General features: G+C 67.2%; 51 protein-coding genes and 2 rRNA genes (2 of these 53 running past the window's edge). 27 read left to right on the top strand and 26 right to left on the bottom strand.

Annotated features, from left to right (window positions below):
• Nucleotides 1-1,439, top strand: a 23S ribosomal RNA gene (locus ACZYRS_RS04410) (it extends 1,435 nt beyond the left edge of the window).
• A 144-nt stretch (nt 1,440-1,583) separates the two neighbouring features.
• Nucleotides 1,584-1,696 (top strand): 5S ribosomal RNA (gene rrf, locus ACZYRS_RS04415).
• A gap of 122 nt (nt 1,697-1,818) precedes the next feature.
• Here rrf and ACZYRS_RS04420 read toward each other — a convergent pair.
• The 5 genes from ACZYRS_RS04420 to hppD all read right to left on the bottom strand — a co-directional run bounded on the left by ACZYRS_RS04420 (nt 1,819) and on the right by hppD (nt 7,415).
• On the bottom strand, nt 1,819-2,751 hold the full coding sequence (locus tag ACZYRS_RS04420) for an MBL fold metallo-hydrolase (protein ID WP_463418256.1): 933 nt from the start codon (nt 2,749-2,751) through the stop codon (nt 1,819-1,821).
• A complete protein-coding gene (locus tag ACZYRS_RS04425) occupies nt 2,752-4,443 on the bottom strand; it encodes an AMP-binding protein (protein WP_463418257.1) in 1,692 nt (563 codons plus the stop codon).
• A gap of 111 nt (nt 4,444-4,554) precedes the next feature.
• A complete protein-coding gene (phhA, locus tag ACZYRS_RS04430) occupies nt 4,555-5,427 on the bottom strand; it encodes a phenylalanine 4-monooxygenase (protein WP_463418258.1) in 873 nt (290 codons plus the stop codon).
• Between the two features lie 19 nt (nt 5,428-5,446).
• Nucleotides 5,447-6,250, bottom strand: coding sequence for a transporter substrate-binding domain-containing protein (locus tag ACZYRS_RS04435; RefSeq protein ID WP_463418259.1), 804 nt, complete (start codon nt 6,248-6,250; stop codon nt 5,447-5,449).
• A 37-nt stretch (nt 6,251-6,287) separates the two neighbouring features.
• Nucleotides 6,288-7,415, bottom strand: a complete 1,128-nt coding sequence (hppD, locus tag ACZYRS_RS04440; RefSeq protein ID WP_198788962.1) for a 4-hydroxyphenylpyruvate dioxygenase — start codon at nt 7,413-7,415, stop codon at nt 6,288-6,290.
• 147 nt (nt 7,416-7,562) lie between these two features.
• Here hppD and ACZYRS_RS04445 point away from each other — a divergent pair, with 147 nt between their 5' ends.
• From ACZYRS_RS04445 to lnt, 4 genes are all read left to right on the top strand, one after another.
• Nucleotides 7,563-8,036: an Lrp/AsnC family transcriptional regulator gene (locus ACZYRS_RS04445; RefSeq protein ID WP_042581002.1), complete on the top strand. Its 474-nt coding sequence runs from the start codon at nt 7,563-7,565 to the stop codon at nt 8,034-8,036.
• A gap of 108 nt (nt 8,037-8,144) precedes the next feature.
• The gene (locus ACZYRS_RS04450; RefSeq protein WP_463418260.1) at nt 8,145-8,873 is read left to right on the top strand and encodes a GNAT family N-acetyltransferase; all 729 of its coding nucleotides are present in this window, start codon (nt 8,145-8,147) and stop codon (nt 8,871-8,873) included.
• 100 nt (nt 8,874-8,973) lie between these two features.
• Nucleotides 8,974-9,852 (top strand): HlyC/CorC family transporter, encoded by an 879-nt coding sequence (locus ACZYRS_RS04455; protein ID WP_463418261.1) that lies wholly within the window; start codon nt 8,974-8,976, stop codon nt 9,850-9,852.
• On the top strand, nt 9,852-11,432 hold the full coding sequence (lnt, locus tag ACZYRS_RS04460) for an apolipoprotein N-acyltransferase (RefSeq protein ID WP_463418262.1): 1,581 nt from the start codon (nt 9,852-9,854) through the stop codon (nt 11,430-11,432). The genes ACZYRS_RS04455 and lnt overlap by 1 nt, the downstream gene beginning before the upstream one ends.
• Before the next feature lie 6 nt (nt 11,433-11,438).
• Here the strand turns inward: lnt and ACZYRS_RS04465 are convergent, their stop codons facing one another.
• The 8 genes from ACZYRS_RS04465 to ACZYRS_RS04500 all read right to left on the bottom strand — a co-directional run bounded on the left by ACZYRS_RS04465 (nt 11,439) and on the right by ACZYRS_RS04500 (nt 20,553).
• Complete coding sequence (locus ACZYRS_RS04465; RefSeq protein WP_463418263.1) at nt 11,439-12,803, bottom strand: FAD-binding oxidoreductase; 1,365 nt, start codon at nt 12,801-12,803, stop codon at nt 11,439-11,441.
• A 31-nt stretch (nt 12,804-12,834) separates the two neighbouring features.
• Nucleotides 12,835-13,638, bottom strand: coding sequence for an ABC transporter permease (locus tag ACZYRS_RS04470; RefSeq protein WP_463418264.1), 804 nt, complete (start codon nt 13,636-13,638; stop codon nt 12,835-12,837).
• Entirely contained in the window at nt 13,635-14,465 is an 831-nt protein-coding gene (locus ACZYRS_RS04475; RefSeq protein ID WP_463418265.1) for an ABC transporter ATP-binding protein, read from the bottom strand. Before ACZYRS_RS04475 ends, ACZYRS_RS04470 begins: the two co-directional genes overlap by 4 nt.
• A gap of 157 nt (nt 14,466-14,622) precedes the next feature.
• A complete protein-coding gene (locus ACZYRS_RS04480) occupies nt 14,623-15,609 on the bottom strand; it encodes an ABC transporter substrate-binding protein (RefSeq protein ID WP_463418266.1) in 987 nt (328 codons plus the stop codon).
• Nucleotides 15,610-15,677: 68 nt separating this feature from the next.
• The gene (locus tag ACZYRS_RS04485) at nt 15,678-16,541 is read right to left on the bottom strand and encodes a creatininase family protein (protein WP_198788969.1); all 864 of its coding nucleotides are present in this window, start codon (nt 16,539-16,541) and stop codon (nt 15,678-15,680) included.
• Between the two features lie 19 nt (nt 16,542-16,560).
• Nucleotides 16,561-17,832 (bottom strand): amidohydrolase family protein, encoded by a 1,272-nt coding sequence (locus tag ACZYRS_RS04490; protein WP_463418267.1) that lies wholly within the window; start codon nt 17,830-17,832, stop codon nt 16,561-16,563.
• Nucleotides 17,829-18,416 carry an NAD(P)H-dependent oxidoreductase gene (locus ACZYRS_RS04495; protein WP_463418268.1) on the bottom strand — a complete coding sequence of 196 codons (588 nt, stop codon included), beginning with the start codon at nt 18,414-18,416 and terminating at the stop codon, nt 17,829-17,831. The genes ACZYRS_RS04490 and ACZYRS_RS04495 overlap by 4 nt, the downstream gene beginning before the upstream one ends.
• A 124-nt stretch (nt 18,417-18,540) precedes the next feature.
• Entirely contained in the window at nt 18,541-20,553 is a 2,013-nt protein-coding gene (locus tag ACZYRS_RS04500) for a helix-turn-helix domain-containing protein (protein ID WP_463418269.1), read from the bottom strand.
• 195 nt (nt 20,554-20,748) lie between these two features.
• Here ACZYRS_RS04500 and ACZYRS_RS04505 point away from each other — a divergent pair, with 195 nt between their 5' ends.
• The 9 genes from ACZYRS_RS04505 to ACZYRS_RS04545 all read left to right on the top strand — a co-directional run bounded on the left by ACZYRS_RS04505 (nt 20,749) and on the right by ACZYRS_RS04545 (nt 30,499).
• The gene (locus ACZYRS_RS04505; RefSeq protein WP_198788973.1) at nt 20,749-21,540 is read left to right on the top strand and encodes an SDR family oxidoreductase; all 792 of its coding nucleotides are present in this window, start codon (nt 20,749-20,751) and stop codon (nt 21,538-21,540) included.
• 62 nt (nt 21,541-21,602) lie between these two features.
• Nucleotides 21,603-22,856: a branched-chain amino acid ABC transporter substrate-binding protein gene (locus ACZYRS_RS04510; RefSeq protein ID WP_198788974.1), complete on the top strand. Its 1,254-nt coding sequence runs from the start codon at nt 21,603-21,605 to the stop codon at nt 22,854-22,856.
• 82 nt (nt 22,857-22,938) lie between these two features.
• On the top strand, nt 22,939-23,880 hold the full coding sequence (locus tag ACZYRS_RS04515; RefSeq protein ID WP_198788975.1) for a branched-chain amino acid ABC transporter permease: 942 nt from the start codon (nt 22,939-22,941) through the stop codon (nt 23,878-23,880).
• A 4-nt stretch (nt 23,881-23,884) separates the two neighbouring features.
• Nucleotides 23,885-25,138 carry a branched-chain amino acid ABC transporter permease gene (locus tag ACZYRS_RS04520; protein WP_463418270.1) on the top strand — a complete coding sequence of 418 codons (1,254 nt, stop codon included), beginning with the start codon at nt 23,885-23,887 and terminating at the stop codon, nt 25,136-25,138.
• Nucleotides 25,135-25,890, top strand: coding sequence for an ABC transporter ATP-binding protein (locus ACZYRS_RS04525; RefSeq protein WP_463418271.1), 756 nt, complete (start codon nt 25,135-25,137; stop codon nt 25,888-25,890). Before ACZYRS_RS04520 ends, ACZYRS_RS04525 begins: the two co-directional genes overlap by 4 nt.
• Nucleotides 25,887-26,609 carry an ABC transporter ATP-binding protein gene (locus tag ACZYRS_RS04530; protein WP_463418272.1) on the top strand — a complete coding sequence of 241 codons (723 nt, stop codon included), beginning with the start codon at nt 25,887-25,889 and terminating at the stop codon, nt 26,607-26,609. Before ACZYRS_RS04525 ends, ACZYRS_RS04530 begins: the two co-directional genes overlap by 4 nt.
• A gap of 38 nt (nt 26,610-26,647) precedes the next feature.
• On the top strand, nt 26,648-27,595 hold the full coding sequence (kce, locus tag ACZYRS_RS04535; RefSeq protein ID WP_463418273.1) for a 3,5-dioxohexanoate:acetyl-CoA acetone transferase: 948 nt from the start codon (nt 26,648-26,650) through the stop codon (nt 27,593-27,595).
• A 45-nt stretch (nt 27,596-27,640) separates the two neighbouring features.
• Complete coding sequence (locus ACZYRS_RS04540; protein ID WP_463418274.1) at nt 27,641-28,546, top strand: SDR family NAD(P)-dependent oxidoreductase; 906 nt, start codon at nt 27,641-27,643, stop codon at nt 28,544-28,546.
• Between the two features lie 171 nt (nt 28,547-28,717).
• A complete protein-coding gene (locus tag ACZYRS_RS04545) occupies nt 28,718-30,499 on the top strand; it encodes a tannase/feruloyl esterase family alpha/beta hydrolase (RefSeq protein WP_463418275.1) in 1,782 nt (593 codons plus the stop codon).
• A gap of 10 nt (nt 30,500-30,509) precedes the next feature.
• Here ACZYRS_RS04545 and ACZYRS_RS04550 read toward each other — a convergent pair whose 3' ends face one another.
• Nucleotides 30,510-31,736 carry an MFS transporter gene (locus ACZYRS_RS04550; RefSeq protein WP_463418276.1) on the bottom strand — a complete coding sequence of 409 codons (1,227 nt, stop codon included), beginning with the start codon at nt 31,734-31,736 and terminating at the stop codon, nt 30,510-30,512.
• 114 nt (nt 31,737-31,850) lie between these two features.
• Here ACZYRS_RS04550 and ACZYRS_RS04555 point away from each other — a divergent pair, with 114 nt between their 5' ends.
• The gene (locus tag ACZYRS_RS04555; RefSeq protein ID WP_463418277.1) at nt 31,851-32,795 is read left to right on the top strand and encodes a LysR family transcriptional regulator; all 945 of its coding nucleotides are present in this window, start codon (nt 31,851-31,853) and stop codon (nt 32,793-32,795) included.
• Here ACZYRS_RS04555 and ACZYRS_RS04560 read toward each other — a convergent pair.
• Nucleotides 32,779-33,462 (bottom strand): TetR family transcriptional regulator C-terminal domain-containing protein, encoded by a 684-nt coding sequence (locus ACZYRS_RS04560; protein ID WP_463418278.1) that lies wholly within the window; start codon nt 33,460-33,462, stop codon nt 32,779-32,781. The genes ACZYRS_RS04555 and ACZYRS_RS04560 overlap by 17 nt on opposite strands.
• A 175-nt stretch (nt 33,463-33,637) precedes the next feature.
• Between ACZYRS_RS04560 and ACZYRS_RS04565 the strand changes: the two genes are divergently transcribed.
• A complete protein-coding gene (locus ACZYRS_RS04565; protein ID WP_463418279.1) occupies nt 33,638-34,708 on the top strand; it encodes an asparaginase in 1,071 nt (356 codons plus the stop codon).
• A 7-nt stretch (nt 34,709-34,715) separates the two neighbouring features.
• On the opposite strand, the gene ACZYRS_RS04570 is transcribed toward ACZYRS_RS04565, so the two are convergent.
• From ACZYRS_RS04570 to ACZYRS_RS04580, 3 genes are read right to left on the bottom strand one after another with little or no spacing between them, the layout of a single operon-like run.
• Nucleotides 34,716-35,546 (bottom strand): phosphatase PAP2 family protein, encoded by an 831-nt coding sequence (locus ACZYRS_RS04570; protein ID WP_463418280.1) that lies wholly within the window; start codon nt 35,544-35,546, stop codon nt 34,716-34,718.
• 11 nt (nt 35,547-35,557) lie between these two features.
• The gene (locus tag ACZYRS_RS04575) at nt 35,558-36,385 is read right to left on the bottom strand and encodes a metallophosphoesterase family protein (protein WP_463418281.1); all 828 of its coding nucleotides are present in this window, start codon (nt 36,383-36,385) and stop codon (nt 35,558-35,560) included.
• Nucleotides 36,382-37,350, bottom strand: a complete 969-nt coding sequence (locus ACZYRS_RS04580; RefSeq protein ID WP_463418282.1) for a diacylglycerol/lipid kinase family protein — start codon at nt 37,348-37,350, stop codon at nt 36,382-36,384. The genes ACZYRS_RS04575 and ACZYRS_RS04580 overlap by 4 nt, the downstream gene beginning before the upstream one ends.
• Nucleotides 37,351-37,565: 215 nt before the next feature.
• Between ACZYRS_RS04580 and glyQ the strand changes: the two genes are divergently transcribed.
• Genes glyQ through ACZYRS_RS04615 form a run of 7 tightly spaced genes read left to right on the top strand, consistent with a single transcriptional unit; the run spans nt 37,566 to nt 43,889 of the window.
• On the top strand, nt 37,566-38,474 hold the full coding sequence (gene glyQ, locus ACZYRS_RS04585) for a glycine--tRNA ligase subunit alpha (protein WP_093442160.1): 909 nt from the start codon (nt 37,566-37,568) through the stop codon (nt 38,472-38,474).
• Nucleotides 38,475-38,492: 18 nt separating this feature from the next.
• Nucleotides 38,493-40,691, top strand: coding sequence for a glycine--tRNA ligase subunit beta (gene glyS, locus ACZYRS_RS04590; RefSeq protein ID WP_463422450.1), 2,199 nt, complete (start codon nt 38,493-38,495; stop codon nt 40,689-40,691).
• A gap of 23 nt (nt 40,692-40,714) precedes the next feature.
• Nucleotides 40,715-41,047, top strand: coding sequence for a hypothetical protein (locus ACZYRS_RS04595; protein ID WP_463418283.1), 333 nt, complete (start codon nt 40,715-40,717; stop codon nt 41,045-41,047).
• Nucleotides 41,044-41,580, top strand: a complete 537-nt coding sequence (locus tag ACZYRS_RS04600) for a DUF6036 family nucleotidyltransferase (RefSeq protein WP_463418284.1) — start codon at nt 41,044-41,046, stop codon at nt 41,578-41,580. The genes ACZYRS_RS04595 and ACZYRS_RS04600 overlap by 4 nt, the downstream gene beginning before the upstream one ends.
• Complete coding sequence (gene gmhB / locus ACZYRS_RS04605; RefSeq protein WP_198788999.1) at nt 41,577-42,155, top strand: D-glycero-beta-D-manno-heptose 1,7-bisphosphate 7-phosphatase; 579 nt, start codon at nt 41,577-41,579, stop codon at nt 42,153-42,155. The genes ACZYRS_RS04600 and gmhB overlap by 4 nt, the downstream gene beginning before the upstream one ends.
• Nucleotides 42,155-42,889, top strand: coding sequence for a lysophospholipid acyltransferase family protein (locus ACZYRS_RS04610; protein WP_463418285.1), 735 nt, complete (start codon nt 42,155-42,157; stop codon nt 42,887-42,889). The genes gmhB and ACZYRS_RS04610 overlap by 1 nt, the downstream gene beginning before the upstream one ends.
• Nucleotides 42,890-42,914: 25 nt before the next feature.
• Nucleotides 42,915-43,889, top strand: coding sequence for a M48 family metallopeptidase (locus tag ACZYRS_RS04615; RefSeq protein ID WP_463418286.1), 975 nt, complete (start codon nt 42,915-42,917; stop codon nt 43,887-43,889).
• Nucleotides 43,890-43,898: 9 nt separating this feature from the next.
• On the opposite strand, the gene ACZYRS_RS04620 is transcribed toward ACZYRS_RS04615, so the two are convergent.
• From ACZYRS_RS04620 to ACZYRS_RS04635, 4 genes are all read right to left on the bottom strand, one after another.
• Nucleotides 43,899-44,774 carry a carbohydrate ABC transporter permease gene (locus ACZYRS_RS04620; protein WP_198789003.1) on the bottom strand — a complete coding sequence of 292 codons (876 nt, stop codon included), beginning with the start codon at nt 44,772-44,774 and terminating at the stop codon, nt 43,899-43,901.
• 10 nt (nt 44,775-44,784) lie between these two features.
• Nucleotides 44,785-45,693 (bottom strand): carbohydrate ABC transporter permease, encoded by a 909-nt coding sequence (locus ACZYRS_RS04625; protein WP_198789004.1) that lies wholly within the window; start codon nt 45,691-45,693, stop codon nt 44,785-44,787.
• 37 nt (nt 45,694-45,730) lie between these two features.
• Nucleotides 45,731-47,059 carry an ABC transporter substrate-binding protein gene (locus ACZYRS_RS04630; RefSeq protein ID WP_198789006.1) on the bottom strand — a complete coding sequence of 443 codons (1,329 nt, stop codon included), beginning with the start codon at nt 47,057-47,059 and terminating at the stop codon, nt 45,731-45,733.
• 66 nt (nt 47,060-47,125) lie between these two features.
• Complete coding sequence (locus ACZYRS_RS04635) at nt 47,126-48,199, bottom strand: ABC transporter ATP-binding protein (RefSeq protein ID WP_198789008.1); 1,074 nt, start codon at nt 48,197-48,199, stop codon at nt 47,126-47,128.
• A gap of 153 nt (nt 48,200-48,352) precedes the next feature.
• Between ACZYRS_RS04635 and ACZYRS_RS04640 the strand changes: the two genes are divergently transcribed.
• From ACZYRS_RS04640 to ACZYRS_RS04650, 3 genes are read left to right on the top strand one after another with little or no spacing between them, the layout of a single operon-like run.
• A complete protein-coding gene (locus ACZYRS_RS04640) occupies nt 48,353-49,207 on the top strand; it encodes a FadR/GntR family transcriptional regulator (RefSeq protein ID WP_463418287.1) in 855 nt (284 codons plus the stop codon).
• Entirely contained in the window at nt 49,204-50,220 is a 1,017-nt protein-coding gene (gene denD, locus ACZYRS_RS04645) for a D-erythronate dehydrogenase (protein WP_463418288.1), read from the top strand. The genes ACZYRS_RS04640 and denD overlap by 4 nt, the downstream gene beginning before the upstream one ends.
• 32 nt (nt 50,221-50,252) lie before the next feature.
• Nucleotides 50,253-52,073 (top strand): IlvD/Edd family dehydratase, encoded by a 1,821-nt coding sequence (locus ACZYRS_RS04650; protein WP_463422451.1) that lies wholly within the window; start codon nt 50,253-50,255, stop codon nt 52,071-52,073.
• A 24-nt stretch (nt 52,074-52,097) separates the two neighbouring features.
• Here the strand turns inward: ACZYRS_RS04650 and ACZYRS_RS04655 are convergent, their stop codons facing one another.
• The 4 genes from ACZYRS_RS04655 to ACZYRS_RS04670 form a co-directional block, all read right to left on the bottom strand.
• The gene (locus tag ACZYRS_RS04655; RefSeq protein ID WP_042582878.1) at nt 52,098-52,868 is read right to left on the bottom strand and encodes an SDR family oxidoreductase; all 771 of its coding nucleotides are present in this window, start codon (nt 52,866-52,868) and stop codon (nt 52,098-52,100) included.
• Nucleotides 52,869-52,937: 69 nt separating this feature from the next.
• The gene (locus tag ACZYRS_RS04660) at nt 52,938-53,849 is read right to left on the bottom strand and encodes a pseudouridine synthase (RefSeq protein WP_463418289.1); all 912 of its coding nucleotides are present in this window, start codon (nt 53,847-53,849) and stop codon (nt 52,938-52,940) included.
• Complete coding sequence (locus tag ACZYRS_RS04665) at nt 53,846-55,153, bottom strand: leucine-rich repeat-containing protein kinase family protein (protein WP_463418290.1); 1,308 nt, start codon at nt 55,151-55,153, stop codon at nt 53,846-53,848. Before ACZYRS_RS04665 ends, ACZYRS_RS04660 begins: the two co-directional genes overlap by 4 nt.
• A 17-nt stretch (nt 55,154-55,170) precedes the next feature.
• A protein-coding gene (locus tag ACZYRS_RS04670) for an MBL fold metallo-hydrolase (RefSeq protein WP_463418291.1) crosses the window boundary here: on the bottom strand, nt 55,171-55,235 show its final stretch. 1,006 nt of this gene lie beyond the right edge of the window; 65 of the gene's 1,071 nt are visible here — the last part of the coding sequence; its start codon lies off the right edge, out of view; it ends in the stop codon at nt 55,171-55,173.

Raw genomic sequence — 55,235 nt, forward strand, 5'->3', positions numbered from 1 at the left:
GTTATTGGATTATTCTGGTTTAGTTGGATGTAGGCGTGCATTAGGCAAATCCGGTGCACATATACCGAGGCCAACGATCGAGCGGACTTGTCCGTGAAGTGACTGAACGAGGTTCCAGGAAAAGCCACTAAGCTTCAGCTATATACGACCGTACCGCAAACCGACACTGGTGCGCGAGATGAGTATTCTAAGGCGCTTGAGAGAACTCAGGAGAAGGAACTCGGCAAATTGACACCGTAACTTCGGAAGAAGGTGTGCCCTATTAGTGTGTAGTGAACAACGAAGCATGAATGGGTTGCAAAAAATCGGTGGCTGCGACTGTTTATTAAAAACACAGCACTCTGCAAACACGAAAGTGGACGTATAGGGTGTGACGCCTGCCCGGTGCTGGAAGATTAAATGATGGGGTGCAAGCTCTTGATTGAAGTCCCAGTAAACGGCGGCCGTAACTATAACGGTCCTAAGGTAGCGAAATTCCTTGTCGGGTAAGTTCCGACCTGCACGAATGGCGTAACGATGGCCACACTGTCTCCTCCTGAGACTCAGCGAAGTTGAAATGTTTGTGATGATGCAATCTCCCCGCGGAAAGACGGAAAGACCCCATGAACCTTTACTGTAGCTTTGTATTGGACTTTGAACAGATCTGTGTAGGATAGGTGGGAGGCTTTGAAGCAGGGTCGCTAGATCTTGTGGAGCCAACGTTGAAATACCACCCTGGTGTGTTTGAGGTTCTAACCTAGGTCCATTATCTGGATCGGGGACAGTGCATGGTAGGCAGTTTGACTGGGGCGGTCTCCTCCCAAAGCGTAACGGAGGAGTTCGAAGGTACGCTAGTTACGGTCGGACATCGTGACGATAGTGCAATGGCATAAGCGTGCTTAACTGCGAGACTGACAAGTCGAGCAGATGCGAAAGCAGGACATAGTGATCCGGTGGTTCTGTATGGAAGGGCCATCGCTCAACGGATAAAAGGTACTCTGGGGATAACAGGCTGATACCGCCCAAGAGTTCATATCGACGGCGGTGTTTGGCACCTCGATGTCGGCTCATCTCATCCTGGGGCTGTAGCCGGTCCCAAGGGTATGGCTGTTCGCCATTTAAAGAGGTACGTGAGCTGGGTTTAAAACGTCGTGAGACAGTTTGGTCCCTATCTTCCGTGGGCGCTGCAGATTTGAGGAAGCCTGCTCCTAGTACGAGAGGACCGGAGTGGACACACCTCTGGTGTATCGGTTGTCACGCCAGTGGCATTGCCGAGTAGCTAAGTGTGGAAGAGATAACCGCTGAAAGCATCTAAGCGGGAAACTCGTTTCAAGATGAGATCTGCCGGGGCCTTGAGCCCCCTAAAGAGTCGTTCAAGACCAGGACGTTGATAGGTCAGGTGTGGAAGCGCAGTAATGCGTTAAGCTAACTGATACTAATTGCTCGTGCGGCTTGACCCTATAACTTTGATCATCAGATCAAGGTGTTATGCCAAGTTGACGCATTCAAAATACATTCAAGCAAGCGCAAGACAATTGCGCGCTGATTCCAAACTCTATGAATTCGTTTACTTGATCATGTGATCAGGTAAACAACCCTTTATGCCTGATGACCATAGCGAGTTGGTACCACTCCTTCCCATCCCGAACAGGACAGTGAAACGACTCAGCGCCGATGATAGTGCGGGTTCCCGTGTGAAAGTAGGTCATCGTCAGGCTCTTACAGCCCAGAAAACCCCAGTCAGAACATGACTGGGGTTTTTTGCTTTGGGGAATCGGAAAGTAAATAAAAAGCGCGGACATCTTGGATGGCGCTTTTTCTTATTCGGAGAAGCCGGATTCAGGTATTGCGAATACCCAAAGAGTCCATCTCCGCCGCACCAGCGGCAGTCAATTCGCCCAAGATATCTTCGGTCAATTGATCCAACTCCTCGTCTGCAAAGAAACGAAGACGAATAGCGTCCAGGTAAGGTGTGCCTCGAAGCCACGCCGACCAGTCCTCGCGCGAGATGTGCTGCACTTCCAGCAGCTTGAACTTCATCAACACCTTGATCGCATGCCGCGCATGCTTCACCGGATCGCGCTGCAGCCCAGCCAGACGACGACGCGCAGTGATCAACGCGCCGTCGACGTCACTGAACACACGGCCGTGCCCAGGAATCACCTGCAACGGCGCAAGCTCCTCAATGCAATCGAGCGTCGCCGCGATATCGCCAAAAGACGGCTCCCCCGCCAGCTCGGGAAATGCGACACCAAAACCGTTCTCCCACAGCGCATCCGCGGAGATCAACGTCTGCGAAGCTGGATCGAACAAGATGATCGAGTGCGGATCATGGCCAGGCGCACCGTGGACTTCCCACGCGCTGTCACCAAGCCGGCACTCCGTCCCCGGTCGCAGCAATCCGGTGAACCAAAAGCGAGGACAGACCTGCCCGGTCGCAAGAAAACTCAAGGCGCTTTCGTCCCATCGCTCCACCAGCGCCGCTTCCCCTGGGGGAATATCCGTTCGAAGTGACGGATAGCGCTGCTGCAACGCCGCGTTTCCACCGCAATGGTCGCTGTGCAAATGCGTATTCAGCACGCGGTCCAGCGGCCGGGAGCCCAGCGCCGACTCCACCAGTGCCAACGTCTGCTCGGCATGCGTGGCATAGCCGGTGTCGACCAGCGCGGTCTCGTCCGACCCGACGAACAGGATGTTGTTCGACGACAGCCACCCGCGCTCGAACACGACGACATTCGCCGGCAAGCCGGCGCCCGCCGCGGCGTGGCTCATTCAGGCGCCCGCACTGGTGCGAAGCTCGCGCCGCAGGATCTTCCCGACGTTCGTCTTCGGCAGCGAATCGCGAAACTCGATGTGCTTGGGTCGCTTGTACCCCGTGAGTTGCCCGTTGCAGTACTGCAGCACCGCGTCTTCGGTCAGGTTCGGATCCCTGCGCACCACGAAGACCTTGATCGCCTCGCCCTGCTTCTCGTCGGGAACGCCCACCGCCGCGCATTCGACAACACCGGGGCACAGCGAAATCACGTTCTCCAGCTCGTTCGGGAACACGTTGAAACCGCTCACCAGGATCATGTCCTTCTTGCGATCGACGATGCGGCTGTAGCCATCTTCCTGCATCACGGCGATATCCCCGGTCCGCATGAAGCCATCGGCGGTGAACGCGGCGGCCGTCTCGCCGGGCTGGTTGTAGTAGCCCGTCATCACGTTCGGGCCCTTGATGCACAACTCGCCCGATTCGCCCACCGGCATCGAATTGCCGTCGTCGTCCTTGATTGCGATCTCGATGCTCGGCAGCGGCAACCCGATCGTCCCGGTGAACTTGGTGTTCGACACCGGGTTGTTCGTGCCGATCGCGCAGGTCTCGCTCATGCCCCAGCCTTCGATCATCGGACAGCCCGTCGCCTCGAACCACTTGCGCGCCGTGCCTTCCGACGCGGCCATGCCGCCCGCCTGCGAGACAAACAGCGTCGAGAAGTCGATCGACTTGAACTCCGGATGCATCAAGAGCGCATTGAACAGCGTGTTCACCGCCGGCAGCATATGGAACGGCCGTTTCTTGAGCACCGCGATGAATTTGTCGAAGTCGCGTGGGTTCGGGATCAGCGTCATGTGCGAGCCCTGGCGGATCACCAGCAGGCACAGCGTCAGCGCGAAGATGTGATACAGCGGCAGCGCCGCGATGCTGTTGACCTTCGCGAGGTCACCGGCCCGCGACAGCGCCGGCGTGAACCAGGCCTCGGCCTGCAGCGTCGCCGCGACGATGTTGCGATGCGTGAGCACCGCGCCCTTCGACAGCCCGGTCGTGCCGCCGGTGTACTGCAGGAAGGCGATCGAATCGAGCGTGCTCTGGTCCGCTGCCAGCGTGCGCCCGCGGCCTTCGGCGATGGCTTGCGTGAACGGCGTCACCGTGCGCCCGTCGCTCAGTGGCAGCTTGTACGGCGGCACCATCTTGGCCAGGTGGCGCACGGCGATCGTGATCCACGCGCCATACAGGCCGCCGAGCAGATCGCCCATCGAGGTCATCACCACGTGCTTGACCGGCGTGCGCTCGATCACCTGCTCCAGCGTCGACGCGAAATTCTCGAGGATGACGATCGCCGTCGCGCCCGAGTCCTTGAGCTGGTGCTCCAGCTCGCGCGCGGTGTAGAGCGGATTCACGTTCACGCAGGTATAGCCCGCGCGCAGGATGCCGCACATCGTGACCGCGAACTGCGGAATATTGGGCAGCATGATCGCCACGCGCGCCCCGGGCTCCAGCCCCTTCGATTGCAGCCAGGCGCCCAGCGCCTTGGACAGCACATCGAGCTCGCCGTAGTTCATCCAGCGCTCCATGCAGACCGAGAACGGCCGGTCCTTGTAGCGACCGAACGCCTCCTCGAACATGTGGGGCAGTGACCGGTATTGCTCGGGATCGATCTCCTGAGGCACGCCGGCCGGATAGTTCTGTCGCGCGGATGTCTGCATGCAAGCTCCTTTGGCGCGGATTGTGGGAGCCAGGTGCTCCCAGCCGCCAGCGGGCTTGTCCTAGGGTGCCTGCGCGCGCTGTCGCGCAGGCGATAGATCGCGACTCTGCGATCAGGCCTTGCCGGTCTCGCCCGGCAGCAGCACGCCGGGCTCGATGTCGGCCTGGACCTCGAGCGCCTCGTAGATCGGCGTGAAGTCCGGCGCCGTGAGATCGAAGAGTTGCGCGAAGTCTTCGATCACGAAGTAGTTGCTCTGGTAGGTGTCGATCTTGTAGCGCGTGCGCATGGCGCGCAGCAAGTCGAGCGGCAGCCGGCGCGGCTCGTCGCTGAGCACCGCGTGCTGGAGCTCGCCCACCGAGCTCAGGATGCCGGCGCCGTAGGCGCGCAGTCCGTCGGGCTGGCGAATCAGGCCGAACTCCACCGTGTACCAGTAGAGCCGCGAGAGCTTCTCGCCCGCGCCCAGCTCGTGCGCCTTGATGCCGCCCGCGCCATAGCGCTGCACGTAGTCGGCGAAGGTCGGATCGAACAGCATCGGCACATGGCCGAAGAGGTCGTGGAACACGTCGGGCTCCACGATGTAGTTGAACTCCTCGGGTTTGCGGATCCAGTCCGTCACCGGGAACTTGCGGTTCGCCAGCAGCGTGAAGAAGGGCAGCTCCGGAATCAGCCCCGGCACCGCGACGATCTCCCAGCCCGTGGCCTTGTGCAGCCGCTCGTTGATTTCGTCGAAGTGCGGAATGCGGTCCTTCACGCCCAGCGAGGGCAGGGCGTTGATGAAGGCATCGCAGGCCAGGCCCGGCAGTTGCGCGGCCTGCCGCTCGTAGAGCCGCCTGTAGGTGTCGTGGTCGGCCGCCGTGTAGCTGGCCCAGTCCTGCGGGCAGGTGTAGTCGGCCTGCACCGAGCCGCCGCGCGAGTAGTCGCCGCGCGGCGGGCGATCGGAGGCGCCATAGACGGCGGGAATGACAACGGCGGCGGGGGTATCCATGGGAATCGTGTTTCTCGGGTTATTTGAGCCAGCGGTCCATCGTGCGCTGGAAGTCGCCGCCGGCCTGCTGCAGGTGCAGCCACTGGTCCACGTAAGACTTGAAGGCCACGTCGTCGCGCGGCAGCATCCAGGCCATTTCGCCGTATTGCAGCGGCTTGTCGGGGTTCACCGCGCACAGGCCCGGCTTGAGCTTTTGCTGGGTGATGGCCTCGGCCGCCTCGGTGACGAACACGTCGGCGCGGTTGGCCAGGATCTCGTCGAAGATCGTCACGTTCTCGCCGTGCAGCGTGAGCCTGGCCTGCTTGAAGTTGGTGCGGGCGAAGCGCTCATTGCTGCCGCCCGGATTGAAGATGACGCGCGTCGAAGGCTGGTCGATCGCCGCGACGCTCTGGTACTTGGCCACGTCGGCGCAGCGCGCGATCGGCGTCTTGCCGTTGACCATGTAGGGTGCGCTGAAGAAGGCGCGCTTTTGCCGGTCGGTGGTGACCGATACGCCGCCCACAGCGATGTCGCACTTGCCCGCGGCCAGGTCCGGCAGCAGGTTGGCCCAGGTGGTCTTGATCCACTCGGGCTTGGCGCCCAGGCTCGCGCTGAAGCCCGTCATCAGGTCGACGTCGATGCCTTCGAACGAGGCATCGGTCTTCTGGAAGCTGAAGGGCTTGTAGTCGCCCGGCGTGCAGATGCGCAGCACGGCGGCCTTCTGCACCGCGTCCAGGTGCGAGGCGCCCGTGGCCGTGGCCGCCGGCGCCATCGCGCAACCCGAGAGAACGGCGGCAGCCGCCGCGATGAAAGTCAAACCGATCGAAGACGTGCTGCTGCGCATGCTGGCTCCTGGGCAATAAGGCCGGTTGAAAGGGCCCTTATTTTGCGGCGGTCAACACGCCGCGGCGCATCTGGTCGAGCTCGATGCTCTCGAACAGCGCCTTGAAGTTGCCGTTGCCGAAGCCGTCGTCGCCCTTGCGCTGGATGAACTCGAAGAAGATCGGGCCCAGCTGGTTCTCGCTGAAGATCTGCAGCAGCAGGGCGTCCTTCTTGCCGTCGATCAGGATCTTGCGCTTCTTCAGCTCGGCCACGCTCTCGCCATGCTCGGGAATGCGCTTGTCGACCAGCTCGTAGTACGTGTCGATGGTGTCCAGCAGCACGACGCCCTTGGCGCGCATCGCATCGACGGTGTCGTACAGGTTGTCCGAGCCCATCGCGATGTGCTGGATGCCCTCGCCCTTGTACATGTCCAGGTACTCCTGGATCTGGCCGGCCTGCTCCTTGCCCTCTTCGTTGATCGGGATGCGGATCTTGCCGCAGGGGCTGGTCATGGCCTTGCTCTTCACGCCCGTCACCTGGCCCTCGATGTCGAAGTACTTGATCTCGCGGAAGTTGAAGAGCTTCTCGTAGAAGCCGGCCCACACGTTCATGCGGCCGCGGTACACGTTGTGCGTCAGGTGGTCGACGTAGGTGAGGCCATTGCCCACCGGCGACAGCGCCTGCTGCGGCGACACGCCCGGCAGCGCCTCGAAGTCCACGTCGTAGAAGCCGATGTTGCCGATGTCGCCCGGCTGCGCACCGTTCTTGCCCGGCCAGCGGTCCACCAGGTAGATCAGGCTGTCGCCCACGCCCTTGATGGCGGGAATGTTCAGCTCGCCCGGGCCGGCCTTGTCGGCGAAGCCCCAGGCGCCCAGCGCGGTGGCGCGCTCGTAGGCCTGCTTGGCGTCCTGCACGCGAAACGCGATGGCGCAGACGCTCGGGCCGTGCTCGCGCGCAAAGCGCTGCGCGAACGAATCGGGCTCGGCATTGAGGATGAAGTTGATCGTGCCCTGGCGGTACAGCAGCACGTTCTTGTGGCGGTGCTTGGCCACGGCCGTGAAGCCCATGCGCTCGAACACCTTGCCCATGGCGACCGGGTCCGGTGCCGCGTATTCGATGAATTCGAAGCCGTCGGTGCCCATGGGGTTCTCCCAAGGGGTGAAGGCGGGTGCGTCGGCTTGGCTCATGTGCGGTCTCCAGAAAGTGGGGGATCGAATAGGTAAGGGATCGGCGAAAACGCCAGTGCTGCAATGTAGGTTGGATGCCGCTCAAGTTTTCAGCGTTGTTGGGCGCGTTGGATGGCAAATGCGCAGTAAAACTGCAAAAATAGAAGAATGGAAGCACTCGACAAGATAGATCGGCTCATTCTGCGCACGCTGCAAGCAGACGGGCGCGCAACTTACGACCAGCTTGCAGAGCAGGTCAGCCTGTCGCCCAGCGCGGTGCTGCGGCGGGTCAAGCGCCTGGAAGAGAGCGGGGTGATCGACCGCTACGTGGCCCTCGTGCGTCCCGAGGTCATCGGCCTGGGCCTCACGGCCTACCTGAACGTGCGGCTCGAAAAGCACACCGAGACCCACAAGCGCAACCCGATGGACCTCTTTCGCGCCAGTGTGCAGACCTGGCCCGAGGTGGTCGAATGCGCAGCCCTCACGGGCGACATGGACTACCTGCTGCGCGTCGTCGTGGCCGACATGGCGCACTACAGCCGCTTCATCATGGACACCCTGCTCAAGCACCCCAGCGTGGAAGACTGCAAGACCAGCTTCGTGCTGGACCGTGTCAAGGCCACAACGGCTGTTCCCGTTTAGCCACACAAGGTTGCTCGGGCGCCACGGGCTTTGGTACTGGGTCACGAATGTGTCCCAGAAGTGTCCTTGCGGGCTTGTTGATTAAGGGAAAACCCTTACATTCAACCCATGCTTACCGCCAAGACCCTTCTCAAAGCGTCTCTCGGCCTCGGCTCTTTCCTGAAAGCGCCGATGGTTGAGACCCAGCCACGCGCCGTCTCGTCGCCCCAGCCCGTCATGGTGCCGATCCGCTCGATCGGCCCCCGCGAGCGGGAGCGCATCGCGCAGCACCTCTTTGCGCTCACCCCCCACGACCGTTACCTGCGCTTCGGCTACGCCGCGGCCGACGAGCAGATCCAGCGCTACGTCGACAACCTCAATTTCGAGCGCGACGAGATGTTCGGCATCTACAACCGCCGCCTCGAACTGATCGCGATGTCCCACCTGGCCTTCGCGCCCGGCGACCAGCACAGCGACTGCGCCGAATTCGGCGTCTCGGTCTCGGCGCACGCCCGCGGCCGCGGCTACGGCGCGCGCCTTTTCGAGCGCGCGGTGGTCGTGGCCCGCAACGAAGGCGTGGGCATGCTCTTCATCCATGCGCTGAGCGAAAACGCCGCCATGCTCAAGATCGCCCGCAACGCCGGCGCCACCGTGGTGCGCAGCGGCGCCGAAGCCGAAGCGCATCTGCAGCTGCCGGAGGCCACCTTCGACAGCCGCATGAGCGAAATCGCCCTGGAGCACTACGCCGCGGTCGACTTCGCCCTCAAGAGCCGCGCCAAGCAGTTCTGGGCCTTCCTGGCCAGCCTGCAGGAAGTGCGCAGCGGCATGAGAGACGCCCGACGTAAATCTGCGCCTTGAGCGTCCCCAAGGCCAATGAAACGGCCTGTGACGCCTGTGCGGTAGAGCGTGTCACACGCAATCCGTTATCCTTGCCTCTCTTCAACTACGCCCTCCCGCAGTGGCCGAACCTCACCCTGAACGCGCACCCGTAGAACGGGAAGACAAGCGCGGCTTCCTCCAGAAGCTTGCCGAATTCATCCACCCCGGACCCGACTCGCGCGACGAGTTGATCGAGACCTTGGCCGATGCCGAGGACAACGAGGTGATCGGCGCCGAGTCGCGCGTGATGCTCGAAGGCGTGCTGCGCATGGCCGACATGACCGCCGGCGACGTCATGGTCGCCGCGCCGCGCATGGATGCCATCAACATCGATGCGCCCTTCGATGCGCTGCTGCACCTCATCATCGACACCGCGCACTCGCGCTTCCCGGTGTACGAGGGCGAAAAAGAAAACATCATCGGCATCCTGCTCGCCAAGGACCTGCTCAAGCTGCAGCGCGCGCCGGGCCTGAACATCCGCGCCTTGCTGCGTCCGGCCACCTTCGTGCCCGAGAGCAAGGGCCTGAACGACCTCTTGCGCGAATTCCGCGGCAACCGCAACCACCTGGCCATCGTCATCGACGAATTCGGCCGCGTGGCCGGCCTCATCACCATCGAGGACGTGCTCGAGCAGATCGTGGGCGAGATCGAGGACGAGTTCGACATCGCCGAGGACGAGGGCGACATCTTCGGCCTGGCCGACCACACCTACCGCGTCTCGGGCGACACGCCCATCGAGCGCGTGGCCGAGGCCTTCGGCATCGTGTTCGACGAAGAGCAGCTCTCCGAAGACTTCGACACCATCGGCGGCCTCATCGCCCACGAGATGGGCCACGTGCCCAAGCGCGGCGAACACCATGCGATGGGCGGCTTCGACTTCGTGGTGCTGCACACCAAGGGCGGCGCGGTGCGCTGGTTCAAGGTGTCGCCGGCGCGCGGCGGCGACACGGCCGACTGATGCCGCTGCCTCAAGCAGCGACGGCGCGCCCCTCTCACGCCTTGCGCGCCTCCCCCGCGGTTGCCCGGTTTCGACTGCCCGGCCTCGTGCTGGCCGGAATGGCCCAGGCGCTGTCGATCGCCTGGCCGCTCGACGGCAGGCCGCTGTGGTGGCTTCAACTCCTTTCGATGGGCGCCCTGGTCTGGCTGCTCGGCAGCCTGCGCGCCGAGGGCGCCGGGTGGCGCCGCGCCGGCCTTCACGCCTGGCTCTTCTCGACCACCTGGCTTACCGGCAGCTTCTGGTGGCTCTTCATCTCGATGCACACCTACGGCGGCATGCCGGCGCCGCTCGCGGCCATTGCCGTGCTCGCGCTCGCGGCGGCACTCGGGCTGTACTACGCCGTCGCGGCCGCATGGTTCGTGGTGCGCGGGCCGAAGGGGCGCATCACTGGCGCGCTGGTCTTTGCCGCACTCTGGACGCTCGCCGAGCTCGTGCGCGGCAGCTGGTTCACCGGCTTTCCGTGGGGCGCCAGCGGCTATGCGCACGTCGAAGGTCCACTGGCCGCGTGGGCGCCGTGGATCGGCGTCTATGGCATCGGCGCTGTCGCCGCGTTCGCGATGGCGCTCATCGCGCTGCTGTCCCTGTCACGCATTACCGAAGCCGTCGGGGCACTGGTGCTGGTCGCGCTCGTGTTCGCATTCCCGCACATCACGCCGTCACTGCGCGGCACCAGCACCGGCAGCCTCCAGGTCGCGCTCCTGCAAGGCAACATCCCGCAGGACGAGAAATTCATTCCGGGCGGCGGCATCGAGACCGCCCTGCGCTGGTACGGTGAACAGCTGCGCGACGCCAAGGCCTCGCTCGTCGTCACGCCCGAAACCGCCGTGCCCCTGCTGCCGCAGCAATTGCCGGCCGGCTACCTCGAAGCGATCGAGGCGCGCTACAGCAGCGGCACGCAGGCCGCCATCGTCGGCCTCCCGCTGGGCGACCGCGCCGGCTACAGCAACGCGGTGCTCGGCTTCCAGCCCGGTGCAACGCAGCCGTACCGGTACAGCAAGCACCACCTCGTGCCCTTCGGCGAATTCATTCCGCCGGGCTTTCGCTGGTTCATCCAGATGATGAGCATCCCGCTCGGCGACTTCCAGCGCGGCGGCCTTGCGCAGGCGCCGTTCGTCTGGCAGGGCCAGCGCATCGCGCCCAACATCTGCTACGAAGACTTGTTCGGCGACGAGATCGGCGCGAACTTCCGCGACGCGGCGAGCGCGCCGACGATCCTGCTCAACGTGAGCAACATCGCGTGGTTCGGCGATTCGGTGGCCATCGACGAGCACCTGGCCATCTCGCGCATGCGTTCGCTCGAATTCGCACGGCCGATGGTGCGCGCGACGAACACGGGCGCCACCGTCGTCATCGACGCCGAAGGCCGCGTGACGCACCAGCTGCCGCGCCTCACGCGCGGCGTGCTCGAAGCCACGGTCGAAGGCCGCACCGGGCTCACGCCCTACGCGCGCTGGGTGGCGCCGTTCGGCCTGTGGCCGCTGTGGATCGCGATGCTCGCGATCGTCGCCATCGCCTTCGCGATGGGCCGCCGCCAGCGCTGAGCGCCTTCAGCTCGCGGGCCGCACCGGCCAGTCGCGCAGCTTGCCCGGGTTCAGCAAACCCATCGGATCGAAGCGCTGCTTCACCGCGATGATCTCGGGCGGCAACGGCCCGCCCGCCTTGCCGTCTTCCACGATGTTCACGTGCGGGTTGTTGATGTGCACGTTGTGCGCGCGGTGGATGTCGATGATCTCCGCGAGCCGCGCCTCGGTGCGGAAGCGCACGAGCTGCAGCCCGCTGCACGTCATTAGCCCCGCCACGTTGCGGATGAACTCGACGTGCATCATCACCTCGCCGCCCAGCAGCTTTTCCATCTCGACGATCTGCTCGACGTGCCTGCCGGGGATGAACCCGCTCTGCAGATAGGTCAGCGTGGGGTCCACCTTCAGCGCATGCAGCGTCGTGTGGTTCCAGGTGAATTCCATCAGCGTGCGGTTGCTCTTCTGCACCTCGGCCGCGGTCTTGCGGTAGCCCACGGTGCCGCCGTGCGCCTCTGCCAGTTGCAGCAGCGCCGGCTCGCACGATTCAGCGACCAGCGACAGCACGGTGTGGCAGCCCTTGGGCAGGTGCGCCGCGAGCTGCGCGAGGTGATCGGCGATGGGCGCCGCGAAGAACGCGATCTCGCGCTTCACGATGCCCGGCCCGTTCGCCAGCTTGTCGGCGAAGTGCAGCGCGTTCTCGAAGCTGTCGAAAGTCACCAGCGTCTCGAGCCATGGATGCGCGGGCGCGAGCGCCACCTCCAGCTCCAGCACGAGCCCGTTGGTGCCCCACAGGTGGTGCATGCGCATCGCCTCGGCGCCGCGCAGCTCGACGATCTGCGGCTCAGGCTCGATCGTCATCGCGCGGATGCCGAGCACATTGCCGGGCGCGCCGAGCGGCCCGTAGTTGATCGAACCCACGCCGCCGAAGCCGCCGCCGAACAGGCCGCCGAGCGTCGCGCTGCGGTAGGTGGACGGCACGCAGCGCATCTCCTGCCCCGAAGGCTTCGTCTGCTTTTCCAGCTCGCCCAGGCGGATGCCGGCCTGCGCGCGCGCCACGCCGGGCTGCACCCAGAGGCAGGCGTTGTAGCCCGTCATGTCGAGCACCACGCCACCCGCGAGCGGCGTGGTCTGGCCGTAGTTGCCGGTACCGCTGCCGCGAATGACGATCGGCACGCCACGCCGCGCGCACGCACCCACCACGGCGCGGATCTCGTCCTCGCTGCGCGGCCGCACGACCACGTCGGCGCGCTTGTCTTTCAGCTGGCGATTCAGCACGGGGCTGAACCACGAGAAGTCCTGCGAGAGCCGCGTGACGCGCCCTTCGTCGGTGATCCAGTCGAGGTCGGGCAGTTCGAGCAGCAACTGCTCGATGGCGGAGGCGGGAGCGTTCATGGTCGTCGTCAATTCGTCAATGTCAGCAATGTCAATCTTGGGAAAGTTCGCTCGCATGCCACGAGCCCAGCGCCACCTTGGTGAGCCAGGCCATCAGCACGAAGAGCGCCACGCCGGTCAGCGAGATCAGCAAGAGCGCCGCGAACATGCGCGGAATGTTCAGCTGAAAGCCCGCCTGCAGGATCTGGTACGCGAGCCCCGCGCCCGAGCCGCCGGTGCCCGCGACGAACTCCGCCACCACCGCGCCGATCAGCGCGAGGCCGCTGGAGATGCGCAGGCCCCCGAAGAAGTACGGCAGCGCGCTCGGAATGCGCAAGCGCACCAGCTGCTGCCAGCGCGTCGCGCGGTTCAGCTTGAAGTAGCTCTGCAGATCGGGGTCGATGCTGCGCAGCCCCAGCGTCGTGTTGCTGATGATCGGGAACAGCGCCACGAGCGCCGCGCACACCGTCATCGCCGCCACCGGGTTCTTCACCCAGATGATGATGAGCGGTGCCACCGCGACGATGGGCGTCACCTGCAAGAGCACCGCATACGGAAAGAGCGCGGTCTCGATGCGCTTGCTCTGCACGAAGAGAAACGAGATCAGCACGCCCGCCACCGTCGCCAGCGCGAACGACAGCACGGTGATCTTGAGCGTGACCAGGAGGGCGCTGCCCAGCGGCGCCCAGTCGGTCACCAGCGTCTGCATCATGAGGTAAGGCGAGGGCACCAGATAGGGCGGCAGCTCCATCGCCACCACCATCCACTGCCAGAGCGCGACCAGCACCACGCCGATCAGCACCGGGTACAGCACGCGCTGCACGCGCGGTTGATTCAGGAGCGGCGTGCGCTTCATCGCGCGTGCTCCTCGTCGCCCTGGCTCGCGCGCAGCAGGCTGTCCTGCAGCCGCTTCGCATACTTCGCGAACTCGGGCGTCACCATGAAATCGGCGCTGCGCGGATAGGGCTCGTCGATCTGGAACTGCTCCACCACGCGGCCCGGGCGCGCGGCCATCATCACCACGCGGCTCGAGAGGAACACGGCCTCATGGATCGAGTGCGTCACGAAGATCACCGTGAGCTTCTTCTTGCGCCAGAGCTCCAGCAGATCGGCATCGAGCCTGTGGCGCGTGATCTCGTCGAGCGCGCCGAAGGGCTCGTCCATCAGCAGCAGGTCGGGCTGCGTGACCAGCCCGCGCGCGATCGACACGCGCATCTGCATGCCGCCCGAGAGCGCACGCGGCAGCGCGCCGGCGAACTTCTCCAGCCCCACGAGCGCGAGCGATTCCGCGACACGCGCATCGGCCTCCTTGCGGGGCACGCCGGCCAGGTCCAGCGGCAGCCGCACATTGGTCTGCACGCTGGCCCACGGCATCAGCGTGGGCGACTGGAACACGAAGGACATGCGCCGCGCGCTGTCGTGCAACTGGCTCACGGGCTTGCGCCACACCAGGAGGCGCCCGTCGGTCGGCTCCAGCATGCCCGCCACCATCTTGAGCAGCGTGCTCTTGCCGCAGCCCGAAGGGCCGAGCAGCGTGACGAACTCGCCTTCGGCGATCGACAGGTCCACCGGCAGCAGCGCCTGTGTGCCGTTGGGGTAGGTCTTCTCGGCCGAGAGCACTTCCACCGCGGGCACGGCAGGCGCCACTGGCGGCGCGAGGGTGTGGGGTTCGATGCGGTTCACTAGAGAGGTTCTCCGGCATGCAGCTGCGTGGGAAATGCGCGTTGGACGCCGCGGGTTCTTCGTGGAACACCGCGGAACCGGCTTTGCCGGGCCGCTGGTGTTGCCCCCGGTAGGGGGTTGGCGAAGCGACACGAAGTGCGCGCAGCCTGGGGGCGAGTCAAGGAATGACCTTGGCGTCTTTGACGAATTCCGTCGTGTAGGTCTTCGCCAGTTCGACCTTCGCGGGGTCGAGCAATTTCGAGGTCACGAGAAAGTCGTAGCTCGCCTTGGCGCGCGCATCGGTCATCACGCCGATGCCCAGCTTGGCCGCGTCGCCGCCGGTGACCATGCCCATCTCCTTGAGCTTGGCCACGCTGTAGGCCAGCTGGTCGTCGGTCATGTTGGGGTTGTCCTTCTTGATGAGCGCATTGGCCGGCGCCGGGTCGGCCAGGTAGCTCTTCCAGCCCTCGGCCGAGGCCTTCACGAACGCGGCGACCTGCTTGCTGCGGTCCTTCACCGTCTTCTCCATGCATGACACGGTGGTCGCATACGCGGGAAAGCCGTGGTCGCTGAACATCAGCACGGTGCTCTTCACACCGGCCTTCTGGATGGCGTAGGGCTCGGAGGTCAGGTAGCCCTGCTGCGCGGTGTTCTTGTCCGCCACGAAGGGCTGGATGTTGAAGGTGTAGGGGCGCGTCTGTTCGTCGGTGAGGCCGAACTTGGCCTTGAGCCACGGCCAGTAGCCGCGGTTGGCCTGCGCGCCGATCAGGAGCGTCTTGCCCTTGAGGTCTTCGAACTTCTTCACGTCCTCGTGCGCGATCAGCACCTGCGGGTCCTTCTGGAAGAAGGCCGCGACGTTGACCACCGGCACGCCGCCTTCGCGCACCTGCATCATCTGGATGTCGCTCGAGCCCATGATGCAGTCGGCCTGGCCGGCCGCCATCATCTGCGTGATGTTGACCTGCGGGCCGCCCATCTTGATGGTCACGTCCAGCCCGTACTTCTTGTAGATGCCTTGCGCCACCGCCTGGTAGAAGCCGCCGTGCTCGGCTTGCGCGTACCAGTTGGTCATGTAGGTGAACTTGTCCTGCGCATGTGCGGGTGCGACTGCGGTGAACAGCGAGAGCGCGGTGGCGCCGGCCAGGGAAAGAGCGAAGGAACGCATGGTGGTGACCTCTCGAAGGCTGGATGAAAAAGAAGAAGAAAGCCGATGCAAGACGCGCGCCGCGCGCCTCAGGCCGGAGCGAACGACTGCTGGATGAAGCCCTGCTGGTGGCCGCGCTCCCAGGTGGGTTCCTCGCGCACCACCCAGCGCAGCGCATGCAGCTCGGTCAGCGCCTGCACCCAGCTGTCGGAGAGCGTCTCCAGGATCTCGATGCCCTGCTCGCGCGTGGCGCTGGTCGGGTCGCCGATCACGCCGCTCGGGCCGAAGTCGCGCGCGGTCCAGGCGCACGCGGGGCGGCCGTCGGCCGACAGCAGCTTGATCGGGAAGGGCGGCGGAAAGTTGGCCGCCGCGCGCTCCATGTGCACCGTGTCGGGCGCGAGCGCGAGCATCAGCGCGGTCTCGGAATGGCCGGCGTGCATCGACAAGCGCTTTTCCTGCTCGCTGATCTGCTTGCTCGACGCGTTCGGCAGGCGCGACACGCCGTGCGGCACCACCACGTAGTCGCCATGCCGAAGGCGCAGTTCGCGCGCCGCCATCTCCAGCACCTGCGGCTGGCCGCCGTGGCCGTTGGCGAACAGGAGTTTCCTGAAACCCGCGCGGTAGACCGACTCGCCGATCTCGGTCACCGTCGAGAGCAGCGTGGTGCCGGTGAGCGTCATCGTGCCGGGGAAGTGCAGGTGCTCTTCCGACTTGCCGTAGGTAATGGTGGGCAGCGCGAAGGCGCGCACCTCGGCCGGCAGCTTCTCGAGCGCCCGGCCCATCACGCCCGAGGCGATCACACTGTCGACCGAGCACGGCAGGTGCGGGCCGTGCTGCTCGATGGCGCCGCAGGGCAGCACGATGACCGTGTTCTCGCGGTCGGGGAGCGCCGCGATTTCGGTCCAGCTCAGGTAGGGCAGGAAGCGGTGGGGCGGGATGTAGCCGTGGAGCATGGGAGTCCTTGTTCTTTGCTTACTTGGGAAAGAAGGGCGTCGCGTCGCCGTGCGTCACGCGGCCGTCGCGCAGCACCACGCGGGTGGCGGTGCGCGAGGGCCAGCCGTGGCGGTCGGCCTGCGTGAAGAGCACGAGATCGGCTTTCGCGCCCACCAGCGTGGGCGCCGTCGTGGCGGGCGCGCGCTGCAGCCAGTCGCCGCGGCACAGCGCCTGCGACCAGGTGTCGAACGGTTCGTCGAGCTGCGCGACCAGCGCGGCCGTGCCCAGCGCCTCGACGGGGTCGAAGCTGCCGAGCCGGCAGAACGGGTCCTGCACGTTGTCGCTCGCGAACAAGAGCGGAATGCCGCGCTCGCGTGCTTCCTTCACGAGCGTGATGCCGCGCAGGCGCGGCGTGCGGCCGGTGACGGCGTCCTGCAGCAGCAGGTTGGTCGCGGGCAGCGAGACGACGGTGATCGGCGTGCGCGCCACCGCATCGAGCGTGGCGAGGGCCTCTGCCTCGGGCTGCACCGCGAGCGCGCAGATGTGGCCGCAGACCACGCGGCCCTCGAAGCCGATCTCGCGCAGGATGCGCGCGGTGGTCTTGAGGCCGACGGCCGCCGCGTTGAGTTCCTCGTCGACATGCAGGTCGATGTCCAGGTCGCAGGCCTGCGCCGCATTCAGCAGGTTGCGCAGCGCGTTCTCGCTCCAGTTGGTCGAGTGCACGAAGCCGCCGAGCAGCGCATGCGGCCCCGTGGCCTTCACCTGTTGCGCGAGGCGCAGCGCCTGCGCCGCGTCTTCGAACAGCGGCAGCTTGACGAGGCTCACCTGTTCCAGCCGAATCCGGCCCGCCCATTCCTGCGCGAGCTCGGCCAGCACCGGCCAGGCCAGCGGCACCGCATCGGGCTCCCACCAGTCGACGTGCGTGCGTACATGCGTGGTGCCGCATTCCCAGGCCCACTGCAGGCCGCGCGCGGCGCGCTCGCGCACGTCGCCAGCACTCCAGTGCACGCGGTCGGCCAGCATCGCATCGATGGCGCCGAGCAGGCCCGGCTGCACATGCTTCATGCGCGGCAGCGTGAAGGCCTTGTCCAGGTGCGTGTGCGCATCGACGAAGCCGGGGAGCACGAGGGTGCCGGCGAGGTCCCAGCCCTCAGGGGAGGGCGCGGCATCGTCGATGGGGCGCACCGACTGCACGCGCCCGGCGTCGAGCGCGATGCGCGCGAGCACCGGCACGCCATCGCGCTGCGGCCAGTCGGCGGGCAGCAACCAGCGCGGCAAGCGCGCGTTGTCGAGGAGCACGGGCGCGTTCATGCGAAGCGCGCCATGGCATGGCCCACGCGCGCCATGAAGCGCTTCAACTGGGGCTCGGTCGCCACGTTCATGTGGTAGTGGGCGTGGTAGTCCACGCGGGCGCGCTGGCCGGTGAGCCGCTTCATATAGCGCGTGACGATCTTGCGCGGCGGATCGCCCATGTACCAGGCCAGCCAGCGCGGCCGCCCGTAGGTGACCACGGCGCTGATGCGCGTGATGTGCGTGAGCATCGGCTTCACGTTCGCCGGATCGCTGATGTCGAAGGCCACGCCCGGCATGAAGAGCCGGTCGAAGTAGCCCTTGAGCATCGCGGGCAGCCCGAAGCACCACGTCGGAAAGCAGAACACGATGCCCTCGGCCCACTGCAGCCGCTCCACATACCGCTGGAGCGGCAGCTGGTTGGCCGGCACGTCGTGGTAGCCGAACCGCTCCTCGCGCGAGAGCACCGGGTCGAAGCCCTCGGCGTACAGGTCGCAGTCGTCCACCTCGTGCCCGACCGCGCGCAGGTTTTTCAGCACCTCCTGGTGCAGGGCCGCATGGAAGCTGGTTTCGACGGGGTGGCAGTAGACGACGAGCACGCGCATGGTGTGTTTGACCGCTTAATCAGAGCAAGTGGTCAGGTTATGCAAGCGACGTGCCAGTCCGGATGCACCGGACTGGTGATTTCTCCTTGGATTGCGCTGTCGGGCCCCGGCAGGCCCGGCCGGGTCAGCCTTCGAGCGCCGGCGCGTCGCCCGACATGCCCAGGCTCCAGAGCCGCAGCGCCACGTGGATCTCCAGCGCCCGGCTCGCGTTGCCCCAGTGCCCCAGCAGTTCCTCCACGCTCGCGAGGCGCTGGCGCACGGTGTTGACGTGGATGCCCATGCGCGCGGCGGTCGTCTTCGCGTTCTGGTTGTTGTCGAAATAGGCCAGGAGCGTGGCAGTCAGTTCCGATCCGCGCTTCCTGTCATGGCCCATCACGGTGCCGATGGTCGCGTTCAGGAAAGTGTTCAGGCTCGCCTGGTCGTGCGTCTCGAAGAGCACGGAGTACAGCGCCATCTCGTTCTGCCCGACGATGTTGCCCCGCATGCCCAGCCGCCCCAGCACCGACAGCGCGCGCCGCAGCGTCGCGTACAGCGCCGGCATTTCGGCGGGCGTGCGCACCGGCCGCGACAGCACGCCCCGGTAGGCATCGCCGAGCTCGCTGCCGGCGAACGCGGTGAACTGGGCCAGCACGTCCTGCGCCTTCGTCGCGCCGCACACGATGACCAGCACGCCGTCCACCTCATCCATCACGAGATCGGACAGCGGCGCGCCCGCCCGCAGGCGCCGCGCCCAGAAGCCCGGCCGGGGCTGCTCCATCTCGACCACCATCAGCGAGATCGGCTGCGACAGGTCGAGCCCGAAGCGCTCGGCGCGGTCCTGCGTCAACGCGGGCTCGTCCTGCCGCGGCGAGATGAGCGTGTGCAGCAGCGCGGAGACATCGCGGCTCTTGCTCGCTTCCACGCGCTCCTGCGACAGCAGCACGACGCCGATGACGCTCGAGCTGCGCTCGAAGGTGCGCAGCGAAATGTCGCGCAGGTCCTCCTGCCGGAAGAGCAGCACCGCGCCGAGAACGTCGTTGCCGCCGATCACCGCGATCGCGCGGCACAGTTCGCCACCCCGCGTGTAGGCGACGGCCGAGCGGCCGGCCTGGCGGCTTTCGCGCAGGGCCTGCGCGAGCGCGGCGCTGTGGTCGTCGTGCGGCGCGTAGGCATCGGCCGCCGTGCCCGCATAGCCCGGTGCCGTGGCCCGGCCGATCACTTCGCTGGCTTCGTCGAGCACCAGCACGCTGCCGTTGAGGAGCTGCGCGACCGACTCGCACAGCGCACCGAGCGATGCGCCCTTCGCGAGCAGCGAGGTCAGCTGCTCGTGCGCCTCGGCGGCCTCCTGCACGTCGCGCGCATGCCGCTCCAGTTCCGCGCGCGCGAGGTCCGCGTTCTCCAGCGCCGTCTTCGCTTCCGCGAAGGCTTTTGCGTTGTTGATGGCGACGGCCGCGTGCGTGGCGAGCGTGCAGAGGATCGACACGTTCAGCGCCGTGTGCGTGCGGTGGTAGCGGTCGGCCACGAAGAGCAGGCCGATCACGTTGTCGTCGCACATGAGCGGCGCGCCGACCAGCGCGGCGACGCCTTCGTCCCTGAAGGTGTCGTCCAGCGCGGCGTCGTGCGCGAAGCGGTTGTCGTGCAGGTAGTCGGGCGTGAAGAAGGGCAGGCGCGTGGACATCACGATGCCCGCGACGCCCAGGTTCCTGCCGGCCGTCATCTTGCCGGTGCGGTCGGAGATGGCGCCGTCGGCCACCACCACCTGGAACTCGCCGCTCGCCGCGTCGTAGATCGTGAGCCAGCACAGGTGCGCGCCCATCAGCTTGCGCGCGCGGCTCACGATGGCCTTGAGCAGGCCCGCGAGGTCCAGGCGGCTGGAGAGGTCCTGCGCCGACTCGATCACCGCGAGCATGCCGCGCTCGCGCTGTTCGTGGAGTTCGAGCCGGTTGCGCAAGGCCATCGCCATGCGCACCAGTTCCACCAGGCCCGACTTGCGCTGCAGCGCATCGGGCAGCGCCTCGACATGCGCCAAGCACGCGGCGAACTCTTCGGCGGAGGCGTTGCGGTGCAGGAGGCCGATCAGCTCGGGGGCGATCTCGTCGGCCGTCTGGCCCAGCGACGGGCCGATCGTTCGCTTTCTTTCTTGGGGCAGTGCCGGCATAGGGCGCGAAGGCTAGCAGAACGATGCGTGCATGGGCATGGGCCCAAGCCCTAGTTCCCGCGTGTGCGCGCCGCGCGCGACAGGGATCACATCGCGCGGGGCCCGCATGTGTGTCTGCCGCACATAGGTTTGCGCGGGCGCCTTCCGGACACTTGCCGTGCTGCACCGTTCACGAGACATCACGACAAGACAACCATGAGCATCATCGATTCACTCCGGCCCGCGCCCGGCCTGCGTGTCCTGGTCACCGCGGGCGGCGCCGGCATCGGTGCCGCGGTGGCGCGCGCATTCCGCGAGACGGGCGCGCGCGTGCATGTCTGCGACATCGACCGCGGCGCGCTCGACCGCCTGGCCGACGAAGCGCCCGAGATCACATCGAGCATGGCCGACGCCTCGGTGCCCGAAGACGTCGACCTCGTCTTCGACGACGTGCAGGGCGCGCTCGGCGGGCTGGACGTGCTGGTGAGCAACGTCGGCATCGCGGGGCCGACCGGCGCGATCCAGGACCTGAACCGCGGCGACTGGGAGCGCACGGTGTCGGTGAACCTCAACAGCCAGTTCTATTTCGCGCAGCGCGCGGTGCCCCTGCTGCGGCAGTCCACGCAGAGCCCGTGCCTCATCGCGATGAGCTCGGTCGCGGGTCGGCTGGGCTACGCATTCCGCACGCCGTATGCCGCGACCAAGTGGGCCATCGTGGGCCTCATGAAGTCGCTGGCCATCGAGCTCGGTCCGCACGGCGTGCGCGTCAACGCGATCCTTCCGGGGACGGTGGAAGGCGAGCGCATGAACAGCGTGATCGGCGCGCGCGCGGCCACCGCGGGCGTGTCGGTGGACGCGATGCGCGCGGAGTACCTGCGGAAGATCTCGCTGCGCCGCATGGTCACGCTGGACGACGTGGCGGCCATGACGCTCTTTCTCTGCTCGCCCGCGGCACGCAACGTGACCGGCCAGGCGATCAGCGTGGACGGAAACATGGAATACCTCTAGCGCCCGCGCGGCCGCCGCGCCCCTTTTCTCGATTTCCTTTCATAAAAAGCATGGAGACATCAATGCACAAGTTCAACGCACTCGCCTTCGCCCTCGTTCCCGCGGTGGGCCTTCTCTGCGGCGCCGCATCGACCGCATCCGCCGCGCCGGTCAAGATCGGCGTGCTCGAAACGCTCTCGGGCCCGCAGGCCTCGTCGGGCCAGGCGTACCGCGCGGCCGTGCGCTATGCGATCGACCAGATCAACGCCGCGGGCGGCTGGAACGGCGAGCCCGTGCAGCTGATGGAGTACGACAACCAGGGCGGTCCCGCGGGCGCGGCCGACAAGCTCAAGGCTGCGGCCGCGGACGGTGTGCAGCTGATCGTGCAGGGTGCCTCGTCGGCCATCGGCGGGCAGATCACCGAGGACATCCGCAAGTACAACCTGCGCAATCCCGGCAAGGAAATGGTCTACCTCAACGTCGGCGCCGAGGCGCTGGAGCTCACCGGCGAGAAGTGCAACTTCCACCACTTCCGCTTCGGCGGCGATCCGCAGGTGCGCACCAAGGCGCTCGTGAGCGCCATGAAGCAGGCCAACGCGCTGGGCACCAAGGTCTATTCGATCAACCAGAACTACTCCTGGGGCCAGGACATGGAGAAGGCCATCGCCGACAACGCGGCGGCGGGCGGCTACCAGGTGGTCGAGAAGACGCTGCACGACGTCAACAAGGTGCAGGACTTCGCGCCCTACGTCGCGAAGATCGCCGCGTCGAAGGCCGACTCGGTGCTCACGGGCAACTGGTCCAACGACCTGCTGCTGCTGATGAAGGCATCGAAGTCGGCGGGCCTGAAGGCGCGCTTCGGCACGGTCTACCTCGACCAGCCGGGCAACCTCGCCAACGCCGGCGACCTGGCCGTCGGGCACTTCGTCGTGCAGACCTTCAACCCCGAAGCGGGCGGTGCCGAAGGCGAGCGCTTCGTGAACGACTACAAGGCCAAGACCGGCCACGTGCCCGTCTTCATCGAGCCGCAGACCGTCTTCGGCATGGCGATGGTGGCCGACGCATTGAAGCGCACCAAGCCCGAAGGCGGCGCGCTCAACGTGAACGCGTTCGCCAAGGCGCTGGAGGCCACCACCATCAAGACGCCGATGGGCGACATGAGCATGCGCGCCGCGGACCACCAGGCGCAGCTGCCGATGGTGGTGTCCACGGTCACCAAGGATGCGAAGTTCAAGGTGGACGACACCGACATGGGCTTCAAGCCGGTCAAGCGCTTCTCCGCGCAGGAAGCCTCCACGCCCGCGCAGGCCAGCTGCGCGATGAAGCGGCCCGGCTGAGCCCGCGCCCCCGCTGAATTTTCAACAAGCCAGCGGGACGCGAGCGTCCCGCGCGGCGCAGCTTCGGCTGCCGAAAAAACCTATGGACCAGACCATCGTTTCCCTCATGAACGGCGTCATCTACGGCCTCCTGCTGTTCATGGTGTCCGCCGGGCTCACGCTCATCTTCGGAATGATGGGCGTGCTCAACTTTGCGCACGCCTCGTTCTACATGCTCGGCGCGTACTTCGCGTACACGCTGCAGGGCGCGATCGGCTTCTGGCTCGCACTGGTCGTTTCGCCGATCCTCGTGGGGCTGGTGGGCGTGGTGGTCGAGCGATTCTTCCTTCGGCGGGTGCACCACCACGGGCATGCGCATGAGCTCCTGCTGACCTTCGGCCTCTCGTTCATCGTGGCCGAATCGATCAAGCTCTTCTTCGGCAACTTCCCGGTCGACTATCGGATTCCCGCGGCGCTCGACGTCTCGGCATTCACCGTCGGCGGCGCGCAGTACCCGGTGTATCGCCTCCTGATGGGCGGCGTGGCCATCGCGATGTTCGTGGTCATCTACCTGCTGCTCACGCGCACGCGCGTGGGCATCGTGGTGCGCTCGGCCATCTACAAGCCGCGCATGGCGGAGGCGCTGGGCCACAACGTGCCGCTGGTGTTCATGGGCGTCTTCGGCGTGGGCGCGGCGCTCGCGGGCCTCGCGGGCGCGGTGGCCGGCGCGTTCTACACGACGAACCCGAACATGGCGCTCGAACTGGGCGTGATGGTGTTCGTGGTGGTCGTGGTCGGCGGGCTGGGCTCGCTCGGCGGGGCGATGCTCGCATCGCTGCTGATCGGCGTCGTCACCTCATTGGCGGTCGGCGTGGACAGGAGCCTTGCCGACCTGTTCGCGCTCTTCGGCGCCGGTGAGTGGGCCACGAGCGTCGGAGGCCTCATGACGCTGAAGGTCTCCAGCCTCTCCGCGACGATTCCGTTCGCGCTGATGCTGCTGATCCTGCTCGTGCGGCCCAGCGGCCTCATGGGCGAGAAAGCGTGAAGCGATGAAGACCGGTCTTCTCCTCGTCCTCGCAGGCGTCGCTGCGCTCGTCGCGCTGCCGTTCCTGCTGTCGCAGGGGCTGCTGAACGCGGCCATCCAGATGCTCATCGCCGCGCTGTTCGCGAGCGCCTACAACCTGCTGTGCGGCCAAGCCGGCATGCTGTCCTTCGGGCACGCGGCCTACTTCGGCGTCGGTGCGTTCGGCACCGTGCATGCGATGAACGCCATCGGCGGCGCGGGGCTCCTGCCCACGCCCCTGATGCCGCTCGCGGGCGCCGCCTGCGGCCTGGTCTTCGGCGGCATCGCGGGCTGGTTCGCAACCAAGCGCACCGGCACCTACTTCGCGATGATCACGCTCGCGATCGCCGAGCTCGTGCATTCGCTCGCGCCGCACCTGAAGGGCCTCTTCGGCGGCGAGGCCGGCGTGTCCACCATGCGCATGCCCGCGTGGGGCCTGGATTTCGGATCGACCACGCAGGTGTACTACCTCACGCTCGCGTGGGTGCTGCTGTCCGTGCTGCTGCTGTACCTGTTCACGCGCACGCCGATGGGGCGGCTGGCCTATGGCCTGCGCGAAAACAGCCACCGGCTGCGGTTCCTCGGCTACAACGTGCACGGCCTGGGCATGCTGGTGTTCGCGATCTCCGCGATGTTCTCGGGCATCGCGGGCGGCCTGCAGGTGGTGTCCAACGAATCGGCGAACTACGTGGTGTTCGATCCGGCGCTCTCGGCCGCGGTCGTGCTCAACACCTACATCGGCGGCGTGAAGGTGTTCCTCGGCCCCGCGTTCGGCGCGGCGCTCATGACCTTCTTCGGCTACGCCGTGTCGGACCTCACGCAGTCGTGGCTGCTCTACCAGGGCATCCTGTTCGTGCTCGTGATGATGTTCATGCCCTCGGGGCTCGCGGGCCTGATCGGCACCACCGGGCGCCTGCGCCAGCGCATCGGCGTGGCGCAACTGGTGCCGCTGGCGCTGCTGTCGATCGCCGCCGCGGTGCTCCTGAGCATGGGCGGCGCGTTCGCGGTCGAGATGCTGCAGCGCGTCTTCTCGCAGGACTACCGCGCGATGGCCAAGCTCGCCAAGCTCGCCGCGGACGGCGCGTGGCCGCCGGTCACGCTGCTCGCGCGCGCCTGGTCGCCGACCGCGGTGACTACGTGGGCGGTGCCGGTGCTGCTGATCGGCGCGGGCGCGCTGCTCGCATGGTTCGGCCAGCGAAAGCTCAGGCACGCCACCGAGCGTGCGGGAGGTGCCGCATGAGCGAGCCGATCCTCAGCATCCGGGGCTTGCGCAAGGCGTTCGGCCCGACGGAAATCATGCGCGGCGTGGACCTCGACCTGCACGGCGCCGAGCGGCACGCGCTCATCGGCCCCAACGGCGCGGGCAAGTCCACGCTCTTTCATCTGATCTCGGGGCACCTCGCGCCGAGCGCCGGCACGATCCATTTCGACGGCCACTCGATCGGCGGCCGCACGCCGCAGGCGATCAACCGGCTGGGGCTCGCGCGCTCGTTCCAGATCACCAACATCTTTCCGAAGCTCAGCGTCTTCGAGAACGTCCGGCTCGCGGTGATGCGCCCGCACGGGCTCGCGTACGCGTTCTGGAAATTCATCGACAGCGACCGGCGCGTGCGCGAAGAGACCTACCGGCTGCTGGAGCTGGTGCGGCTCGCGGCCCGCGCGGACGCGATCGCGGGCGAGATGGCCTATTCCGAACAGCGCTCGCTCGAGATCGCGATGACGCTCGCCTCGGATCCGAAGGTGATCCTGCTGGACGAGCCGATGGCGGGCATGTCGAACGAGGAAACGCACTACACGGCCGAGCTGATCCTCGAAGTGACGAAGGGCCGCGCGCTGATGCTCGTGGAGCACGACATGGACGTGGTGTTCTCGCTCAGCGACCGCATCAGCGTGCTGGTCTACGGCCAGGTGATCGCGACGGGCACGCCCGACGAGATCCGCGCCAACGCGAGCGTGAAGGAAGCCTACCTGGGCGAGGAGGTGGCCGCATGAATGCCGCGACCGAAACGCTGCTGCACGTCGAAGACCTGCACGCTCACTACGGCAAGAGCCACATCCTGCACGGCGTGAACCTGCAGGTGGCGCGCAATGAAGTGGTCAGCCTGCTCGGGCGCAACGGCTCGGGACGCTCGACCACCATGAAGGCCGTCATGGGACTGGTCATGCCGACCTCCGGAAGCATCCGGCTGCAAGGCAGCGAGCTCGCGGGCGCGCGGCCCTACGCCATCTGCCGCGCCGGCATCGGCTACGTGCCCGAGGAGCGCGAGGTGTTCGCCAACCTCACGGTGGACGAGAACCTGCGCATGGGCGAGCAGACGCCCGTCGCCGGCGCGCACCGCTGGCGCATCGAGGAGATGTTCGACTACTTCCCGCGCCTGAAGGAGCGCCGCAACACCAAGGCCGGCAGCATGTCCGGCGGCGAGCAGCAGATGCTCACGATGTGCCGCTCGCTCTTGGGCAATCCGCTGGTGCTGCTGATCGACGAGCCCACCGAGGGCCTCGCGCCCAAGATCGTGGCGCAGGTGGCCGAGTGCATCCGCGACATGCACCGAAAGGGCGTCTCGGTCGTGCTGGTCGAGCAGAAGCTGGCCATTGCGCTGAAGGTCTCCACGCGCGTGTGCGTGATGGGGCACGGGCGCATCGTCTTCGAGGGCACGCCGCAGGAACTGGCGGCCAACGAGAAGCTCGTGGCCGAGTGGCTCGCGGTCTGACCTCTCTCTTTTTTCCATTCACTGCTGCGAGTCCCGACATGGCAACCACAATCACCCAAGACAAGGTCATCATTTCCTGCGCGGTCACCGGCTCGGTCCACACGCCGACGATGTCCGAGCACCTGGCGCTCACGCCCGACCAGATCGCCGAGCAGGCCATCGAAGCGGCGGAGGCGGGCGCCGCCATCCTGCACCTGCATGCGCGCGACCCGAAGGACGGCCGGCCCTCGGCCGATCCGAAGATCTTCGATGCCTTCGTGCCGCGCATCCGCGACGCCACCGACGCGGTCATCAACATCACCACCGGCGGCAGCACGCGCATGACGCTCGAGGAGCGCCTGGCCTATCCGCTGCAGGCCAAGCCGGAGATGTGCTCGCTGAACATGGGCTCGATGAACTTCTCGATCCACCCCGCTGCGCGGCGCATCGCCGAGTGGAAGCACGAGTGGGAGAAGCCGTATGTCGAAGGCATGGAGGACCTGATCTTTCGCAACACCTTCCGCGACATCAAGCACATCCTGAAGGTGCTGGGCGAAGACTGCGGCACGCGCTTCGAGTTCGAGTGCTACGACGTGGGGCACCTCTACAACCTCGCGCATTTCGTGGACGAAGGGCTCATCAAGGGGCCGCTCTTCATCCAGAGCATCTACGGCATTTTGGGCGGCCTCGGGCCGGACCCGGAGAACCTCGTGGTGATGCGCACCACCGCCGACCGCCTCTTCGGGCGCGACGGCTACCGCTTCTCGATCCTCGGCGCGGGCCGGCACCAGATGCCGCTCCTGACCATGGGCGCGGTGATGGGCGGCAACGTGCGCGTGGGCCTGGAAGACAGCCTCTATCTGGCCAAGGGCCAGCTCGCGAAGTCGTGCGCCGAGCAGGTGCGAAAGATCCGCCGGATTCTCGAAGAGCTGTCGCTCGAGATCGCTACGCCCGACGAGGCGCGCGCGATGCTGGGCCTGAAGGGCCGGGACGCGGTCGCGTTCTGAAAGCGCTCGCCCGAAACAAGCCATTCATATCAATCAGGAGTAGCAATGAACAAGTTCTTGAAAGGCCGCGTGGCCATCGTCACGGGGGCCGGCAGCGGCCTGGGCAAGGCGCATGCGATGGCGCTCGCGCGGCATGGCGCGCGCGTGGTGGTCAACGACGTGGCGGGCCGGCACGAAGGCTCGCCGGGGCGCGCGGTCGCCGACGAGATCGTGCGGGCCGGCGGCCTTGCCATCGCCGATGGTGGCAACGTCACCGACTTCGCGCAGATGGAGCAGATGGTGGCGCGCGCCATCGGCGAATGGGGCCGCGTCGACATCCTCGTGAACAACGCCGGCGTGCTGCGCGACAAGACTTTCTCCAAGATGTCGCTCGACGATTTCCGGCTGGTGATGGACGTGCACCTGATGGGCGCCGTCAACTGCGTGAAGGCCGTGTGGGAGCACATGCGCGAGCGCCGGTACGGCCGCATCGTGATGACGACCTCGTCGTCGGGCCTCTACGGCAACTTCGGCCAGTCCAACTACGGCGCCGCGAAGATGGCGCTCGTGGGCCTCATGCAGACGCTGGCGCTGGAGGGCGCCAGGCAGAACATCCGCGTGAACTGCCTCGCACCGACGGCCGCGACGGCCATGACAGAAGGCGTGCTGCCGCCCGAGGCGCTGGCCCGGCTCGCGCCGGCCAGCGTGAGCCCGGGGCTCGTCGCCCTCGTCGGCGAGGACGCGCCGACGCGCACCATCCTTCTCGCGGGTGCCGGCAGCTTCGAGAGCGCCAACGTCACGATGACGCAGGGCATCTTCATCGGCGATGCGGAAGACCCGGTGGCGCAGATCCGCTCGCGCATGGAAGAGATCCTGGACCGCCAGGACGAGCGCGTGCCCGGCACGGGGTTCGAGCAATACCAACTGGAGCTTTCCAAGGCCGGCATCGAGATGGCGCTGCCCGGCGCATAGAGCACACGCCGCCGCACGGCGAGGGTTTTCACTGCATGGGGGCACCACATCGGATTCGCCCCCGCGGTGTCGGGTTCGCACATTGGATTCGGGAGGGGCGCGCGCGAGACTTTGTCGGGCCTCGCAAGAAGGCCGCGCAAGCAACCTGCAACGACATCGGAGACAGACCCAATGAAATCCAGTAATCGAGACCTGGCCCTCGTGGCCGCGGCCTGCCTCGCAGCGACCGCCATGCTCGCCGGCTGCGGCGGTGGCGGAAGTGGCGGCGGCGGCTTCCCGTTCGTGACCCTGCCCCCGGCCGCACCACCGCCCGCCGCGCCGCCCCCGGCAGCGCCGCCGCCGCCTTCGCAACCCGTGGCGCTCACCTGCGACCAGTTGCAGGGCATGACCGTCGCCGCCTCGGCGATCGGCCTGCCCACCTCCGGCGCCACCGTGACGTCGGTGAAGACCGTGGCCGCGAGCGGCAGCGGCGCGGCCGCTGTGCCCGAGTACTGCGAGGTCGCGGGCAAGATCGCGCCGGTCGACATCACGGCGCCCAACATCCTCTTCCAGCTGGCGTTGCCCACGCGCTGGAACCAGAAGGTCGTCATGTTCGGCGGAGGCGGGTTCAACGGCACCATTCCGAGCGTCAAGAGCAACGTGCCCAACGGCCCCGTCGACCAGCCGACGCCGCTCGGCCGCGGCTACGCCACCTTCGCGAGCGACTCGGGCCATCAGGCCAACGCGCTCGGCTCGCAGGACGGCTCGTTCGGCCTGAACGACGAGGCCGTGCGCAACTTCGGCGGCGACGTGCTCAAGAAGGTGCACGACGTCGCACTCTCGCTGGTGAAGGCGCGCTACGCGGCCAGTCCGGTGAAGGCATATTTCGCGGGCGGCTCGACCGGCGGGCGCGAGGCGCTCACGGCCATCCAGCGCTGGCCCGCGGACTGGGACGGCGCAATCGCCTGGTACCCCGCGTGGAACGACGCGTCGGCGCTCCTGGCCGGGCACCGCATGAGCCGCGCGCTCGCGCAGCCGGGCGCCTATCCCAATGTCGCCAAGCGCGAGGTGCTTTACAAGGCCGCGATGGAAGCCTGCGACGCGCTCGACGGCGCGACCGACGGCCTCATCAGCAACCAGAACCTGTGCAACGCGCGCTTCGATCCGTCGACCGCCACGCTCGCGGGCGTCGCGGTGCGCTGCGCGGGCGGCACCGACACAGGCAACACGTGCCTCTCGGATGCGCAGATCACGGCACTGAAGACCATCGATACGCCGACCAACTTCAACTACCTGCTCGCGAGCGGGGAGACGCAGTACCCCGGCTACAACGTGTGGGGCGCGGACCTGGGCATCACCACCTGGCCTTCGCCGCTGGAGCCGGTGGTGACGTTCCTCGCGTTCGGCACCTCGCCGCCCGGGCGCCCGATGCCCGCGACCGCGCCCTACGTCAGCGTGCTGACCGACCAGTGGATCAAGTACTCGGTGACGCGCGATCCGCTGTACGACTCGCTCTCGCTCGATCCGGAGAACGCCGGACCCTGGGCCAACCGCATCAGCGCGCTGAGCACGCAGCTGGACGTCAGCACCGACATCTCCGCGTTCAAGGCGCGCGGCGGCAAGCTGCTGCTGGCCCACGGGCTGGCCGACGTGCTGGTGAGCACGCGCGCCACCGAGCAGTACTACCAGCGGCTGCAGTCGCGGCTGGGGCTCGCGGAGGTCGATTCGTTCGTGCGCTACTACGAGGTCGCGGGCCTCGGCCACGCGGTGAGCAGCGTCTTCAACGCGACGTGGGATTCGCTCACCGCGCTGGAGCAATGGGCCGAGAAGGGCACCGCGCCCACGGGGCAGGTGACGACCGACACGGCCGGCGTGCCCGGCCGCACCCGGCCGCTGTGCGACTACCCGAAGTGGCCGGCGTACAAGGGGTCGGGCGACGTCAACCTCGCGGCGTCCTTCCGCTGCGCGGACTGAGGGCGTCCGCTCAGGGCTTGCGGGGCGCGGGCCAGAGGCGCACCACCAGAGCGGCTGCCGCCGTGCCGGTCGCGAGCCACGTCACGCCGGCCCAGCCCCACTGCGCGAGCGCCAGCGCGCCCAGCGCCGAGCCGGCCGCCATGCCGATGAACATGCTGGTGAACAGCACCGCGTTCAACCGGCTGCGCGCGCCGGGCTCGATGCCGTAGACGATGGTCTGGTGCGCGATCAGCGTGGCCTGCAGGCCGAGGTCGAAGCCGACGGCCGCGATCGCCAGCAGCCACAGCTGCGCGTGCGGCAGCATCAGCGGCGCGAGGCCCATGGCGGCGAACGACACCACGGCCAGGCCGGCGCCCAGGCGCGTCACCAGTTGCGGGCCGCGCCGGTCGGCCAGGCGCCCGGCCAGCGGTGCCGCGAGCGCGCCCGCCGCACCGGCCAGCCCGAAGGCGCCGGCCGCGGCGCTCCCCAGGTGGAAGGGCGCGCCGTGCAGCATCACCGCCAGCGTCGACCAGAACGCGCTGAAGCCCACCGCGAGCAGCGCCTGCGCCAATGCCGCGCGGCGCAGCGCGCCGTGGCGTGACCACAGCGTGCCCAGCGAGCCGAGCAGCGCGCCGTAAGCCAGGTGCGTGGTCGGCCGGAAGCGCGGCAGCCCGCGCCAGGCGGCCGCGCCGATGAGCGCGATGCTGGCCGCCGCCGCGATGAACATCGCGCGCCAGCCGAAGTGCTCGGCGACGAACCCGCTCACCACCCGCGACAGGAGGATGCCCAGCAGCAGCCCCGTCATCACCGTGCCGACGGTCTTGCCGCGCGAGGCTTCGGGCGCCAGCGTGGCGGCGGCGGGCACGATGTCCTGCGCCATCGTGGCCGCCAGGCCGATGGCCAGGCTGGCCGCGAGCAGCACGCCGATCGACGGCGCGGCGCCGGCCACCAGCAGCGCGGCGCAGAGCGCGGCCGCCTTGATCAGCACGATGCGGCGGCGGTCGAAGCGATCGCCCAGCGGCGCCAGCAAGAGGATGCCGAGCGCGTAGCCCAGCTGCGTCAGCGTGGGAATGAAGCCGACCGCGCGGCCGGAGGCGCCGATGTCGGCGCCCAGCACGCCGAGCATCGGCTGCGCGTAGTAGAGCGACGCCACCGACAGGCCCGCGGCGGTGGCCAGCAGCAGCACCAGAGAAGCCGGCAGCGTCTGGCCGTCCGGTGCGGCGCCGGGGTGGGCATGCAGTGTTTGAATGGATGACATGGTGATAACCCTTGGTTTTTCTGGCTAGGGCTGGAATGTGCTCCTCTTGAGGTGTACTTGGTAGCCCTGTGGGTTGCACAATGTCCATACGTGATGCGCATAAAGAGCGAGGAAATGCCGAATTCACCCCCCGCCGCCGACCGCATCGAGCTGATGCAGACCTTCGTCCACATCGTCGAAGCCGGCAGCCTCTCGGCCGCCGCATTGCGGATGGGCGCGACGCAGCCCACCGTGAGCCGCCGGCTGCAGGCGCTGGAGCGCTCGCTCGGCGTGCGGCTCTTGCGCCGCTCCACGCACGCCATGAAGCTCACCGAAGACGGCGAGCGCTGCTACGAGCGCGCCAAGGAACTGATCGCCAACTGGCGCGCCTTCGAGGCGGACCTGCGCGGCGTGGGCGACGAGCCCGAGGGCACGCTGCGCGTGGTGGCGCCGCACGCGCTGGGGCAGCGGCTGCTGGTCGGGCCGTTGGCCGAGTATCTGCGCGCCTATCCGCGGGTGGCCGTCGAATGGCTGCTGCACGACCGGCGGCCCGACTTCATCGCCGAGGGCGTCGATTGCGCGATCCAGGTCGGCGAGGTGACCGACACCATGGCGGTGGCCATCAAGCTCTCGGAGGTGCCGCGCGTGGTGGTCGCCGCGCCGTCGGTGCTGGAAGGCCGCAAGCCCCCCACGCACGCGTCGGAACTGGCCGGGCTGCCCTGGATCGCGCTGCGCACCTTCTATCGCAACGAGGTGCAGCTCACGCACCGGCCGAGCGGCGAGCTCGCGCGGGTGCCGATCCGCCCGCGCATGAGCACCGACAGCCTCTATGCGCTGCACAGCGCCGCGGTCATGGGGCTGGGCGCCTGCATCGGCTCGGCCTGGCTCATGAACGACGACATCGCCGCAGGCCGGCTGGTGCAACTGGTGCCGCAGTGGCATGCGGCGCCGCTGCCCGTGTACCTGACCTATTCGCCCGCGCGCTTCCAGCCCGCGCGGCTGCGCCGCTTCATCGAGGTGGTGCGCCTGGCGATGGCCGACCCGACGGGCCGCGCCTGGGAGGTCAGGGCGTCGGCTTGATGCCGCAGCCGCCCAGCACGAACGCCACCAGCTCGCGCGCGATGGGTTCGCGGTCGATGGGCGCATCGGGCGGCAGGCCCAGCATCACGCGCGTCTGGATCGCGTAGTCGGCGTAGCTCTGGGTCATGGCCCAGATGTGCATGAGCAGGATGCGCGCATCGAGCGGGCGCATCTGCCCGCGCGCGATCCAGCCGTTGATGATGTCCACCTTCTTCTGCGTCCACGCCCGCGCGTTGGGCCAGTAGCGGTCCAGGTTGCGGCCGCCGTCCAGGATCTCGCGGGTGAAGATGCGCGACATCTCGGGGCTGTCGATGGCATGGTCCAGCTTCTTGCGGATGTAGTCGCCCAGCACGGTGGCCGGATCGCTCGCGTCCTCGAACGAGAACACCACCTTCCAGGCGTGCAGCACCTGCATGAGGAGCTCCTCGTAGAGCTCTTCTTTGCCGGCGATGTAGTAGTGCAGCTGGGGCTTGGTGAGGCCGGCGCGCGCGGCGATGGCCTGCGTCGAGGTGCCCTTCAGGCCATGCAGGCTGAACTCGGCCACCGCCGCGGTGCGGATGGCGGCCATGATGCGCTCGCGCCCCGGGCGTGCGCGCGACAGCGGGCCCTCGGGGGCGGGCATTTCCTGGGCGGTGGCGGGGGGCAGGGCGGCGGTGTCGGAGGTCATGCTGGAGGGTTGGCGGCGTGGCGCCGGTCGATGGTAATCCTTGGCGCATGGCCGCCCGCCGTGCCGCAAGGCATGGCCGCATGCAGTGCCGGCATGGCCGCAGGGCGCATGCGGGCACGGTTCATGTATCTTCCTCGCCGCTTCCAGACATTCACCTCAGACCAAGGAGTCTTCCATGTACCTCTCTCCCCGTTTCAGGGCCTTCGCCGCGGGCGCCGCCCTGCTGGCCGCCAGTGCCCTTGCGCAGGCCCAGCAAGCGCTGCCGAACGTGGTGATCCTCGCCACCGGCGGCACCATCGCCGGCGCCGGCGCCTCGGCCGTCAACAGCGCCACCTACGCGGCCGCCAAGGTCGGCGTCGACAAGCTCATCGCCGGCCTGCCCGAGCTCGCCAAGGTCGCCAACGTGCGCGGCGAGCAGGTATTCCAGGTCGCATCGGAAAGCCTCACCAACGACAACCTCTTGACGCTGGCCAAGCGCGTCTCGGCGCTCTCCAAGCAGTCGGATGTCGATGGCATCGTCATCACCCACGGCACCGACACGCTGGAAGAAACCGCCTACTTCCTCACGCTCACCGTGCACACCAACAAGCCGATCGTGGTGGTCGGATCGATGCGCCCCGGCACGGCCCTCTCGGCCGACGGCGCGCTCAACCTGTACGACGCGGTGAACGTGGCGGGCAGCAAGGACGCCGTGGGCAAGGGCGTGCTGGTGACGATGGGCGACAACATCGACAGCGGCCGCGACGTGAGCAAGAACGTCAACATCAAGACCAGCGCGTTCTCCAGCCAATGGGGCCCGCTCGGCATGATCGTGGAAGGCAAGAACTACTGGTTCCGCGCGCCGGTCAAGCGCCACACCATGAATTCCGAATTCGACATCGACAGCATCACGGCGCTGCCGCCGGTGGAAATCGCGATGGGCTACGAAGGCGTGTCGTCGGTGGCCATCGACGCGATCGCCAAGAGCGGCGCCAAGGCGCTCATCCACGGCGGCACGGGCAACGGCTCGGTGGCCGACCGGATCGTGCCGAACCTGCAGAAGGCGCGCACCGACGGCGTGATCGTGATCCGCAGCTCGCGCGTGCCCGACGGCTTCGTGATCCGCAACGCCGAGCAGCCCGACGACAAGTACGACTGGGTGGTGGCGCACGACCTGCGTCCGCAGAAGGCGCGCATCCTGGCGATGGTGGCCCTGACCAAGACCAACAACACCAAGGAATTGCAGCGGATTTTCTGGGAGTACTGATCCCAGGTCAGCGCGCGGTGCGGCGCTTGCGGTGCCGCGCGTATTCCAGGCTGCTCACGCACACGAGCAGCCAGGCGAAGCCGGTCAAAAGGCCCGCCGCCACATCGCTCGCGAAGTGCACCTGCAGGAAGATGCGGCTGCACGCGATGGTCAGGATGGCGCCCACGGCGGCCATCGCCGCCGGCACATGCCAGCGCGCCGGCAGCGTGCGCAGCGCCAGGTACAGCAGCATTCCGTAGCTCACGATCGCGCCCGCGCTGTGTCCGCTCGGGAAGCTGTAGCTCGTCTCGAACGCGAGGCCGTGGTCGTGCACCGGCCGCGCCCGCTCGAAGATGTGCTTGAGCGCGGGGTTCAGCACCACGATGCCGCCAAGCGCCATCACCCAGCCGAGCGCGAGGCCGCGGTGCGCATGGCGCCACAGCACCGCGGCGATCACCACGCACACCGGCGCGAGAAAGGCGAAGTCGCCCAGGTGGGTGAGCCAGCTGAAGGCGACCAGCGCGGCCCACGGCACGTGGGTGCCGATGGCGTCGGCCAGCGCCTGGTCGGCCCGGCCCATCGAATGACCGTCGGAAAGATTCGACGCGATCCATGCGAACACGCTTGCCGCCGCCAGGATCAAGAGAAAACCCGCCGCGAGCCCGAGGGCGATGCGCGGCTCGCTGGGCTCGTCGGCATCGAGCGCCTTGAAGTGGCGGCGCTGCAGCGTCCAGCAGAGGGCGCCGGCGCCGAGCACCGACACGGTCCAGATCGAGACAAACCAGCCGAGCGCATGGGCGCCCAGTTGCTGGGCAAGGAGAACGAGCGGGGGTGCGAGAGGGGAAGCTTCCAACGGCATGCGGCTGCACCCTAAGGGGGCGTCGCGCTGCTGGCAAGCGAAAGCGGGAATACTTTGGCGCACACGAAGGCTTTGTCGGCGGCGGCGTAGTCCCAGCGTTCCACGCGGCACGCGCGCGCGCCGCCGGCCATGTCCAGGCGCACCACGTTCACCGAATTCGCAAAGCCGGCGCGCACGCGGTGCGACACCGCCGTGCCCGCCTGCACGGCGAAGGCGGTGCGCTTGCAGCCCGAGAACGCGTCGTGCAGCGAGCGCACATAAGGCAGGTGGATGTGCCCGCCCAGGATCAGGTCCACGCCCGCTTCGGACCAGCGCGCCACCGCCCGCTCGCGCCCGTGCAGGCGGTTGGACATGTCTTCCTGCCGCGTGACCATCACCGGCTGGTGCGTCACCACCACGCGCAGCTGCGAGGGCGATGCGGCCGCGAGGCGCCCGGCCACCCGCTCGACCTGCGCGGGCGACACCACGCCGTCTTCATGCCGGTACCAGCGCGTCGTGTTGACCGTGACGACGAGCCACTCGTCGGACGCGAACACCGGCTCCAGGTCGTCGCCGAAGGCTTCCATGTACCGGCCGTAGGGCGAGAAGCAGCGCGCCGCGAGCTGAAAGAGCGGAATGTCGTGATTGCCCGGGATGACGAGCGTGGCAGGCGCCGCCAGCCGGCCGACGAAAGCGCGCGCCGCCGCGAACTGCACGCGCGTGGCGCGCTGCGTGATGTCGCCCGACATCACCACCACCTGCGGCGCGAGCGCCTGTGCAAACCGCTCGAGCGCCCGCAGCACCTCGGGCCGTTCGGTGCCGAAGTGCGGATCGGAGATCTGCAGCAGGCAAGGGCTCATTGCTTGGCCGCCTCCAGCTCGGGCGCGACGTCGGGCCGCACCAGCCACAGCGGCTCGGGCGACACGCGGAACAGCAGCGGCATGTCGGTCCAGGCGATCTCGCCGTCGGTCGCCACCTTCACGCGGCGGGGCGCCCGCAGGCGGCCGGCCTTGACCGTCATCGATTCGAAGGGAAAGCTCAGCACCTGGTCGGCGCGCCCGAGCTTGCCCATCGCGCCGTGCACCAGCAGCCCCGGCATGGCCAGCACGCCGACCGGCTTGAGCGCGATGGCCGCGAGCTGCCCCTGCTCGGGCGCATCGGCATGCTCGATGCCCACCTGCAAGAGCTGCAGCGGGTTGTTGCCCACGAAAAGGGTCGGCGTGCGGATGTCCTTTTCCTGCCCGCGCCAGGCCATGCGCAGGTTCCAGTGCCGGTGGCGCCCGCGCATCACCGTGAGGAGACCCGCGAAGAATGCGATCCAGCGGCTGCGGCCATAGCGCGCCTTGTAGGTCTCGCGCTCTTCCAGCAGCTCGGCGTACAGGCCCATGCTGGCGTTCACCAGGAACACCCGGTCGTTGACCAGCCCCACCTGCACGGCCCGCGGCGCCTCGGTCAGCAGCACCTGCATCGCTTGGGCGGTGTCGCGCGGAATGCCGTGGGTGCGGCTGAAATAGTTGAAGGTGCCCTGCGGCAGCACGCCGAAGGCGCAGCCGCTGCCCAGCGTGGCCTGCGCGACCGCGTTGATGGTGCCGTCGCCGCCCGCGGCCACCACCACGCCGCCGACGGTGCGGGCGCGCTCGACGGCTTCGCGCGCCAGTGCCTGCAGCCGGCCCGGGCCGTCGACCAGGAAGATGCGGTGCTTGCGGCCGGCCGCGGCAAAGCCTTCCTCGATGACCCGGCGGGCCTCGGCGGCGCTCTCGCTGCCGGAGCCGGCGTTGAGCACGATGAAAAACGGAGTGTTCGGACCGATGTGGGGCGGTTGCATGTCTGTGGGGCGGGGAAAAGACGGGCCCGGAAGGGGCTGCGTGAGGGGCTGCCGCGTGCGGCCGGCCGTTGGTTGTCGCACGTGCGGCCGGGCAGCGGGAGCGGCCGGCATCCCGGCCGGCTGTGGGAGAGTTGCCCTCCGCCCGTAAAATCGTCCGCTTTCGCGGCGCATCGCCGCGCTACCGTCCAAATGTCCGGCCCGCGCCGGCCAGCTTCATGTTGACCTTCCAGCAAATCATTCTCAAACTGCAGTCGTACTGGGCCGACAAGGGCTGCGCGCTGCTGCAACCGTACGACATGGAGGTGGGCGCGGGCACCTCGCACACCGCCACCTTCCTGCGAGCCCTCGGCCCCGAGCCCTGGAAAGCCGCCTACGTGCAGCCCAGCCGCCGCCCCAAGGACGGCCGCTACGGCGAGAACCCCAACCGCCTGCAGCACTACTACCAGTACCAGGTCGTGCTGAAGCCGGCACCCAGCAACATCCTGGAGCTCTATCTGGGCAGCCTCGAGGCCCTGGGCTTCGACCTCAAGAAGAACGACATCCGCTTCGTCGAAGACGACTGGGAGAACCCCACGCTCGGCGCCTGGGGCCTGGGCTGGGAAGTCTGGCTCAACGGCATGGAAGTGACGCAGTTCACCTACTTCCAGCAGGTCGGCGGCATCGACTGCAAGCCGATCACCGGCGAGATCACCTACGGTCTCGAACGCCTCGCGATGTACCTGCAGGGCGTGGACAACGTCTACAACCTCACGTGGACCGACGGTCTCACCTACGGCGACGTCTACAAGCAGAACGAGGTCGAGCAGTCGACCTACAACTTCGAGCACAGCGACGCCGAGTTCCTCTTCACCGCCTTCAACGCGCACGAAAAGCAGGCCAAGCACCTCATGACCGAGCAGCTCGCGCTGCCGGCCTACGAGCAGGTGCTCAAGGCTGCGCATAGTTTCAATCTGCTCGATGCGCGCGGCGCGATCAGCGTGACCGAGCGCGCGGCCTACATCGGCCGCATCCGCAACCTCGCGCGCAGCGTGGCGCAGAGCTACTACGACAGCCGCGAGCGCCTGGGCTTCCCGATGGCGCCGCGCGAATGGGTTGCGCAGATGCCCCCGAAGAAAGCTGCCTGAGCGATGACGACGACTCCCATGAACAACAAGAACTCCCTCTTGGTCGAACTCTTCGTCGAAGAGCTGCCGCCCAAGGCATTGAAGAAGCTCGGCGACGCCTTCGCGGGCGTGCTGCGCGACCAGCTCGTGGCGCAAGGCCTGGCCGAAGCCGGCTCGGTGCTCACCGCCTACGCCTCGCCGCGCCGCCTGGCCGCGCACCTCACGCACGTGGCCGAAGGCGCTGCCGACAAGGCCGTGTCGCAAAAGCTCATGCCCGTGGCCGTGGGGCTCGATGCCTCGGGCCAGCCGACGCCCGCGCTGCTCAAGCGCCTGGGCGCGCTCGGTGCCGATGCCTCGGCCGTGCCGGGCCTGAAGCGCGCGATGGACGGCAAGGCCGAAGCGCTCTTCTACGAAAGCACCGCCAAGGGCGCGACGCTGGCCGAGGGCCTGCAGAAAGCGCTGGCCGAAGCCATCGCCAAGCTGCCGATCCCCAAGGTGATGAGCTACCAGCTCGAGAGCGGCTGCGAACTGCCGGGCTGGAGCAGCGTGAGCTTCGTGCGCCCCGCGCACGGCCTCGTGGCGCTGCATGGCGACACCGTGGTGCCCATCGAGGCGCTGGGCCTGAAGGCCGGCCGCGAGACGCACGGCCACCGCTTCGAGGCGGCGGTCGATCCGGTCGTGCTGCGCGATGCCAACAGCTACGCGCTGCAGCTGCAGGACGACGGCGCCGTCATCGCGAGCTTCGAGGCCCGCCGCGCCGAAATCGCGCGGCAGCTCGCGGCCGCGGCAGTGAAAGTCGGTGGCGGCTCGGTGCCGATCCACGACGACGCGCTGCTCGATGAAGTCACGGCGCTGGTCGAGCGCCCCAACGTGCTGGTCTGCAGCTTCGAGCGCGAGTTCCTCGAAGTGCCGCAGGAATGCCTCATCCTCACGATGAAGGCCAACCAGAAGTACTTTCCGCTGCTCGATGCGCAAGCCAGGCTCACCAACAAGTTCCTGGTGGTCAGCAACATCAGCCCCGACGACGCGAGCGCGGTCATCGAAGGCAACGAGCGCGTGGTGCGCCCGCGCCTGGCCGACGCCAAGTTCTTCTTCGACCAGGACCGCAAGAAATCGCTGGCCTCGCGCGTCGAGTCGCTGGGCAAGGTGGTCTATCACAACAAGCTCGGCACGCAGGGCGAACGCGTGCAGCGCGTGATGCACATCGCGCGCGGCATTGCGGAAAAACTCGGCGATGCGAAGGTCGCCGCGCAGGCCACGCAGGCCGCCCAACTGGCCAAGGCCGACCTCGTGACCGACATGGTCGGCGAGTTTCCCGAACTGCAGGGCACGATGGGCCGCTACTACGCGCTGCACGACGGCCTGGACGCTGCCGTGGCCGATGCGATCGAAGACCACTACAAGCCACGCTTTGCCGGCGACGAGCTGCCGCGCAACAACGTGGGCCTCGTGGTCGCGCTGGCCGACAAGCTCGAAACGCTGGTCGGCATGTTCGGCATCGGCAACCTGCCCACCGGCGACCGCGACCCGTTCGCGCTGCGCCGCCATGCGCTGGGCGTGATCCGCATGCTGATCGAGAGGGATTTGCCGCTCGACTTGAAAGACTTGCTGGAAGCATGCGCAAACGTATTTGACGACGAGGCGCGCAAGAACAGCGGTATCAGCAAAGGCTTGACGCTTCTGATCGAGGGGCGTGAGCTGCCTCGAATCAAGATCGATCCGGATACGGTCTCCAATTTGATGTCGTTCATATACGACCGCCTTGCGGGCAGCCTGCGCGAGCAGGGCGCGAGCGCTCAGGAAGTCGACGCCGTGCTGGCCCCGCTGCCGCAGCGCCTGGGCGAAGTGCCCAAGCTGCTGGCCGCCGTGCGCGCCTTCGCCGCACTGCCCGCCGCCGCCGCGCTGGCCGCGGCCAACAAGCGCATCGGCAACATCCTGAAGAAGGCGCCCGAGGCCGACGCGCACGTGAGCGCGCTGCTGCTGCAGGAGCCCGCCGAGAAGGCACTGCACGCCGCCATGGCCGAGGTCGTGCCCGCCGCCAACGCGCAGTTCGAAGCCGGCGACTACACCGCCTCGCTGCAGACGCTGGCCGCGCTGCGCGAGCCGGTCGATGCCTTCTTCGACGGCGTGATGGTCAATGCCGAGCAGGCCGACCTGCGGCTCAACCGGCTGGGCCTCCTGATGTCGCTGCACGCCGCGATGAACCGCGTGGCGCAGCTCGAGCGGCTGGCTGTCTGAGGCTCGCCGTTCGATAATTGCGCATGAACCGGCAACAGCAACTGGACCAGTTTTCGCTCGCCTTGCATCGGCGAGCGCTGGAGGCGCTGCGCCATGAACCCGCATTGCGGGAACAGGCGCGCCAGACGCTCGCTCGCTGGCGCCGGCAATCGGGTGCGACGCAATCCGATGTGTTGTGGGACGAATGGGAGCAAATGCTCGCTGACGAATTCATTGCGCTCGAGCGTGCGGCACTCGTCGAGTCCGATCACGGCCAGCTCTTGCGCAGCGTGTCTCCGCTCGGTGGCCTTGTCTCGCAGAGCGAAAGAATGGCATTGCTCAGACAGGCGCGCGAACAGGCTGTCGCATTTCAATGAAGCTGGACGAACTGCAGCACGTGCTGCGAGCCTCCGCTGCGATTTCGAAGGAGACCTCCTTTGTCGTCGTGGGCAGCCAGGCTGTTTTGCTCCTTCTTGAACACCCGCCCGAAGCGCTGCTGGTGTCGCGCGAGATCGATCTCTATCCGGCCTTGCATCCCGAGCGCGCGGACTTGATTGACGGCGCCATCGGCATGCACTCGAGCTTCCACGAAACCTTCGGCTATTTCGCCGATGGCGTCGGCCCCGAGACAGCGGTCATGCCCGCCGACTGGATGAGCCGGGCCAGCCTGCACTACATCGGCGACATCACGGCCATCTGCCCGGACCTGCACGACCTCGTCGTCTCCAAGTGCGTGGCGGGTCGCGAGAAGGACGCTGATTTTGTTCGCGAACTCCTCAAGCACGGGCTGGTGTCCGCCGACACCTTGACCCAACGCATCGGCATGCTGGATGCAGGCAAGTACCCGCTGGCGAACCTGACGGCCTGGGTCGCGCGGCGCAAGCTGGAGTCTGAAAGGACTGCCTCATGAAACTCGTCATCCTCGACCGCAACGGCACGATCAACGTGCACCGCGAAGACTTCGTCAAGAGCGACATCGAGTGGACGCCGCTGCCCGGTGCGCTCGAAGCCGTGGCGCGGCTGAACCATGCGGGGTGGCATGTGGTGATCGCCTCGAACCAGTCGGGCCTGGGCCGGGGCCTCTTCGACATGGCTTCGCTCAACGCCATGCACGCCAAGATGCACAAGATGCTCGCGGCCGTGGGCGGCAAGGTGGATGCGGTGTTCTATTGCCCGCACAGCCCCGACGAGGGGTGCGACTGCCGCAAGCCCAAGTCGGGCCTGTTCCTGCAGATCGGCGACCGCTACGGCATCGATCTGAAGGGCGTGCCGACCGCGGGCGACAGCCTGCGCGACCTGCAGGCGGGCGCGGCCGCCGGCTGCGAGCCGCACCTTCTGCTCACGGGCATGGGCGCGGCGTGCATCGGCGTGGATCCGCTGCCCTCCGAATATCCGGCGAACACGATGGTTCACGAGAACCTCGCCGCCTTTGTCGATTTCCTGCTCGTGCGCGAAGCGCGGGCTGCACTGCAGGTAGCTGTCTGATGGCGTTTCTCCGTTCCGTTGTCCACGCACTCTGGATGCTTGTCACCGTGGTGCCGTGGGGCATCATCATGTGCGTCAGTTCGATCTGGAAGCGCGGCATTCCGCTCTACTGGATGGCCGAGCAATGGCTCAGCTGGGCCATCGGCGGGGCGCGCGTGCTGCTGGGCATCCAGACGCGCGTGACCGGCATGGAGAACCTGCCGACCGACCAGCTCGCCGGCGCTGTACTGCTGGTCAAGCACCAGTCCACGCTGGAGACCTTCCTCATGCCCACGCTGATGCCGCATCCGCTGGCCTTCGTGTTCAAGAAGGAACTGATCTACGTGCCCTTCTTCGGTTGGGCGATGGCGCGGCTGGACATGATCCACATCGACCGCAGCCAGCGCGCGCAGGCCTTCAACAAGGTGGTGAACCAGGGCCGCAAGCTCCTTGCGCAAGGCATCTGGATCATCATGTTCCCCGAAGGCACCCGCATTCCGCGCGGCCAGAAGGGCACCTACAAGAGCGGCGGCACGCGCCTGGCCTGCGAGACCGGCGTGCCGGTGATTCCGATCGCCGTCACCTCGGCCAAGGTCTGGCCGCGCAAGGCGTTCATCAAGCGCCCGGGCGTGGTCGACGTGTCGATCGGGCCGGCGATTTCCAGCGTCGGCCGCAAGCCCGACGAGCTGATGCGCGAAGTCGAAGCGTGGATCGAGGCGGAGATGCACCGGCTCGACCCCGAGGCGTACCGCTAGCCGGAAGGAACAGAAGGAGCGCCAGATGCAGGGGCTGCTGCAGTTCACGATGGACCTGTTCGAGGGGCTGGGCAGCGAGTTCGCAAAGCCCGAGCCGCCCGCGCCGCGGCCGAAGAAAGTCCGCAAGGCTGCGCCGCCCGTCGCGACGCCGTTGCCCTTCGTGGTGCCGGAACCGGAAGCGGCAAAGAACACCGGCCCGGCGCTGCCAGCGATTCCGCTGCGCGACACGCTGGCGCTCGCGAGCTTCACCCATCCGCAGGCCACGCGCGAGCTTGTGCTGGGCTCGGCACGCGTGGCTTACGAATTCAAGCGCGGCAAGCGCAAGACCATCGGCTTTCTCGTGGGTGCCGAGGGGCTCTCGGTGCGCGCGCCGCGCTGGGTCGCGCTGCGCGATGTCGATGCCGCCGTGCGCGAGAAGGCCGACTGGATCTTGCGCAAGCTCCAGGAAACCCAGCAGCGTCACGCGCGCGTCGAGGCGACGCGCATCGAGTGGAAGGACGGCGCCGAATTTCCATTCATGGGCGAGCCGGTCGTGATCCGGCTCGATCCGAAGCATGGCTTTGCCAGCGTCGGCGGCACGCTCGACGAGGCCGAGGCTGCGGGCGGTCCGCGCATCCTGCGGCTGGCCGTCGCGCAGAACGCCGAGCCCTCGCAGATCCGCGATGCCGCGCAGGCCTGGCTCATGCGGCAGGCGCGCAAGCTCTTCATCGAGCGGCTCGACCACTTCGCGCCGCTCCTGGGCGTGCGCTGGCAGAAGCTGTCGCTGTCGAACGCGGCCACGCGCTGGGGCAGCGCGAGCGCCGATGGGTCGCTGCGGCTCAACTGGCGGTTGATCCACTTCCGCTTACCCGTGATCGACTACGTCGTCGCGCACGAGCTGGCCCACCTGCGCGTGATGGACCATTCGCACCGCTTCTGGGAAACCGTCGAGAGCGTGGTGCCCGACTACGACGTGCTGCGCCAGCAGTTGAAGGATGAAGCCGTTCCGCGCTGGAACTGAAGCCCGGCGCTACTCTTTGACCGATCCGGTCATCCCCGAGACGTAGTACTCGACGAAGAACGAGTAGATGAACGCCACCGGCAGCGAGCCGAGCAGCGCGCCGGCCATGAGCGGCCCCCACTGGTACACGTCGCCCTGCACCAGCTCGGTCACCACGCCGACCGGCAGGGTCTTCACCTCCGACGACGAGATGAAGGTGAGCGCATAGATGAACTCGTTCCACGACAGCGTGAACGCGAAGATGCCGGCCGAGATGAGCCCGGGCACGGCCAGCGGCAGCACGATCTTCACGAGGATCTGCCAGCGGCTCGCGCCGTCGATGAGCGCGCACTCTTCCAGCTCGGCCGGGATCGAGCGGAAGTAGCCCATCAAGAGCCACGTGCAGAAGGGAATGAGGAAGGTCGGGTACGTGAGGATCAGCGCCCAGCGCGTGTCGAAGAGGCCGAGGTTGAAGACCACGTTCGCCAGCGGAATGAACAGGATCGACGGCGGCACCATGTACGCGAGAAAGATCGAGAGGCCCACGTGCTTGGAGCCCCTGAAGCGCAGCCGCTCGATCGCATACGCCGCGAACACCGAGGCCGCGAGCGAGACGAAGGTGGACACCACCGACACCAGCACCGTGTTCCACAGCCACTGCGGGTACGAGGTCTCGAACAGCAGCTTGTAGAAATGCGAGAGCGTCGGGTTGATCACCCAGAACGGATTGCCCTCGCGCGAGAGCAGCTCGGCATCGGGCTTCACCGAGGTGATGGCCATCCAGTAGAACGGGAACAGCAGCACGATCAAGAAGACCACGAGCGGCAGGTACACGGTCACCGCCTTGCGCGGGATCGTGTCGAGGTAGCTCATGCCGACGGTGTCGACCTGGCCGGCATTGCTCATCTGTAAGTCCTCATTTGTCTGCGCCGCCCTGCTGCCACGCGCGCCGCTGCAGGCCGAAGAAGCTGAACATCACGCAAGCCAGCAGGAACGGCACCATCGCGATCGCGATGGCCGCGCCTTCGCCGAGCGCACCGCCCGAAATCGCGCGCTGGAACGACAGCGTGGCCATCAGGTGCGTCGCATTGAGCGGGCCGCCGCGGGTGATGACGTAGATCAGCTGGAAGTCGGTGAAGGTGAACAGCACCGAGAAGGTCATGACCACCGCGATGATCGGCGTGAGCAGCGGCATCGTCACGTGGCGAAACTGCTGCCAGGGCGTCGCGCCGTCGATGGCGGAGGCTTCGTAGTACGAGGGCGAGATCGTCTGCAGCCCCGCCAGCAGCGTGATCGCCACGAAGGGCACGCCGCGCCACACGTTCGCGATGATCACCGCGATGCGCGCATTCCATGGCGAGCCGAGGAAGTCGATGTACTGGTCGATCAGGCCCATCCGCATCAGCGCCCAGCTGATGATGGAGAACTGCGAGTCGTAGATCCACCAGAACGCGATGGCCGAGAGCGCGGTGGGCACGATGTACGGCAGCAGGATCACCGCGCGAAAGAAAGTCTTGAAGCGGATGTTCCGGTTCAACAATATCGCGAGCCACAGGCCCAGGAAGAACTTCAGCACGCTCGCCACCGCCGTGTAGAAGAGCGTGTTGAAGAGGGCCAGCCGCGTCACGGCATCGCCCCACAGGTACTCGTAGTTCTCCAGGCCGATCCACTGGCCCGCGCGGCCCACCTTGGCGTCGGTGAAGCCGAGGTAAGTGCCCAGCCCGAGCGGGTAGGTCAGGAACAGCAACAGCAGCACCGCCGCCGGAAGCATGAACGCGATGCCGAGGGCGTTGCGGCTGTTCTGGAACCTGGCCAAAAGTGTCATGGGATGGGCGGCTTGGAGGGAAAGGGATCAGACCTGGTCAGACCTTGTAATAGCGCTCGGCACGCTTCTGCGCGCGCTCGGCCGCTTCCTTGGGCGTCTTCGATCCGCTGGCCGCCTCGGCCACCATGTTCGGAATGATGAAGTCCGCCGCCGCGCCCGCCGATGCGTAGCCCAGCTTGCCGTCGTAGCCGCCCGGGCGCAGGTTCTTCACCGAATCGCGGTAGGGCATGTTCTTCGGGTCCGAGGTCCAGATCGCGCTGTTCTCGTAGAAGCGCAGGGGCTGCGCCACGTAGCCGCCGCCGCCCTGCAGCCACGGGTCGAACTGCTCCTTCTCCATCATGAAGCGCAGGAACTCCTTGGCCGCCTGCGGGAACTTCGTGTACTTCATGACCATCTGGTTGAAGAACAGGTGCGACTCCGTGGGCACGCCCACCGGGCCGATGGGGAACACCGCGTGGTTGATGTCCGCGGCCATTTCCTTGACCTTCGGGTCGGCCGAATTCTTGGCCGCGTAGTAGACCGAGATGCCGTTGTTGGTGACGCTGATCTGGCCGTCCAGGAAGGCCTTGTTGTTGTTCGGGTCCAGCCACGAGAGCGTGCCCGGAATGAAGTTGGCGTAGAGCTCCTTGCCGTACTCCAGCGCCTTGAGCGTCTCGGGGCTATCGATGACCACCTTGTTGGTCTTGTCGACCAGCTTGCCGCCATGCGACCAGATGAGCCAGTTGCACCAGGTGCTGTCGCCGGTCGCGTTGCCCAGCGCCATGCCGCCGGGCGTGCCCTTTTCCTTGAGCGCCTTGTAGAGCTTCAGGAAGTCGTCGGTGGTCTTGGGGAAGGTCGCGAAGCCCGCGGCCTTGACCATGCTCTCGCGGTACACGATGAGCGAGCCCGAGGCGCCCAGCGGCAGGCCCAGCCACTTCTTGCCGTCGGGGCGCATGAAGGCCTCGCCGGCCGGGTACCAGCCGCCGTATTTCTTGCCGAGGTATTCGGCCAGGTCGGTCACGTCGAGCAGCTTGTCGGGGTAGAGGTTGGCGTCGTCGTTGGTCGACAAAATGATGTCGGGGCCGGCGCCGGTGTTGGCGGCCACCGCGGCCTTCGGGCGCACGTCTTCCCAGCCTTCGTTGTCCACGCGCACTTCCACGCCCGTGGCCTCGGTGAACTTCTTGACGTTGGCCATGTAGGCGTCGATGTCGCCCTGCACGAAGCGGCTCCATCGCAGCACGCGCAGCTTGGCGCCCTTCTCGGGCTTGAACGTCAGGTTCTGCGCCTGCGCGAAAGGTGCGAACAGGGCGCTGCCCGTGCCGACAGTCGCGGCGGCGGCAACGCCGGCCGAACTCTCGAGAAACTTGCGGCGATTGAAATCACTCATGACTGTCTCCTTCGTTGTAAACGGAACGGTGCGAACCAAAGACAAAGCGAAAAATCGGGTGTGCTTTCAGGCGGCCAGGCGCAGGCCGCTTTCGGCATCGAACAGGTGGGCACGCGCCAGATCGGGCAAGAGATGGATCGTGCTGCCCGGCGCGAAGTCGTAGCGCTCGCGGAACACGGCCGAGAGCTCGGCGCCTTCGTGGCGGCAGGCGACGAAGGTGTCCATGCCGGTCGGCTCCATCACCACCACGCGGGACGGAATGCCGCCGCTGTCGCCCAGCGTCAGGTGCTCGGGCCGCGTGCCGTACACCACGCTCTGGCCGTCGGTGCCGCCTGCGTGGATGGGCGCATCGAGCCGCGTGCCGTCGGGCAGTTCGACATGCGCCGCCCCGCCCGCGCGCCGCAGCGTGCCGGGCAAAAAGTTCATGGCCGGCGAGCCGATGAAGCCCGCGACGAACTGGTTGGCCGGGTGGTCGTATAGCTGAAGCGGACTGCCGGTCTGCTCGATGCGGCCGTCGCGCATCACCACGATCTTGTCGCCCATGGTCATGGCTTCGATCTGGTCGTGCGTGACGTAGATGGAGGTGGTCTTCAGGCGCTGGTGCAGCTCCTTGATCTCGCTGCGCATCGCCACGCGCAGCTTGGCGTCGAGGTTGGAGAGCGGCTCGTCGAAGAGAAAGACCTGCGGGTCACGCACGATCGCGCGCCCCATCGCCACGCGCTGGCGCTGGCCGCCCGAGAGCTGGCGCGGATAGCGCTCCAGGAGCGGCGCGAGCGCAAGAATTTCGGCCGCGCGCGTCACCTTGCTCTCGATGGTGGCCTTGTCCATCTTCGCGAGCGAGAGGGCGAAGGCCATGTTGTCGCGCACCGTCATGTGCGGATAGAGCGCGTAGTTCTGGAACACCATCGCGATGTCCCGCTCCTTGGGCGGCAGGTCGTTCACGCGGCGATCGCCGATGCGGATCTCGCCGCCGTGGACTTCTTCCAGCCCCGCGATCATGCGCAGCAGCGTCGACTTGCCGCAGCCCGAGGGGCCTACCAGCACCGTGAACGAACCGTCGGCAATGTCGATGTCCACCCCGTGAAGGATGGCGACCTCGCCGAATCGCTTCTTGACCGCCTGAATCGTGACACTGGCCATGCAAGGAGTCCTGACAAATCGCGGGAAGGGAAGCAACACGGAGACCTCCGCGTCGCAGCAGCCCGCGCAGTATCGGCACTCGGTTTTGAAACCGGTATCAGGGCAAACCGGTACGAGAAAATCCCGGTTGACTTGTATGATGACCCGATAACCGTGCTCCACTTTTCCGCTGCCGTGCAGGCCACCGCCCTCTCAGAATCCTTTCCTCTGGTCACGGACCGCCTGTCTGACCGGCTCGCTTTGCGGCTGGCGGCGCAGATCGAATCGGGCGCGCTGCGGCCCGGCGATCGCCTTCCCACCGAACAGCAACTCGCGGCCTCGCACGGCGTTTCGCGCACCGTGGTGCGGGAAGCTGTGCACCAGCTCAAATCGCAGGCACTGGTCACATCGCGGCAAGGGCTGGGCGTGTTCGTGGCGCAGGCGCCGCTCAACCGTCCGCTGGCTTTCGACCCCGCCGTGCTCGAGTCGGTGCAGGCGGTGGTGCATGTGGTCGAGGTGCGCCGCGTGCTCGAAGGCGAGATCGCCGCGCTCGCGGCCAAGCGCGCGACGCGCAGCCAGATCGCGGCGCTGCGGCGCGCGCTGAAAGACATCGACACGGCGGCCGCGGCAGGGCACGACGGCGTGGCCGAAGACCTGGCTTTTCACCGCGTGATCGGCGAAGCCACGGGTAATCCGCAGTTCCGCTTGCTGCTCGGCTTTCTCGAGCAGTACCTGCGCGAAGGCATGCGCATCACGCGCGGCAACGAGGCGCGGCGGCTCGACTTCATGGAGGCGGTGCAGAACGAGCACCGCGCGATCGTCGAAGCCATCGCGGCGCGCGACCCCGTGGCCGCGCGCCATCACGCCACGCAGCACCTGATCCGCGGCGAGCAGCGGCTCGTCGAGGGCGGGATCATCACCGGCCAGCGCCGGCGTGCCGCCGCGCGCGCCGTGCGCGGCGCCCCACCGGCCCCTAACGTCACCGTCACCGCGAAAAGCACAACCAGGAAGAAGAGGGACACCCCATGAAACTGTTGATCACCGGAGGCGGCGGCTTCGTCGGCTCCCGTCTTGCGCGTGCGCTGCTCGCGCGCGGCACGCTGGCCGGCCAGCGCATCGAGCGGCTGGTGCTGACCGACATCGCGCCGCCGCCGGCCGACCTGTTGGCCGATGCGCGCGTGGAGGCCCGCACCGGTCCGTTGCTCGCGCAGACCGAGGCGCTGAAGACCGAAGCCTTCGATGGCGTGTTCCATCTCGCCTCGGCCGTGTCGGGCGAATGCGAGGCCGATTTCGACCTGGGCCTGAGCTCCAACCTGGACAGCACGCGCGCGCTGCTCGATGCGCTGCGTGCCAACGTCGGCGCGGGCGGCAAGGTGACGCGGCTGGTGTTCTCCAGCTCGGTCGCGGTGTTCGGCCCCGACCCCTCGGTGCCGCTGCCCAAGCTCGTGGCCGACGACACGCTGCCGCTGCCGCAAACCTCCTACGGCACGCAGAAGGTGGTCTGCGAGCACCTCATTTCCGACTACACGCGCAAGGGCTACATCGACGGCCGCGCCGCGCGGCTGATGACCGTCACCGTGCGCCCCGGCCGACCTAACGGCGCCGCCTCGTCGTTCTTCAGCGGCATCATCCGCGAGCCGCTCGCGGGCGTGGAATCGGTCTGCCCGGTGTCGCCCGACGTGTCGCACCCGATGACCTCGCCGGCACGCACGGTCGATGGCCTCATCGCCGTCTACGAAGCCAGCCGCGAGGCCTTCGGCGGGCGCGCCGCGCTCAACCTGCCGGCGCTCAACGTGCGCGTGAGCGACATGCTCGATGCGCTGGAGGAAGTGGCCGGACCCAAGGTGCGCGCGCTGGTGCGCTTCGAGCGCGACGAGCGCATTGCCGGCATCGTGGCCAACTGGCCCGCCGGCGCCACGGCCGAACGCGCCGCGCGGCTCGGCCTGCACCCGCACGAGAATTTCGCAGACATCATTCGCCAATACATCGCCGATTGCGCCGCGCTTCCGAATGCGGCCGAAACCCTGAAGGGAATGTCCTGATGAGCAAGAAGAAGAGCCCCACGTCCACCCCCATGTCCAAGCCGAAGCGCGCCGCCGCGGAAAAGGCGAGGGCCGCGCTCAAGCTGCGCTCGCAGGCCTGGTTCGACAACCCGGCCAACACCGACATGACGGCGCTGTACCTGGAGCGCACCATGAACTACGGGCTCGGCCTGGAGGAGCTGCAGTCGGGCCGCCCGATCATCGGCATCGCGCAGACGGGCTCGGACATCGCGCCCTGCAACCGCCACCACCTCGTCCTGGCCGAGCGCGTGCGCGAGGGCATTCGCGACGCGGGCGGCATCGCGTTCGAGTTTCCGATCCATCCGATCCAGGAGACCTGCAAGCGCCCGACCGCCTCGCTCGACCGCAACCTGCAGTACCTCTCGCTGGTCGAGATCCTCTACGGCTATCCGCTCGACGGCGTGGTGCTGACCACCGGCTGCGACAAGACCACGCCGGCGCAATTGATGGCCGCCGCCACGGTCGACATTCCGGCCATCGCGCTGAACTCCGGGCCGATGCTCAACGGCTGGTACAAGGGCGAGCGCACGGGCTCGGGCACCATCGTGTGGAAGGCGCGCGAGCTGCTGGCCGCGGGCGAGATCGACGAAACCGGGTTCCTGAAGCTCGTGGCGTCGTCCGCGCCATCGACCGGCCACTGCAACACCATGGGCACGGCCTCCACGATGAACTCGTTGACCGAGGCGCTCGGCATGACGCTGCCCGGCAGCGCCGCGATTCCCGCGCCGTACCGCGACCGCCAGGAGATGGCTTACCTCACCGGCAAGCGCATCGTCGAGATGGTGCGCGAGAACCTGAAGCCCTCGGACATCCTCACGCGCGCCGCGTTCGAGAACGCGATCGTCGTCAACTCGGCCATCGGCGGCTCGACCAACGCGCCCATTCACCTGAACGCCATCGCGCGCCACATCGGCGTGCCGCTGACCACCGGCGACTGGGAAAAGCACGGCTACAAGATTCCGCTGCTGGTCAACCTGCAGCCCGCGGGCGAGTACCTCGGCGAGGACTACTACCGCGCGGGCGGCGTGCCCGCCGTGGTGGCCGAGCTGATCGCCAAGGGCAAGATCCAGGACTCGCTCACCGCCAACGGCAAGAGCATCATCGAGAACTGCGAAGGCCGTTTCACCGAAGACCGGAAGGTGATCTTCCCGTACGCCAAGCCGATGATGAAGAACGCCGGCTTCCTGGACTTCAGCGGCAACCTCTTCGACTCCGCGATCATGAAGACCAGCGTGATCACGCCCGAATTCCACAACCGTTACCTGGAGGACCCGGCCGACCCGATGGCCTTCGAAGGCACGGCCGTGGTGTTCGATGGCCCCGAGGACTACCACCGCCGCATCGACGACCCGAAGATGAAGATCGACGCGCACAGCATCCTGTTCATGCGCGGCGTCGGGCCCGTCGGTTACCCCGGCGCTGCCGAGGTCGTGAACATGCGGGCGCCGGCCTACCTGCTGAAGAAGGGCATCACCGCGCTGCCCTGCATCGGCGATGGACGGCAGTCGGGCACGTCGGGCTCGCCATCGATCCTGAACGCGTCGCCCGAAGCCGCGACCGGCGGTGCGCTGGCGTTGCTCAAGACCGGCGATCGCGTGCGCATCGATCTGAAGAAGCGCACGGCGAACATGCTGGTGTCCGACGAGGAACTGGCCAAGCGCCGCCAGAAGCTCGAAGCGGCCGGCGGCTACCCGTACCCGCCGAGCCAGACGCCGTGGCAGGAGATCCAGCGCTCGGTGGTGGATGAGCTCTCGGAAGGCATGGTGCTCAAGCCGGCGATCAAGTACCAGAAGATCCACGCCACCTTCGGCGTGCCGCGCGATAACCACTGACGGGCGCCCGCGCGGCGCATGCGCTCAGCGCGCGTGCGTCACGCCGCCGTCGACGACGAGCGTGGAGCCCATCACGTAGTCGCCCGCACGCGATGCCAGGTAGATCGCGGCGCCGGCCATGTCTTCCGGCGTGCCGATGCGTCCTGCGGGAATGCGGCCCTTGACCTCGTCGCCGTGGTCGCGCGCATCCTTGTTCATGTCCGAGGCGAATGCGCCCGGCGCGATCGCGCTCACCACGATGCGCTCTTGCGCCAGGCGCAGCGCCATGCGGCGCGTGAGCTGGATCAGCCCGGCCTTGCTGGCCGCATACGAATACGTCTCCTGCGGGTTCACCGAGATGCCGTCGATCGAGGCGATGTTGATGACCTTTGAGAGGTGATCGGTCGCGGCCTTCGTGAGCATCGGCGTGAGCGCCTGCGTGAGGAAGAAGGGCGTCTTCAGGTTCAGGTCGACCACCTTGTCCCAGCCGCTCTCGGGAAACTCGGCATACGGCGCGCCCCAGGCGGCACCGGCGTTGTTGACGAGGATGTCGAGCGAGTCTTCGTGCTTCGCATACGCTGCGACCAGCGCCTGCGCGCCTTCAACCGTGGACACGTCCGCCGGCAGCGACACGCAATGGCCGAAGGCCGAGAGCTCCTTGGCGGTCTGGTCGCAGGCGGCGGCCTTGCGCGCCGAGATGTACACGCGCGCGCCCTGGGCCAGATAGCCCTCGGCGATCATGCGGCCGATACCGCGCGAGCCGCCGGTGATCAAGGCGGTGCGGCCCTTCAGCGAGAAGAGTTGGGTGGTGTCCATGGTGCGGGTGTCTCCTGAATTGAAAGAACTTCAGGAAACGAGCTTAGTGCGGCGCGCGTCCGCGCCGCGTCACCTTGGTGCCAGCGAGAGGCTGCGGGGGCTGGTGAAGCTGCGCAGGTCGCCCGTGACCGGGTCCTGGAACGCGACCGACTTGGCCAGGAGCTGCAGCGGCTTGTCGAAGTCGTCGGTGTTCTCGGGCAGCAGCACGGGGTAGATCGGGTCGTTCTCGATCGGCATGCCGAGCGCCAGGCAATGCACGCGCAGCTGGTGCTTGCGGCCGGTGACGGGCGAGAGCCGCAGCAGCGCGCGGCCGCTGCGAACCTCCTGCACCTCGATGCGCGTCTCGGAGTTGGGCGCGCCGGCCTCTTCCCGCATGCGCATGAAGTGCTCGTCGTCCACGAGGCGGCTGCGGTAGGTGTCGGGCACTGAGGAGATGCCCTCCTGCCACGGCACCACCGCCTCGTAGTGCTTGGCGATGCGGCGCTCCGGAAACATCTGCTGGTAGGCACCGCGCGTCTCCCGCCGCACCGAGAACAGCACGAGGCCCGAGGTGCTCCGGTCGATGCGGTGCAGCGGCACGAGGTCGTCGATCTGCAGCTTGCGCTTGAGCCGCACCAAGAGGCTTTCCTGCAGGTACTTGCCGGTCGGCGTGACGGGGAGGAACGGGGGCTTGTCGGCCACGACGAGCTGGTCGTCCTGGAACAGCACCTGCTCCTCGAAGGGGATGTGCACTTCGCCGTCGAGCGTGCGGTAGTAGTACACGCGCAGCGGCGATTCGTAGCGGCGCTCGATGGTGACGGGCATGCGGTGCTCGTCGATCACGTCGCCGGCCGCGATGCGCTCCAGCCATGCGTCGCGGGTGATGGCGGGAAAGCGCTCGATGAGGAATTCGGCGATGGTCGGCCAGGCGCCGTGGGGCAGCCCGACGCAACTTGGCCCGACGCCGTCGCGGGTGGGCAGCGGCAGCCGGTGGATGGTCATTGCGCGGCTTCCCGCTGCAGCACCGACAGCGCTTCGGCGAAGGAAGGGCGCGAGGGCACGTCGGGGTGCATGCAGCGGTCCTTCAATGCGGACATGGTGGCGGGCGGCGCATCGCTGCAGCGGTCGAGCAGTTCTTCGAGCAGGCAGCCGAAGGCGCGCATCTCCAGGCGCTGCAAGGCATGAGCTTGCGCCGCATCGAGCGAGCCCGTCATCCACCCCGCGCCGAAGTCGCCGAGCCGGCCGCCGCCTTGCGCATTCCACAGGATGTTGTGCGCGTAGAGATCGCCGTGCAGGATGCCGTGTGCATGCAGGTGCTGCATGGCGGAAGCGATGTCGTGCGCGATGCGCAGCGCGACTTCCGCCGTCCATTGCGCATCGTCCGCATAGACGTCGCGCGTGCACGAGGCCAGGCTCGGTGGCCCTGCGAGCGTGCGGAAAGAGGGCGGCACGAGCGCCATCACGAGGCCTTCGGTGCCATCGGGGTGGCCATCGATGCGGCTCTGCGCGGCGATCAGCGTGGGGTGCGCGCCGGCCGTGATGCAGGCAGCCATTTCGCTGTGCGGCCAGCCGTCGCTGGTGACTGCGCCTTTGAAGAGCTTGACCGCCACTTCCTGCTGCGAGGGCTCCAGCGTCGCCTGATGAATCACGCCCGATGCGCCTTCGCCGAGCTTCTTGCCGAGCGTGAGGTCGCGCCAATCGACGTGTGGCACGGACCGCGCCGTGATGGCTGCGTCTTCGGCTTGCGTATCGAACGGATTGCCCGCGGCCGCAAGCCACGAGAGACGCGGCAAGGAGAACAGCCATTCGGGCAGCGCCTCGAAGCGGTTGGCGGAGATGCGCAGCAGTTCGAGCCGCTGCAGCGCGGCCATCGAATCAGGCAGCCGGCTCAACCGGTTGCCCGCCAGCATCAGCTTCTGCATCCGCGTGCAGTGGCCGAGCGTGTCGGGCAGTTCCTCGATCTGGTTGTCCGTGAGGATCAGCCATCGCAGCGAGGCCGGCAATGCAGCGGCCGGTACGCGCGCGATGCGGTTCGCCTTGAAGCCGACGATGTCGATGCCATCGCATCCGCCGATGGAATCGGGCAGCGTCGTGAACCGGTTGTCGGAACAGAACAGCACCCGCAGCTTGCGCAGGCGGCCCAGGTCATCGGGCAGCGCATCGAGCGCATTCCCGGAGAGATTCAGTGTTTCGAGCGAATCGGCAAGGTCGAAGATCTCGCGCGGGAACTCGGTGAGTCCGCACGAGAGATCGAGCCTGGTGGCGCCTGCCAGCCGACCCGCGCGCAGCTCGGCCAGTGTGTCCATGCGCCGAGTCTAAATCCCTAGGTGGATGCGCTTTGGGGCCCGAAGCGGTAGACGCCGTCCTTGCCCAGTTCACGCTTCACCT

Source organism: Variovorax sp. AC194 (assembly GCF_979257995.1).

What these genes read in the sequence shown, in the direction of transcription:
- ACZYRS_RS04420 (WP_463418256.1), bottom strand. Translation starts at nt 2,751, where the DNA reads ATGAGCCACGCCGCGGCGGGCGCCGGCTTGCCGGCGAATGTCGTCGTG.
- ACZYRS_RS04425 (WP_463418257.1), bottom strand. Translation starts at nt 4,443, where the DNA reads ATGCAGACATCCGCGCGACAGAACTATCCGGCCGGCGTGCCTCAGGAG.
- phhA (WP_463418258.1), bottom strand. Translation starts at nt 5,427, where the DNA reads ATGGATACCCCCGCCGCCGTTGTCATTCCCGCCGTCTATGGCGCCTCC.
- ACZYRS_RS04435 (WP_463418259.1), bottom strand. Translation starts at nt 6,250, where the DNA reads ATGCGCAGCAGCACGTCTTCGATCGGTTTGACTTTCATCGCGGCGGCT.
- hppD (WP_198788962.1), bottom strand. Translation starts at nt 7,415, where the DNA reads ATGAGCCAAGCCGACGCACCCGCCTTCACCCCTTGGGAGAACCCCATG.
- ACZYRS_RS04445 (WP_042581002.1), top strand. Translation starts at nt 7,563, where the DNA reads ATGGAAGCACTCGACAAGATAGATCGGCTCATTCTGCGCACGCTGCAA.
- ACZYRS_RS04450 (WP_463418260.1), top strand. Translation starts at nt 8,145, where the DNA reads ATGCTTACCGCCAAGACCCTTCTCAAAGCGTCTCTCGGCCTCGGCTCT.
- lnt (WP_463418262.1), top strand. Translation starts at nt 9,852, where the DNA reads ATGCCGCTGCCTCAAGCAGCGACGGCGCGCCCCTCTCACGCCTTGCGC.
- ACZYRS_RS04465 (WP_463418263.1), bottom strand. Translation starts at nt 12,803, where the DNA reads ATGAACGCTCCCGCCTCCGCCATCGAGCAGTTGCTGCTCGAACTGCCC.
- ACZYRS_RS04470 (WP_463418264.1), bottom strand. Translation starts at nt 13,638, where the DNA reads ATGAAGCGCACGCCGCTCCTGAATCAACCGCGCGTGCAGCGCGTGCTG.
- ACZYRS_RS04480 (WP_463418266.1), bottom strand. Translation starts at nt 15,609, where the DNA reads ATGCGTTCCTTCGCTCTTTCCCTGGCCGGCGCCACCGCGCTCTCGCTG.
- ACZYRS_RS04485 (WP_198788969.1), bottom strand. Translation starts at nt 16,541, where the DNA reads ATGCTCCACGGCTACATCCCGCCCCACCGCTTCCTGCCCTACCTGAGC.
- ACZYRS_RS04490 (WP_463418267.1), bottom strand. Translation starts at nt 17,832, where the DNA reads ATGAACGCGCCCGTGCTCCTCGACAACGCGCGCTTGCCGCGCTGGTTG.
- ACZYRS_RS04495 (WP_463418268.1), bottom strand. Translation starts at nt 18,416, where the DNA reads ATGCGCGTGCTCGTCGTCTACTGCCACCCCGTCGAAACCAGCTTCCAT.
- ACZYRS_RS04500 (WP_463418269.1), bottom strand. Translation starts at nt 20,553, where the DNA reads ATGCCGGCACTGCCCCAAGAAAGAAAGCGAACGATCGGCCCGTCGCTG.
- ACZYRS_RS04505 (WP_198788973.1), top strand. Translation starts at nt 20,749, where the DNA reads ATGAGCATCATCGATTCACTCCGGCCCGCGCCCGGCCTGCGTGTCCTG.
- ACZYRS_RS04510 (WP_198788974.1), top strand. Translation starts at nt 21,603, where the DNA reads ATGCACAAGTTCAACGCACTCGCCTTCGCCCTCGTTCCCGCGGTGGGC.
- ACZYRS_RS04515 (WP_198788975.1), top strand. Translation starts at nt 22,939, where the DNA reads ATGGACCAGACCATCGTTTCCCTCATGAACGGCGTCATCTACGGCCTC.
- ACZYRS_RS04520 (WP_463418270.1), top strand. Translation starts at nt 23,885, where the DNA reads ATGAAGACCGGTCTTCTCCTCGTCCTCGCAGGCGTCGCTGCGCTCGTC.
- ACZYRS_RS04525 (WP_463418271.1), top strand. Translation starts at nt 25,135, where the DNA reads ATGAGCGAGCCGATCCTCAGCATCCGGGGCTTGCGCAAGGCGTTCGGC.
- ACZYRS_RS04530 (WP_463418272.1), top strand. Translation starts at nt 25,887, where the DNA reads ATGAATGCCGCGACCGAAACGCTGCTGCACGTCGAAGACCTGCACGCT.
- kce (WP_463418273.1), top strand. Translation starts at nt 26,648, where the DNA reads ATGGCAACCACAATCACCCAAGACAAGGTCATCATTTCCTGCGCGGTC.
- ACZYRS_RS04540 (WP_463418274.1), top strand. Translation starts at nt 27,641, where the DNA reads ATGAACAAGTTCTTGAAAGGCCGCGTGGCCATCGTCACGGGGGCCGGC.
- ACZYRS_RS04545 (WP_463418275.1), top strand. Translation starts at nt 28,718, where the DNA reads ATGAAATCCAGTAATCGAGACCTGGCCCTCGTGGCCGCGGCCTGCCTC.
- ACZYRS_RS04550 (WP_463418276.1), bottom strand. Translation starts at nt 31,736, where the DNA reads ATGTCATCCATTCAAACACTGCATGCCCACCCCGGCGCCGCACCGGAC.
- ACZYRS_RS04555 (WP_463418277.1), top strand. Translation starts at nt 31,851, where the DNA reads ATGCCGAATTCACCCCCCGCCGCCGACCGCATCGAGCTGATGCAGACC.
- ACZYRS_RS04560 (WP_463418278.1), bottom strand. Translation starts at nt 33,462, where the DNA reads ATGACCTCCGACACCGCCGCCCTGCCCCCCGCCACCGCCCAGGAAATG.
- ACZYRS_RS04565 (WP_463418279.1), top strand. Translation starts at nt 33,638, where the DNA reads ATGTACCTCTCTCCCCGTTTCAGGGCCTTCGCCGCGGGCGCCGCCCTG.
- ACZYRS_RS04570 (WP_463418280.1), bottom strand. Translation starts at nt 35,546, where the DNA reads ATGCCGTTGGAAGCTTCCCCTCTCGCACCCCCGCTCGTTCTCCTTGCC.
- ACZYRS_RS04575 (WP_463418281.1), bottom strand. Translation starts at nt 36,385, where the DNA reads ATGAGCCCTTGCCTGCTGCAGATCTCCGATCCGCACTTCGGCACCGAA.
- ACZYRS_RS04580 (WP_463418282.1), bottom strand. Translation starts at nt 37,350, where the DNA reads ATGCAACCGCCCCACATCGGTCCGAACACTCCGTTTTTCATCGTGCTC.
- glyQ (WP_093442160.1), top strand. Translation starts at nt 37,566, where the DNA reads ATGTTGACCTTCCAGCAAATCATTCTCAAACTGCAGTCGTACTGGGCC.
- glyS (WP_463422450.1), top strand. Translation starts at nt 38,493, where the DNA reads ATGAACAACAAGAACTCCCTCTTGGTCGAACTCTTCGTCGAAGAGCTG.
- ACZYRS_RS04595 (WP_463418283.1), top strand. Translation starts at nt 40,715, where the DNA reads ATGAACCGGCAACAGCAACTGGACCAGTTTTCGCTCGCCTTGCATCGG.
- ACZYRS_RS04600 (WP_463418284.1), top strand. Translation starts at nt 41,044, where the DNA reads ATGAAGCTGGACGAACTGCAGCACGTGCTGCGAGCCTCCGCTGCGATT.
- gmhB (WP_198788999.1), top strand. Translation starts at nt 41,577, where the DNA reads ATGAAACTCGTCATCCTCGACCGCAACGGCACGATCAACGTGCACCGC.
- ACZYRS_RS04610 (WP_463418285.1), top strand. Translation starts at nt 42,155, where the DNA reads ATGGCGTTTCTCCGTTCCGTTGTCCACGCACTCTGGATGCTTGTCACC.
- ACZYRS_RS04615 (WP_463418286.1), top strand. Translation starts at nt 42,915, where the DNA reads ATGCAGGGGCTGCTGCAGTTCACGATGGACCTGTTCGAGGGGCTGGGC.
- ACZYRS_RS04620 (WP_198789003.1), bottom strand. Translation starts at nt 44,774, where the DNA reads ATGAGCAATGCCGGCCAGGTCGACACCGTCGGCATGAGCTACCTCGAC.
- ACZYRS_RS04625 (WP_198789004.1), bottom strand. Translation starts at nt 45,693, where the DNA reads ATGACACTTTTGGCCAGGTTCCAGAACAGCCGCAACGCCCTCGGCATC.
- ACZYRS_RS04630 (WP_198789006.1), bottom strand. Translation starts at nt 47,059, where the DNA reads ATGAGTGATTTCAATCGCCGCAAGTTTCTCGAGAGTTCGGCCGGCGTT.
- ACZYRS_RS04635 (WP_198789008.1), bottom strand. Translation starts at nt 48,199, where the DNA reads ATGGCCAGTGTCACGATTCAGGCGGTCAAGAAGCGATTCGGCGAGGTC.
- denD (WP_463418288.1), top strand. Translation starts at nt 49,204, where the DNA reads ATGAAACTGTTGATCACCGGAGGCGGCGGCTTCGTCGGCTCCCGTCTT.
- ACZYRS_RS04650 (WP_463422451.1), top strand. Translation starts at nt 50,253, where the DNA reads ATGTCCAAGCCGAAGCGCGCCGCCGCGGAAAAGGCGAGGGCCGCGCTC.
- ACZYRS_RS04655 (WP_042582878.1), bottom strand. Translation starts at nt 52,868, where the DNA reads ATGGACACCACCCAACTCTTCTCGCTGAAGGGCCGCACCGCCTTGATC.
- ACZYRS_RS04660 (WP_463418289.1), bottom strand. Translation starts at nt 53,849, where the DNA reads ATGACCATCCACCGGCTGCCGCTGCCCACCCGCGACGGCGTCGGGCCA.
- ACZYRS_RS04665 (WP_463418290.1), bottom strand. Translation starts at nt 55,153, where the DNA reads ATGGACACACTGGCCGAGCTGCGCGCGGGTCGGCTGGCAGGCGCCACC.